Genomic DNA, 45,479 nt, shown 5'->3' on the forward strand with positions numbered 1-45,479 from the left:
CTTTTTCATTTGCTACTTCTAGTATCCTCTGAGCCCAAACATCAGGTCCATCAACTAATGAAAGCTTTGAAACCAAGCCTATTTCCAGGTTTGCCTCTGGCTGAATGGCCTCTGATACCACACACGGCACTCCACTCGCCTGGGCTTCTAATAAAACTAGACCTAATCCTTCATATATAGATGGGAAAACAAATACATCCATACAATGCAGCATAGTTGATATGTTGTTTTGTATTCCTACAAACCTGATATTTTTGTGCAGATCCTCTTTTTTAGCTTCTTTTTCTACTTGTTGTCTTAAGTCCCCATCTCCCACTAACAACAACTTAATTGTAGGGTCTTTCTTGACAACACGTTTCATTACTTGTAATAAAAACGCATGATTTTTTGCTTCTATAAATCTTCCAATATGACCAATTACCAAACTAGTTCCAAATCCTTTTTCCACTTTGAATTTGGTAACTTCTATTTTTGGCTCTTTTAGAAATGTTACGTAATCAATTGGGTTTGGAAAATAGGAATATTTTTGTTTAGTTACTCCATTTACTCCAAATAAATATTTCCCCGCTCCATTACTACAGGCCAATAAATTCGTAGAAAAGGTGCTAATTATATAACGCATTAACGTAATGTAGCTTTTCCTTAAAAAACTAAAATCATCATCTGCAGTCGTGTGTGCATGGGCTATTCTTACTTTTGTACCTGCTATAAATGCAGCCATATTTGCAACTCCACAATGAAACAACGTATGTGCATGAACAACGTCATATGGTCCGTACTGTCTAATAACCTGATAAAGTTGTTTAACAGATTGCGTCTTCGATAACCTTATTACCCTCCCACCTAATCGTTCAATTTCCTTATCATAGTGTGCTTCTTGCTCGCTATAAGAAATAAAATCAAACGTTACTTTTTCACGGTCAATATTTCGATAGATATTCATTAACATCGTTTCTGTTCCTGCTCGATTCATTGCTCCAACAACATGAAGAACTCTCATTGATTTTGCGTCTTCCACTATCACTCCTCCTTATTACAGAAATTCACTTTCCTTCTAATTTATTTTTCTGCCATTTAGCAAATTCAATTACTGTTTTAAATTCCTGAAGTTGCTCTTTCTCTACACCAGATTCTTTTAGATCGTTTACAAAATCAAGCCATTCATTTTCTGGATAGGCATGGTATTCGGAATCAGTTTCTATCAATGTTCTGAGATCGACATCTAATACAGATGCTATTTTTTCCATGATTTGTACAGATGGATTTGTGTTAATGTTACGTTCAATGTTGCTCAAATAGGATTTAGATATAGTTGCGCGTATGGCGAGCTCAGACAATGTTAGCCCCTTACTTTTCCGTAATCCCTGTATGTTTTTTCCTATCATTCATCTATACCTCGTGTTTTCTTAAATAATATAATTCTCTATTGTTCTGCACGTGATTTACCGTATCCTTAAAACAGTGGATTACTCGATTTTGTTCTTCTTCCGTTAGACTTGATCCTGATGGAAGACATAATCCTGAATGAAATAGACTTTCTGCAACATTTTCTTCTCTATCATGTGGAAAGTATCTAACATCACTGAAAAGTGGCTGCATGTGAAGTGGTTTCCATACATGACGCGCTTCTATGTTTTCTGCATTTAGTGATTCCACTAATTGTTTAACAGACACTCCCAACTCTTCCTCTTTAATCGTTAAGGCAGTAAGCCACCGATTGGATCTAGTTCCTGTTAATTCAGGCATAAAGTCAATTCCATTTAAACCTGATAATGCATGATAATACCGCTCAAATATACGTCTTCTTGCCTTCACCCGATTTTCTAGCACCTTTAATTGTGCCCTTCCAACTCCAGCCAACAGATTACTCATTCGATAATTAAATCCGATTACACTATGCTGATAATAAGGCGCTGGGTCACGGGCCTGAGTTGCTAAAAAACGTGCCCGTTTCATTGCTTCTGTATCATCCGATACAAGCATCCCACCACCAGATGTTGTAATAATTTTGTTTCCATTAAAAGAATAAATTCCAAACTTGCCAAATGTACCACTCTGCTTACCTTTGTAAGTTGAGCCAAGTGATTCTGCGGCATCCTCAATAATTGGTACCTTATAGTAGTTACATATTAATTGAAGCTCATCCATCCTTGCACTTTGACCATATAAATTGACAATAATGATTGCCTTTGGAAGGTTTCCTTTAAGTGCAGCATCATTCAATGCTTTCCTAAGAGCAAAAGGTGACATATTCCATGTATCAGGTTCTGAATCAATAAATACTGGTTCAGCTCCTTGATATAAAATTGGATTAGCACTTGCAACAAAAGTAAGGGTGGAACAAAATACTGTATCTCCTTTTGTCACACCTAATAAAGAAAGAGCCAAATGAATTGCTGCAGTCCCAGAACTTAGGGCAACAGCTTCATCAGCTCCTACAAACGCTGCGATTTCTTTTTCAAACCCATCCACATTTGGTCCTAAGGGGGCAATCCAATTCGTTTTAAATGCATCCATAATATAATATTGTTCTCTCCCACTCATATGTGGCGGAGAAAGATGTATTCTGGGATTGGTCATATAAAACCACCATCTTTCCATCTAGATTTTATTTCATCAATATTCTTTCGATAATTTTTGTTGGACATCCTACAGCTTTGCTATAAGCTGGGATATGCTCTATTACTGTAGAGCCTGCTCCAATAACCGACCATCTACCAAGATGCATTCCCGGGATAATCGTTGCTGACGATCCAACATGTACTCCTTCACCAGTAGTCACATTTCCCGTCAACGTTGCATTTGGGGAAATATGGGTATAGTCTCCAATTTCATTGTCATGCTCCACGATTCCTCCCGTGTTGATGATACAATGCATGCCAACTTCAGCCTCGGCATTTATAACAGCATGAGGCATAATAACGGTTCCATATCCTATTGTGGCAGAGGTGCTTACAACTGCTGTCGGATGAATAACTGATACATAATGCTGCGGCAATAAATTTAGGGTTTTAACGATCTTTTTTCTAATGTCATTCCTTCCAATTGCAACCACGACTTTAGTATCGGCTTTAAGTAGTTTTCCTAAGAAAGAAATTGGAGCATGAATAATTCCTTTTTCTTGAAAGCCATGTTCATACTTATCATCCAAAATAGCTATAATTTTATTTGCCTTTGTAGAAAAAACCATTTCTTGTATGACCCTGCTATGTCCACCATTTCCCACCATTATTATTTTCATCTTATATCACTTCATTTGAACCTTTGAATTTTTCCATTGGCACGGAACCTTGGTGGTTAATACCTTCTTTTTTTAGAACTTTACTTATCGTAGAAAGCAAGATTTTAAAATCCAGAAGTGTGCTCCGATTTTTTACATACCATATGTCTAGGGTAAACTTTTCTGACCAGGTGACCTTATTTCTACCATTCACTTGTGCCCACCCAGTAATCCCTGGCTTTACATTATGTCGTAGCTCCTGTTCTTTCGAGTATAGTGACAAATACTCCATTAACAATGGCCGTGGTCCAACTAAGCTCATATCACCTTTCAGCACATTGATGAGTTGTGGAAGTTCATCCAAACTAAATTTCCTTAGGATTTTACCAAGGGCTGTTAGCCTTATTTGATCTGTCCCTTCACCATGTAAGTTGACCATTGTGCGAAACTTGTAAAGGTTAAAAGGCTTTCCATGTAATCCTGGTCTTTGCTGTGTAAAAACTATCGGGGCACCCATGTTAATTCTTACAATTAGTGCAACAATAACCATAATCGGTAAAAAGACCATTAACAGAAACAATGAAATGACTAAATCGATTACGTGTTTCAATATACTAAGTCCCTCCCCTCCTGCTTATTCGGACATTAAAAAAACCGCTGCTTGACTTCGCACCGGTCTTCCACTTTTTGTTATTGGTTGTAGTATTTTCTCGTACCCGTTTGGATTGTTTTGTTGCCATCTCCAGGTATCCTCACACATAACATTAATTTCTCTTGTCGCTTGCCAACCCAGTTGTTTTTTTGCTTTCGTGGGATCCGCAAAGCATATAGGAGCATCGCCTGGTCGACGATCTTTTATGACATACGGAATATTGCTTCCAGATGCCTTTTCAAATGCTTCAACCACCTCTAACACACTATACCCATAACCCGTACCCAGATTGTAAGCATCAATACCACTTGTTGACTCGACCTTCTCTAGAGCTTTTACATGACCTATCGCTAAATCCACTACATGGATATAATCTCTTATCCCGGTTCCATCTTTTGTTGGGTAATCATTTCCAAAAACATTCAGTTGCTGTAATTTTCCGATCGCCACTTGTGAAATATATGGCATTAGGTTATTCGGGATTCCATTAGGATCTTCGCCTATCCGACCACTATCATGGGCTCCGATCGGATTAAAGTATCGTAATAAGGCAATATTCCAAGTAGAATCTGAGCCATATAAATCTCTAAGGATATCCTCGATCATTTGCTTCGTACGTCCGTATGGATTTACCGCCTCTAGAGGTGTATCCTCTTCAATTGGCACTTGATCTGTTGCACCATAAACCGTCGCTGATGAGCTGAATACAAGCTTCTTCACCTTATATCTCTTCATTGCATCAGCCAAATTAATGGTTCCAGTAACATTGTTTTGGTAATATTTCAGCGGAACTGCAACAGATTCACCTACAGCCTTCAAACCTGCTAAATGAATGACTGCATTGATTTTATTTTCAGAAAAGATTTGCTCGACACTTTCTTTGTTCAATAGGTCCACTTGATATTTCTTAAATTGCTTACCTGTAATTTCAGTTATGCGTTTTAATGCTTCTGGGTTGCTATTTGAAAAATTGTCTACTACAACAATTTCATATCCAGCGTTCAGAAGCTCTACACAGGTATGACTTCCTATATAGCCTGCCCCACCTGTTACAAGTATTGCCATCTATTTATTCCTCCTTATTCTAAAAGATTAAGTAATCACTTTCATATAAGATATTTAAACTAACAACATTTTCATAAAAGTAATAAGCAAGGTAACACACTAAAATTCCATAGTAAATAATTTTCTCATCCTTTTCCCTGAATACCTTCACAACCCAAGAGATCAGGATTAATTGATATAATCCAAAATAAATGGAAAAACGGGCAAAAATCCAATTTTGTGTTGAGATCATCATAAAAACGAATCCTAGTAAGGCCATATTTACCATATAATCACTTTCAGGGAAAATCCTTCTCAATTTTTCTCTTCCTAAATAAGCAAACAGAAGTGGCACCAAATCTACAGCTACCCGTAAGCTATTTGCTCCGCCTTCAGCAAAATTTTTATAGTGTCCATATTGTGTATCCTCAATCGCGGTGAATAAGAGTGCAGAAAATTTATCGAACCCTATGACAATAAGAACCGCTATAATTAATAATGCCAAAGTTGGTTTTGACCATGCTTTGAATCTGACAATAAAGTAAATTGGCAACAAGATAAGTGCACTTTGATGAAATAATGATGCCAGAAGAATAACGAGAAAATATTTAATCCAATTTCCTTCTATTAAAAACTTTGTAGCTGCAAAGGCGATAGCTGCAGCAAGAACCTGCCTAATTCCATTCATGGATACTAAGAATAAACCACCTGTTATATACACATATAAACTTAACTCAATCATCCTTGAGTAGTTGTATAAGACCAGAAAAATAATGACATTCGTAATCAAAGCAGTAGCGAAAATCAAAATTTGTGGATCTTCAGATACATAGTTTTTTAATAGCATTTGCAGAACGCCAAATCCAATATCCTTTTGGGATATAATGAGTTCCCAGGTGAATTCCTTTAGTTCATAGGAATATTTATAAAAAAACGTGTCACCAATATTCGACCGAAGACCTGAAATTGCTACTATGGAAACAAGTGCGCAACCTATTAATAACTTGTTTGGCTTTATTGGAACAGGTGATGTCGCGGTATTCTGGACAGATGTCGCAAAGTATCTTGCGAAAAACGAACAAGTAAAAACGATGGCAAGATTAATCCAAAGTAACGTCATTTATACCACCCGGGTTTTAGATGTAACATATACGTATAAAAGCAGGCCGAATGGAACAGCTAAAATTGTTAGAATCTTATAAGGCGTTTCGAATAAAAATGACCAATTTCTGCTCATAAGACTACTAGATACATAATGTATGGCTTGCTTAAACTTAAATAATGGATTAGTAAATGGTAAGTTCATCAGCGCTTTACGATAAAAGGCAAAACCTCTTGGATTTTTTCGATATTGATGGAACATGTTACGCGATGAGCCATCAGGAAGATATTCCACACAGCAAAGTACCTCATTCATGAGTAACAGTTGATAATCCTTATCTAGCATGTAGTATTTATATGCCAATCCTACATACCTTTCATTCGTGAAAATTGGATACGGATAGTTCTTTGTTAACGCTGTACGATAAACAAGCTTCTTATCTCCAGTTACACCTTGTTTATAATAGAGATCAAACAACGTGGAGCTTTTTAGATGTTCCGGTAATTTAGTACCAATTATTCTATTTTCATTATCAGCATCGAGGCCAATCATGCCACTCACATTATCATTTCCATATTTTCGCCAAAACGTAAGGATCTTTTCCACTGCATTCTCCGGCATATAATCATCTGAATCAATACAAACATTTAATTCCGTCTCAATTCGTTCATATGCCGTGTTATGCGCGCCATGCATTCCTTGGTTGTTTTGCCAATGGTAGTTGATGTGGATTAAGTTCTCTTTGATCCAACTTCCAACTAATTCTTTTGTGTAATCAGTTGAGCCATCGTCAATAATTAACCAAACGAAGTCTTTACAAGTTTGTTGCTTTAAACGTTGATAACAGTTAGTAAGACAGTATGCTCGATTATAAGTAGGAGTGAATATCGTCAGTTTCTTCATATTAGTTTCTCACCTAACTCTAAATAAGATGTTTGTGCAAGCCCTGCCGTTTGTCGTATATCATAGCCCTTTTTCAATAAGGCATCACGAGCTATTGTTCTTGATCTGTCACAATTAGCTAGTTTAATAACCTTTTCTGTCCAGATAGTTCTATCTGTTAATGGAAGAGAGTGTACCATGCCTACCCCCATGTCAACTTCCTCTGTAATCGCGTTAGATATCAAGCAGGGTAACCCCGACCCCTGCGCTTCAATCAACGTTACTGGTAATCCCTCATGTAACGAAGGAAAGATAAACAAATCAAAAGCTTGTAATAATACATTAATATCTTCTCTTACACCAAGCAGCTTCACATTGTCCTCTAGGTTCAAATAGTTTATCTTTTCGATAATTTTATCTTTTAACGGGCCATCTCCAGCTAGTAGTAGCTGTGAATTTGGCAGTTCTTTATTGACACGATTAAATATATCTAATAAAAATAGGTGATTTTTTTGATGAGAAAATCTCCCGACATGACCAATTATCAATGTATCCTTATCAATTTTTAACTCTTTTCTGATTCGTTTACGGGTACTGGCTGCATATTGGAATTTATCCGTTACAATTCCATTCTTTAAAATGAAGTTTTTCAGTGTTGTGTCTCTATATAACCACTTAGCTGCGGCGTGTGAACATGCGTAGAAATGAGTTGCATTTGGCTTAATCTTACTTCCCGCATACCACTTATACATTTTTGTTGCGAATCCCCCCTCACTCCTCGTGTTATGACTATGGGCAATTCTAATTGGTATATTGGCTTTCTTAGCTGAACGAAGAACAAACCCACTCATTTTATCCATGTGCGCATGGACAATTTGATAGGATGATCTTGTTCTGTTTAGAAACTGGTCTATTTTTTGTATATAACCGCTATGTCCTACCTCAGTTATATAAGGAATACGATAGACTTTCCCACCCATTGCAACTATTTCTGAATCAAATACACCTTCTTTACACGTCAAAAAGTCAAATTGAACTTTTGAGCGATCCATATTACGATACAGGTTCATAATTAATGTTTCTGCTCCACCACGATTCATATTGACAACAACATGCAGTACCCTTATTGGACTGCCCATTCCGGCTCCCTCCTTTTTTCCATATAGGTTGTATAAATGCGACTTTTTTCAGCTAATACTTTATTGGTGCAATATGTGGTTAAAACTAAATCCCGGCCGTTTTCTCCGAAATTTTCTTTTAACCTTTTATCTGACGCAAGCTGAACTACCTTTTCAGAAAATAGGTCAATATCATTATTTTCGACTAACCAACCATTCTCGTTATTGTGTATGAGTTCTCTATGGCCTCTATTATCAACTGCAACTACTGGCAAGCCACATGCCATGGCTTCCATGATATTTACTGGTAAACCTTCACGAAAACTAGAAGCAACGGCAATATCGCACATTGGAACCAGTTTATGGATATCACTTCGAAATCCCAGGAAATCAACCATATGACTGATTCCAAGCGTTTTTGCTTGTTCCAGACAACTTTCAAGTAGCATTCCCTCTCCAGCAAATAAAAGCTTTGCGTTCGGAACTTCATCTTTTACCAAAGCTAACGAACGAAGTAGGAAATTCTGATTTTTATTTCTGTTAAATTCCGCAGCATAAAACAATAAAAAGTCATCGGCTTTGTAGCCAAATGACTTCTTCAACTCTATTTTTCTGTTATCGGTTACTGGTGTAAAACGGTTGTTGTCGATTCCCACTCCATGAACATGTTCAACCTGTTTTGCCTTAAATTGATTTTTGGCTAACTGATAGTCTTCCTGATTAATGGTGATTAAGCAGTCCGTATAATACGACAGCCATTTTTCAATCGGATAATAAAGAAGCCAATTAATTAATGGTGCTCCTTTGCAAAAATGAAATCCATGTGCTGTATAAATAACCTTTGTTCCTTGGTTTCTGATCTCTCTTGCGGCAAGACGGCCTATTAATCCGCCTATTGGTGTATGACAGTGGATGATGTCATAATTATTTTGAGCCATTATTTTTTTAAGATTTTTGTATGCTTTTATGTTCGAACGGTTATATGGTGATCGTTGAAACGGAATCGTGTACTTGTGATCGGTGTATGCTAAATCTAATTCTCCTGCTGCAGCAATATGAACTTCCCATCCTTGTTCTTTAAACCATTTCATATATGGCAAGTGAAAAGCTTTAAAATGATAGTCCACTGTTGCACAAAACAGAATTTTTTCAGCCATGTTTATCACCAATTTGGCTTGCTAACTCTCTTTCAACTACAGAGGAAAGATAATCCAGCAACTCTTTTTTCAAATTTCCTCGTTTTAAAGCGAATTCTATTGTCGTCTGAATATATCCCATTTTATCCCCGACATCGTACCTGGTCCCTTCAAAATCATAAGCATAAACCGCTTCATGTTTATTAAGTGCAGCAATTGCATCTGTAAGTTGTATTTCGTCCCCTGCCCCAGGCTTCTGGTTTTGTAAAATATTAAAAATTCTTGGGCTTAAAATATAGCGGCCTAGAATAGCTAGATTAGAAGGGGCCACTTCCTGCCTTGGCTTTTCAATTAGATTGCCAACGTTGTATAAACGGTTATCAATCATACTACCGTCAACGATTCCATACCTAGAGACCTCTGATTCTTCCACCTGTTGTACGCCTAAAATAGAAGCATGATAACGATTATATTGATTGATCATTTGCTTCAGGCAGGGTGTCTCCGCTTCTACAATGTCATCTCCCAATAAAACGGCAAAAGGTTCTTCACCAATAAACTTACGTGCACACCAGATTGCGTGACCTAACCCTTTTGGTTCTTTTTGACGAATATAATGAATATCAACTAAGTTTGAAGATTTTTGCACCTCATTTAATAAATCAATTTTTCCTTTTTCAAATAAATTCTGTTCTAACTCGAATGAATGATCAAAGTGGTCTTCAATCGCTCTTTTTCCTTTACCAGTCACAATGATAATATCCTCAATCCCGGATTCTATTGCCTCTTCCACAATGTATTGAATCGTCGGTTTATCAACAATCGGCAACATCTCTTTAGGCATAGCTTTTGTTGCTGGAAGGAATCTGGTTCCAAGTCCAGCTGCTGGTATAATGGCTTTCTTTACTTTCATTTACTACACCCCATTTAGATTGATACGGACATGGCAGATTTCTGGGTCGTTGTCATTGTTTGATTTGCCAATCCGACTAGTTTTCCCCTTAGTGTCTCTCTGTCTAAATTGGAATAGATGGATATGATTTCATCAATCTCCTCCAGGTAGAGCTCAGCTGTTTTCCCAATATAAATTTTCGGATAAACCTGTTGTTCATGGACTTCATCATCTTTCAGTAACTCTTCAAAAAGCTTTTCTCCTGGCCTTATTCCCGTAAATTCTATCCCAATTTCATCAATAGCGTTGCCAGATAATTTGATTAGATTTTTTGCAAGATCCACTATTTTTACCGGATCACCCATATCTAATACAAATACCTCTCCTCCATGGGCCAATGCACCGGCTTGAATGACCAGTCTTGATGCTTCGGGGATGGTCATAAAATAGCGAACCATGTTTGGGTGGGTTACGGTAATTGGCCCCCCTTTTTCAATTTGTTTTTTAAACAACGGGATTACACTTCCCCGACTTCCTAACACATTGCCAAAACGAACAGCAACAAATTTTGTATTACTTGTTTGATCCATACCCTGTACAATCATTTCTGCCAGTTTTTTTGTTGCGCCCATGACACTGGTTGGGTTGACTGCTTTATCTGTTGAAACCATTACAAATGTAGTTACATTGTTCCAATCCGCTGCTTTGGCTACATTCAACGTGCCAATCAAATTGTTTTTCACTGCCTCCTCTGGGTTACGCTCCATCAGCGGAACATGCTTATGTGCTGCAGCATGGTATACCACATCAGGTTGATGGTCTCTCATAATGGCCATTATTTTCTTAACATCTTGGACGTCAGCTATTTCCGTTATAAATTCAATTTGGCTTTCTTTATAGGTTTCTTTTAGTTCCATTTCAATCGAATAAATACTATTCTCACCATGACCAAGTAAAATTAGTTGCTTAGGCCTAAACAGTGAAATCTGTCGTGATACTTCAGAACCAATCGAACCACCTGCGCCAGTAACTAAAACCACATTGCCTGTAATATCTTCAGAAATGCTTTCAATATCCATATCAACCGGATCCCTACCTAAAAGGTCCTCCACTTGAATATCACGGAATTGGTTGACTGATATTTTACCTGTGACCAAATCCTCCAACAATGGCAGTATTTTCGTTTTCGCTTTCGTTTTTGCACATTCCAGAAAAATGGTGTTTAATTCTTTTTTGCTTAACGAAGGGATGGAAATGATTATATTTTCTATGTCCAGATCCGTAACCGCATTCGCAATTTTATCGACACCACCAATAACTGGGATACCTAAAATATCTAGGTGATGCTTTTTTACATTATCATCGATAAAAGCAACAGGTACTAAATGGCTGTCGTTATCCTTCAAAAGTTGTCTTGCTACCATTATCCCTGCTGAACCAGCACCAATGATTAATGTTCTGTTTTTATCATTTGTCTTATTTATAATGGAATCTCGATACAGCCTCCACACAAATCGCGATCCACCTATTAACAACATATGAAGTGTCCACGTGACAGCAAGCAACCTTAAATAAGTTTCTTGTACTAAGATTTGCTGAATGATCATCGCAGAAAGGATAGAATAGGTCACGATCTTAAAAATAATGATTAATTCTCCTACACTTGCATACTCCCACGCTTTTTTATAAAGCTTTAGTTTTACAGAGAAAAAGTGATGGCTGAATAAGATTACAATCGAACTAACGATTATTGGAAGTGTTAGGATGTGGATGCTTCCGTTCACCAAGAATCCACTAATAAAAATAGCTGCTAGTACAATAAAGGAATCAAGTATGATAAATAAAGACAATCTTTGTCGGTATGTCATAGGCCTCCTCCTTCTTTTTTAGTTGTAAATCGTATGTAAAAAAATAGGGGCATTCAACCCACCCTCACACCACACTACCGACAACAAACGCGTCTAAGGTTTATGACAACCCACAGCATGACCGAGTGCCTTCATTGATAACGGTAAGTAGGCATCACCAAATATAAGAAAACGTCGCTGCTCTCAGAATGCTGGAGCTAGACATACACGATAAAACGCACGATTTATTCTTAATAAAGAACAGTGAAGTTAAAAAAATAGGCTCTTTTAGCAAGCCTCCTCAGCTGGTTCCTCGTTTGTGGGGTCTTGCGTAGCTTGATCTTCCCCCCAGGAGTCTCGCATATTTCCACTTCTGATGCGCATTCATCTTCCTTACAGCAACACTTTTTCATTTAATAACAACAAACTTTTAGAAAACAGCCAAAATATATCTACTTCTCATTGATGATTGCACCTACGAGTCTTGCATGGGCTAACTCTAATACCCGTCTGGATTCGACAGTTTTTTCTAGCTCTGTTTTCCCACGATTTAAAACTAATACAACACCGTCACATTGATTTGCTAATACCCTCGTCTCTGTCGACTCTAGTACAGGTGGAGAATCAATCAGTACAATATCATACGTATCAGCTACTGTTCTTAATAACAAAGTCATTTGTTCATTCCCTAATAATTCTGCTGGGTTAAACAACGTTGCCCCACTAGTTAGTATCTCAAGGTTACCAATCCCCGTTCGCTGAACTGCATCTGCCAACTTAACCTTACCAGTGAGTATACTCGTTAATCCAAGATCATTTGGGATTTTAAATACATCATGAATAATAGGATCTCTTAAATTTGCATCAATCAAAAGTATGCTTTCATTTTGTTGAGCCATTGAAACTGCCAAATTTGCTGTTGTAGTTGATTTTCCTTCTCCATCGCCAGGGGAAGTTATGATAAATATTCTATTCTTTCTTTTTTCTGTTAGAAAATTAATGTTCGTTCGAATCGCCCGGAATTGGTCAGATACCACAGAATCTGGATTGGAATATGTAATAAGTTGACTTCTTTTACTAGTATCCCTTCGTTTTCTTTTAAATATCAACCGTATCCCCCCTTGATTCTGCGACTGGTACGTTTACCTTTTTCGACACTACTTTTTTTTTGTTCATATTAGAAATAATGCCTATTACAGGTACTCCCAGTATTTCTTCCACTTCACTCTCTCGCTTAACAGTAACGTCTAAGGAATCTAACAAAAATACTAACCCTATCCCAACAAAAATCCCAAAGACTAATCCGATTATGGTTGTTCGATTTTGTGTTTCATTAATTGGATCAGGATTTTCTTTTGCATCGGATAATAATTGAACTTCTCTAAAGTCCAAAATATTTACAATCTCACGCTTGAATACTTCTGCCGTTGTATTTGCAATCGCCACTGCCATTTTAGCATCTTGATCAATAACAGAAATTTTCACTACACGAGAATCGTCTATCACCTCAACACTAATTCCCCCTGCTATTACTTCAGCAGGTCGTGTCAGTTGTAACTCATCTTTTACCTTCTCCATAATTATTGGATCCTTAATCATGACCATAAGGGTCTGCATATCCCCTCCACTTTCTGATGAACCTATAATAATCCTTGTTGAAGTCTGATATAGCGGAGTATTGTTGATGTTGCTAAAAAAGTATCCAGCCAATGTTGTAAGTATTGCAATCACGATTACAATCCAAATTCGTTTCTTTATTAATACAAAGTAATCCTTTAAATTAATTTCTTTTTCTTTAATACCGCCGATTAATTTATCTTGTTTTAATTTACTCATTAGTTCCTCCTGTTAAATAGACACATTGATTCTATATAACGAACGTTTAATCCAAAAAAATTAGTTGAATTTCCATGTACATTATTGTTATGTGTTTTTGTAATTATCATGCAGATTATTTTTGAGTATTTCTCGTTATTACTATAATAGTTCTTTATAAAGAACGAGTCAATAGTAAATTAAAAAAACATCGCTCAGGTTATAGATAATTATTTTTTCTCAAACAAAAAGGAAGCTCAGTTGAGATTCCCCCACAGACTTCCCATATACGCGCAACTCCAATTACATTACCTCGGATTTATAAGACTCCCTGCATGTATAACTTTTTCCTGCAGATCCACACCTAATTCCCCCAGATATTTTTGTAGCTGCTTTAATTCATACGGTTCGATTAACGAGACGACCGTTCCTCCGGCTGATCCTAATCGTCCAGTACGACCAGCGCGATGTTTGTATTGTATGCTATCTTTTGGCAAATCAACATTGACAACATACGATAAATCATCGATATCTAAGCCTCGTGCGGCTACGTCAGTTGCAAGTAGCAAAGCCTTATCCGACGTTCGGAATGCCTTTAATGCCTTTGCTCGCTCTTCCTTACGTGTATCACTATGTAGGACTCCAACCGTTAAGCCTCTATATGTTAGCTTTTCAGCTAAGACTGATAGGTTTCCGATATCACGCATGAATGCTAGCACCTTAGCATCGGGTATGTTTATAATCTTTTTGAGTAAATCCATCTTTTCCCGGGATTCACAAATCAGATACACATGTTCAACTTTTGGCTTGTTCGTTTCTGATTCGTGTACCCGGATGATTGCTGGGTCTTTCATATAGGCTAGCGCAACATCTTCTGTTGCTTGCGGAAGTGTTGCTGAAAATAACAATAACTGTCGATCCTTAAGTGTACTTTTAATAATGTTTTCAACTGTGTTCAAATGTTCTGGAACTATTAATTGATCCGCTTCATCCAAAACTAGCGTTTGTACCTCATGCATTTTTATTTTTTTCTTTGTGATTAATTCAAGGACTCGTCCTGGTGTGCCAGCCACAATTTGCGGTTTCTTTTTTAATTTATCTATTTGCCGATTAATGTTTGCTCCACCTATCAAGGCAACACTTGAAATTCCACCGCTCTTTGCCCACTTTTGAATTTCCTGATGTATTTGCATCACGAGTTCATGGCTAGATGCCAAAATAACAACTTGAACCTGTTTTTTAGTTACGTCAATTTTTTGTAACAAAGGTAACAGATAAGCAAGTGTCTTTCCACTTCCAGTAGGCGCCTCGGCAATGACGTCATGCCCTTCTCCGATAATAGAGCTTGTTTTTTTTTGAATTACGGTTGGTTCTTCAAATCCGGAAACAAGCCATGCCTCTTGCAAAAAAGGTTTCATGTTATTTTTAAATGCTTCATTTATGTCATTGGCCATAATTTAATATCCTCTCTATTTTGTGTTGATATCCACGAATGAACGTTGATTTATCGCAACGTGTGCTGATATCCTTATCAACCTTCAATATTTATTATAACCTTTTTTATATGTAATCGCGCGATAGAAAAGCCTATAAGGAATACTTTTACAGAATAACACCCAATTCTTACAAATATCAACATCTGTCCAATACAGAATCGTCGTTCGTACATATTATGTATTAATCCTACTGTGAAAGGGGGAAACATTAATGAGTTACGGTGGAAATAATGGCGGCGGTTTTGCTTTAATCGTAGTTCTGTTTATCTTGCTTATTATTGTCGGAGCAGGCGGCTATGTAGGCGGCGGCTTTGGCGGTGGCGGTGGTTATTAATTCATAAAACTGCTTCCAGCAAAAAACAATATCATCATTCCTCTATCAGAAAAAAGACCTATAGAAAAACCCGGCATTCGTTTGATTCTAACTAACGGATGGCGAAGTTTTTCTAAAAGCTAGTTCCAGTTGGAGCTAGCTTTTTTCTTGATGAAAAAATTAATCCTTTCTACCATTCACCTCATATGCTGATCGAATACCTGATTCTATTGCGCCCTCAACCCAGCCGTGGAAACTTGATGTATGTTCCCCTGCAAAATGAACTCTTCCTTCAGGTAGATAAATAGCGTCACCGAAATCAGACAACTGGTTTGGAGTGAATAAGGTAAAACACCCTGCTGAGAATTGATTCTGACTCCAGCTAAATGTAGCTCCTTGCAGAAATTCCGTATATACCTGCTCCCCGTATATTTTATATAAACCATCCAGCGCCTCACGGATTCTACCTTTTTCATTTAAGCTGTTCCATAGCATCGCATTCTCTCCCCAGCTATAGCTTGCTAACATTACACCTGGGCCTGCCACACCAATATTATGACTAGGATTATACGTAAAACGTGTAGGAAAATCAGTAATGATATTTCCCACCCCTGCACTCTCCCAAAATTTCGATTTAAATTCCAAACCTATTTTGACAGAGGCTACCAAATTTAGTTCACGAATCACTTTCCACTTCTTGTAGGAAAACGAATGATATGGATACACATCGATAAATTGAAACACAGAATATGGAACGGTAACAATTGTGTAGTCTGCATCGAATGCACGGTATTGGCCGGTCAATAAATCACAAGCAGTTACTGTAACTCCATCCTCTTTTTGAATAATTTGATTTACTTTTTGGTTAAAAAATATATTCTCTTGTAACTGCGGAAATAAAGACTTTGGGAGTAAATCATTTCCACCAGTAACTTCATAATACGTCATATCTTCATTAAAAATTGTACCAACAATATCGAGTAAAATATCCACAAAAGAATAATCGGGAAATCCCTCAATTCCTAAAACTACCTTAATTTCGCGAATCGCATTTGCTGAAAGGCTATTACCTAGCGGATTAAATCTAAGAAAGTCATCAAATGAATAACGATCAAACTTTTCCCGTAATCGTTCTTGTTGCTCAGGATCACTGTTGTTATAAAGGTTAAGAAATGGCTGGACAGCAGATAACAATAGATCCCTAGCGGTTTTCCCTTGTTCTTCAGGAGGTAATGGAAATTGCAATACATCAGGATGTTTTTCATAATAGACAGCTGTAGTTAGAACCCCATTAACAAATAGAAGATCGTCCTCAGAAGTGTTTATGAATGGATTAGTTGGTAGGTCAAACTTTTGAATATACTCCTTTACTAATTGATGTGTTTCCGGAAACCGCATGGCACCCATGTCTAGGTAATTTCCCGGCGTGAATGGCTTGCGAACTGTATAAATTCTACCACCAATTCGATCATTTCCTTCTAGGATGGTCACATGATGGCCGGCATCTTTTAATAATGATGCTGCAACTAGTCCTGCCATTCCTGCACCGATAATGGTAACTTTCTTCGGATTAGAAGCTTCTGGCAAACCATTACGTATGATGGAGAGCATGTCATACGGATACGTTAAACCGCCGTAATTGTGAACATTCTGGTTATTTACCAAAATTAGTCACCTCCCCTTTCATAATATGAAGTGGTCAAGATGCCTATGCGTTCTCCACTCAACTGTTTGATGAAAATATTTCCAAATCAAAAAACGATTGACACAACCCGCAGAAATTGTCATAATAGCTAAGATAGTTCATACGGTTACCTTTAATTCAGTCCTGTGAGACTGGCAAGGTGGAACAGATAAAGATCTGTTTTTAAATAAAACTCGGGAAGGACTTTTTTCCTTTGCGAGCCCTTTATTTGTACACTGCACCTTGCCATAATTAGGCAAGGTGTTTTTTTGTTATAAATCGTAACGGATGAACCGCATTTTTAAAGGGGGAAAAGAAATGGCTCAACATGAAATCCAAGTTGATGAACGTTTACCATTTTTACAAAGCTTACCACTTAGCATACAGCATTTATTCGCAATGTTTGGGTCAACCGTACTAGTTCCTGTATTGTTTGGTATCAATCCTGCAACCATTCTTTTAATGAACGGGGTTGGAACTTTGATCTACTTAGTTATAACAAAAGGAAAAATACCAGCGTATTTAGGATCTAGCTTTGCTTTCCTTTCACCAGTTTTTGTTGTGTTAGGACAATACTCAGGCGGCACAGGATATAGTTATGTTCTTGGTGGATTTTTAGCTGTAGGTATTGTGTTGACCCTTGTTGCCATGATTGTAAAAGTTGCCGGAACAGGATGGATAGATGTTATCTTTCCACCTGCAGCAATGGGCGCGATCGTTGCAGTAATCGGTCTCGAACTTGTACCAACAGCAGCGGAAATGGCAGGTTGGATTGCTCCAGCAGGGGCTGATGCAACATGGGCTATTGATTCGAAAGTAGCACTTGTCGCTTTCTTAACTTTAGCAATAACTATTATTTGTTGGGTAACACTACGAGGATTTTTAAAAATTATTCCTATCCTTATTGGAATTGTCGCTGGTTATTTTATTGCTTACTCTTTCGGACTTGTTGATTTAACAAAGGTTCAAGAGGCTGCCTGGATTTCGATGCCTACCTTTTACCAAATGAAGATTGACTGGTCAGCGATTCTTGTCATCTTACCTGCTGCACTGGTCCTTATTCCTGAGCACATCGGACACTTATTTGTAACAGGAAATATTGTAAAGAAGGATTTAACAAAAGATCCTGGACTTGACCGTTCGTTAATGGGAAATGGTATCTCAACTATCATCTCCAGTTTATTCGGTGCAACACCGAATACAACTTATGGAGAAAATATCGGTGTATTAGCTATTACACGCGTATACTCCACATGGATTATTGGAATGGCAGCAGTAGTAGCAATTATCCTTTCATTCTGCGGTAAACTAGCAGCACTCATCTCATCCATTCCAGCACCAGTCATGGGCGGAATTTCCATTCTTTTATTCGGGATTATCGCAGCAAGTGGTATAAGGATGTTAGTAGAAGCCAAAGTTGACTACAGCCGTTCACAAAACTTAATTCTTACTACTGTAGTTCTCGTAATCGGAATAAGCGGTGCGACGATACAGTTGGGAGATGTTGCTCTTACAGGTATGGGCTTAGCAACAATTGTAGCAATTATGTTAAGCATATTCTTTAAAATTCTTGATTTGTTTAAATTGTCAAATGAATAAACCTGAGTTCGCCCCATTTAGTAATATGGGGTCGAACGGCGGGAAAAAATCCTTGGATGATACTAAAGGACCAGCTTCGAATAAAGCTCGGTCCTTTCCTGTTTGAAAAGTTAGTTTTTCCTGCCTTCCTCTACATACCACTATAATTTTAACATTTCCCATTAGAATAAAAGCGGAAGTTAGTGGATATTATCACCACTGCTTGTCCTGAAGATGCTATACTGTATATACGAAAAATTGGTGATGAAGGAGGATTATTTTATGTTAGACAAAAAGTTACCATTAGTCGCTTATCTGGGGCCAGAGGCATCATTTACACACGTTGCCGCAAATACTCTTTTCGGAACATCAGGGTTAATGCCACACCCAACAATTCCGGATTGTATTGAGGCTGTGGAATCAGGTCATGTTGCTTATGCAGTTGTCCCACTCGAAAATGCGTTGGAAGGATCCGTTCCGATGACAATTGATTACTTGTTTCATGGAAGTAAATTGTTCATCAATGCGGAAATTTCAACACCGATTCAACAACATTTGATGGTCAATGATAAACAAGCTCGTTTTGTCAATGAAGTTGAATCCATTAATTCCCATCCACATGCGCTTGCCCAATGTCATAAATATTTGCAGAACAAATTCCGTCGTGTTCCGCTTATCCAAATGACATCGACAGCAGCCGCTGCCAAATATATTTCTGAAAACCCAGATGAAAAAATTGCTGCGATAGGAAATAGGTTAGCAGCTGAAACATACGGATTACATATCGCAGAGGAAAATATCCATGATTTCGATTTCAACCATACGCGATTCGCCGTATTATCGACACAGAAAGAAAGTTTGGAAAACAAAGGGCGTTCCGCTAAAACTAAAACGACTTTGATGGTGAAACTACCCGAAGATGATCATTCAGGAATGCTACATCAGATTTTATCCGTATTCGCTTGGCGAAGGCTCAATTTGAGTAAAATTGAATCGAGGCCATTGAAAACAGGGCTCGGCAATTACTTTTTCATCATTGATGTTTTGGAATCAGAAGATCATTCGATGATGAAAGGTGCGATAGAAGAGCTTACTGTGCTGAATTGCTCCGTCCAAACGTTTGGATCTTATTATACATACGAACAACAACCGTCACGTCATTGAATAGGATGTGGCGGTTTTTTTGAAGTTACGTTGTTTATACGTAATAGACAAATTACCGTATATTTGTAACGTATCAGGAAAAGATAAGAAATGCTCTCAAATTTTTAATTTAACCCTTTCCGAAAGGAGGAAAAATGAATGGAGCACGTAAAAGCGTTACTAACGAAGTTTGTCATGTGTACAGCAGTGTTATTTGTGGTCTTATCTCTGATTTATGGAGTTGATTTTGGCGATGTTCTTCTAATTAGCTTAGTTTTGACAGGGGTTTCCTATTTAGGCGATATGTACGTTTTACCTCACACAAGTAATACAGTAGCAACCCTTGCAGATCTTGGCCTTGCATTTATTATCATTTGGCTTTTTGGTGGAGGCGTTATCGAGGAAAACATTCCAATTGTCATGGCTTCACTTATAAGTGCTGTAGTAATTGCTGTAGGCGAAGTGTTTTTCCATATGTATATGGAAAGAAATGTTTTAGAGGAAACAAATCAACGCGAAAATGGAATGAATGGTCGAAAGTTTAGTACCGAATTTAGCTCAGATGAACCAGATGTTAAAAAAGAATATGAGAGATCCTCTAAAGACGATGGAACTAAAGAATAAATTTTAACAGACTGGATGCTCGTGATCTGGTCTGTTTTATCGTGCAATAAAAGGAACTATCCAAATATAAAAGATAGTTCCTTTTAGTTTCAGGTAGAAACGTCAGACCTTTGAATGACTTTTTTCGGACTTAGTTGTATCGTCTTCCTCATCGCTCATAATACCACTGGTTGTCCGTTTGAATTCCGACAGCGTTTTTCCAAATGCTGATCCAATCTCTGGAAGCTTTTTTGGACCGAAAATAATTAAGGTAATAACCAGAATAATGATTAATCCTGGTACACCAATGTTTGAAAGCATTTTTCTAACACCTTCTTTCCATTTATCGGTTATATTTTTTCCTAGATATTAAGCGAGCTTCTCGCCGCTCTTGCTGTACTTCATAATTCCTTCTGCAGCGCGATAAGCTAACGCACCAACTGTATCTGTCGGATTATAACCACCATTATGTGGAAAAGCAGAAGCACCAACCACAAACAGGTTATCCATATCCCACATTTGTAAATAATTATTAACCGCTGACGTTTCCGAATCGGCGCCCATGATTACCCCGCCAGTATTATGGGTGGATTGATACGTTGTAATATTATACGGACCAAGTTCTTTCATGGAATCAACCTTACTTGCTCCCATTTCCTTCATAATTTCACTTGATTTTTTTGCAGTAAATTTTGCAAGCTCACGATCCTGGTCTCTAAAATCATAGGTCATCCGAATGATTGGATCACCAAACGTGTCTGTATACGTTGGGTCAAGATCCAGGTAATGCTGTTTGTATGGCAAACTTGCTCCCATCGCTCCTATACCCAGTGTCCTATTTACATAGTTTAGCGAGTTTTTCTTAAATTCCTTACCCCAGGTTGGTGAATCGCTTGGTATCGGATTGTTTTGAATTGGCCTGAGCCCCGTTTGTGTAATACTCAGATAACCACCATGAATGAAGTTTACATTAGAATGGTCAAAATTATCTCCATTGAAATCATCAATCACCATCCCAAGTGCACCTGCACCTGCAAAGTTGTTAAACTTTTGATCATCAAAATAACCTGTTGCAGCGCCTTTAACAACCTGGTAAGCGTAATTTTTACCAATAACACCTTCACCTGTAGAAGGGTTATACGGACGGCCTATTTTCGAATTCAACAACAATCTAGCATTGTTGAATACATAACTAGTCAGAACAACAACATCTGCAGGCTGTTCAATTTCTTCACCTGTAGTCACATCGGTATAGAGTACACCTGTTGCTTTCTCACCGTTATGTAATACTCTTCTAACCCAAGAATGTGTTCTGAGATCAAATTTTCCAGTCTTCGCCGCAACTGGAATTACAGTAACGACAGGATCCGCTTTTGCACCATACTCACAACCAAACCGCTCACAATACCCACAATATTGACAAGCCGCTCTTGATATACCATCTGGATTTTCATATGGCTCTGATAAATTGGCAGAAGGTATAGTATAAGGATGATAATTTAACTTTTCTGTTGCTTCTTTGAACATTTTCATTTGTGGTGAGTGTTTCATTGGTTTTGTAGGGTAAGCACTTGAACGCTTTCCGCCAAGTGGGTTTTCTTCACCCGATATCCCTGCCATTTTTTCAAATTTATCATAATATGGCTCTATTTCATCGTACGTAATTCCCCAGTCCTGAATCGTCATGTCGGCTGGAATCTTATTCTTTCCATAACGTTCAATCGTTGCACTACGAATATTAAAATCATAGGGTAGGAAGCGAAATGTTTGACCATTCCAATGGATTCCCGCCCCTCCAAGGCCAGTTCCCATTAGAAACGAACCATACTGACGCATTGGCAGTGCTCGCATTTTTCCATTACTGCGGAAAGACAGTGTTTCCTTTGATAAATCCTGCATCAATTCATAACGAACAGCATAACGGAGTTCATCATGAACCATATAATAATCTTCCGTTTGTCTTTCTTGTCCTCGTTCAAGACCTACAACATTGAGTCCTTGCTTTGTAAGCTCGGATGCAATAATACCGCCACCCCAGCCAACTCCGACAACCACTACATCCGTTTTCGGCATTTTTTTAACCATTTTTGCTCACCTCTTATTTTAAAAATAGAAAATATAATCTTTGCGCTTATCGCTGCTTTTATGCGTGTCACTCCAGAACAGTCGCCTTCGCTTTTCTTGTCTAGCTGCGGCTCCTAGCGCCTAGCAAATAGTCATTCCTGATGAAATGTACGTAAAATTCGACGTACTCTTCACAGGTCTATCTATTTGTACGCCGTTAACCAGTCGCCTCCGCTTTTCTTAATTACATATGTTCGCGAAGACTTTTTGGAGGTATATCCTTAAAATCTTCCTCAATGATATCTGTATAACTCATTTGATTACCTGGATAATTCCTCATTCTCCATCCATCCATATCTTTGTTTCCACTATATAATGGGTCACTGTATACCCCTTCTAGAGTCATACTCCGAAGTAATTCAAAAAAGCCACTCGGAGAAACTGTCATTAACTTAACTTTGTCTTCTGCAAAGTCTGTCAAAACCGCTTCTTGTTCCTCTTCCGTTAAACTAATAAAGCCCTTTTTATATTTCTTTTGGCTATAACTTTGCATCTCTTTTAAAGCAATACGAAAAATTTCTTTTCGCCTAAGTCTGCCCTGATAGCCTTGAACTTTTTCACCATGATAAAACGGTGGTTGCATATAATCTCTAGCATTTAGTCCATAGGAGCCAGCTAATTGATGGTCAATATAATAGGCCACTCCTAACTCTTTAGCTCCCGGCCCATTTTCATCCTCCGGGAAAATTCTTTCCGTCGCAGCATCAACCATTTTAAACTCTGCCTGACTAAAATTCATTAAGGCATGAGTAAAGTTTGTTGTTTTGTTATTCTTGTTATTGGTTTGTGGTGCCGTTTTTTCCTCAGTATCCCACGGAATAACACTACCAATTACTCCGCCTACTGCTAAGCCACCAACCGCATACCCAGAGTTTTTAATAAACTTTCTGCGAGATAATCTTTCGCTCTCCGATTGTTTCTTATTTTTGTCATCAGTCAAAGAAATCACCTCTTTTATCCATTAAAATTAATTCGCAGTTATTATGCCACCAAAAATAACCAATCATACATAAAAAAATATTGGGTAATATACGAGTAAGTATTAATATGGAGGTAAGTTTATGAAAAAACCCTGGAAAATAATTTTGATGACCTTTGCGTTTAGTATAGCGTTAGTGCTTTCTGCTTGTAATGGGGGTCAACAAGAAGAAGCGACAGATACAAATGATTCAAATGGTACGGATATAAATAATGTCTCTCATCATCAATCAGACACTAATCTAAATGATCCATCACTAATCCCAAGTGAAACTGGTGAAAAGACGGAAACAACCAATGAACATGGATCAACATACGATGGAATGGGACAAGACATTTATGGTTCTATTGGAAGCTCGGGTATTCATGAAGGTGGTGTTTCTTCCTTTTTTGAATCTATTTTAGAAAGTGAAGGCATTACTGGTGTAAAGGTGTTCGTCGTAGATGATTCCGTGATTCTGGCAAGGGAAGAAGAGCAAACTACATCACACCAATATGATCATATGCAAAGCGATCTTCTAAGCGGAACAGAAGGTATGTCTGGCAAGGGTGAACCTGAAGGAGTTGAAGGGTCACAAGAAGAAAGTCTTGATAATTTTGATCAAGCAAAGACAATGATGAGTGAAATGTTTAATGGCGATGTTAAAGTTTTAACAGTGACCGACCCTAAAGCACCGGGCCTTATTGAAACAATCAAAAAAAACATTATAAATTCATCTTATCAAGAAGCATCGGATAATCTATTAACACTTTTTAAAATGACTAATTAGAATAGGAAAAGAAGGAGAGCACATGACTCTCCTTCTTTTTTATGATTAAATATGATTATATGATTAGTTGGCCAAAATCCTGACAATATTGTCCTCTATATCTTTTCCATCATCCTCATCTATTAGATGGTTACTAATTATAGAAAAAATAATCGTTTCACTTTCTCTGGGATTAATATAACCAGACAAGGAACTAACCGAGTGTATCGTTCCAGTTTTAGCCTGAATCGTTGCCTGATTTGTGATTTCTTCCATTCTGCCTTGTAATGTCCCGCCAACCAACGGATCCTGCACACCAGCAACAGGTAAAGAATTGATATAAGTAGAAAACCAATCCTTCCTTTGCACAGCATGTAAAAGCTTTGAAACTTCATTGACTGGAATCAAGTTATTGCTCGAAATTCCTGATCCATCTCTAATTCTCATGGTTTCAATATTTAATTCTAATTTAAGAAATTCCTCTTCCATTACCTCAAGACCCTTTTCCCAACTTCCTTCACCTTTTACTACTTTTCCCATTTCTTTCACAAGTACTTCTGCATGTACATTGTTACTAAGCTTCATAAATGGTACAAGCAGCTTTGATAACGGCATGGAATCATGTGAAACTAGAACAGTCGCCGTTTCTGGAGCTTTTCCTACTTTTAAATCACCTGTCCAAGTGATACCTTGACTCTTTAAAGCCTGCTGAAACAAATCTAATGCATAACCTGTCGGCTCCCAAACTGCCATCCATTCTTTTGCTGCCCACGAATCAATTGGAATGGTACCTTCAATTGTAATAACATTTGTGCCATGTTTCCTTCCGACTTCAATTTCCTCTTCTTCCCCAGCTGATACCGTTTTGGCATTATTAATAATTTGCACGTAATTTGTTTGTGGTAACACGGTTATTAACGGCTTATCGCCCACACTATCACCAGGACTGGCTTCCACTATCACTGAACCTGCATCATAGTGAGTACTTGGTGAAGCTGTTAATGCTGAAATTTGTGCCCCGTAATAATATTGTTCGTCATCCCAGATCAAATCAGGTGAAATACGAACATCGTCATACCACGTATCATCCGCAATAACATCTCCATTAACTTTTGTAATTCCGCGATCGCTGATCTGTTTAGCAAAATCAACAAAATCAGACGATATTAAAGTAGGGTCACCTTTTCCCTTTATGTAGAGATTTCCTCGAAGTGTATCATCATTTATCGGTCCATCCGCTAATACTTCTGTTGTAAAGGTATAATCTCTTCCGAGTGTAGATAATGCAGTAGCACCGGTAAACAACTTCATATTCGAAGCAGGCTGCATTCGAATATCACCGTTATGTTCATACACCACTTCACCCGTTGCAGCTGACCGGATGCTAATACCAATCAAAGCGCCAGTTAAATTAGGTTCATTTTTAATATACTCATCTAATTGTTCCTGAAGTGAACCTGTTTTAGTAACACCATTAGCTTGATTATTTGAATCTTCCATGTCGCTTTTCGCCTCCCTATCTTTAACAGATTTATTTTTTTCATTGGACTGAACCGTATCTATTAGAATGACTATTGATAGTACAAATAGAACAGTAAAGATGATTCTTGCAGTTTTCATGATTATCACCTTAACCTTTGGATGTAATTTAAAGTGGAAAAATTTTCGTGAGTTTGATTATGGAGTATGCTACTTCTTCTAAAATAATTGTAACACAGGCTTAATTATTCTTTTACTTTTTCATTTCATTAAAAACTTGCCCAGTATTTCAATATAAGGTTTAATTTAGAAGTTTTAACAAATAATAAAATGAAACTATAGGATGGAGGTATACCATGGAACAAGAAGAAAAGTTGAAAACTGCTGGTATTTCATTAGCTAGCGATTTAAAGGTACAGACCCTTGGTGGAGCTGAGCAAACTACTGATACACAAGCGCATATGGAGGCAGTTCGGACGATATTGAATGATTGGAACGCTATGTCCAAAAAATCGGCTAATCTTACAATTGAACAATACGGGCCTCCAAACGAAGCTATTCCAAGCAGATTAATCTGGTTTAACAATGGACAGTGGAAACGAACGGTAGTTTATAGGGACGAGATCCCACATGATTTCCCACAACCGCATACCGATGTTATCGAAAATTTTATTAATTATTCAGTTCCACCAGAGATGTTTAGCGAGCTTGCAAAGTTTGATGGAAGTGTAATCGTTGAAAGGACAAAAGGAGAAGTGTCTTCCCGTTGTGACATGGAAGCAGCTAATATTCTTGCGCTAAACTTAATGAATGATATCGTCACCGGTAAACAGAATGCAGAAAAGGCTCGTGACATCTATTGTGACGTGACCTCGGCATTTATGATGAATAGATCTGCACCTTATGCCGAGAAACTTCAATTCGAGGTACAAACTGAGGAAAACTACGATACGGACAAAGTCATGATTGCTGATGAAATGGTTGAGCAAGCAATTGAAAAAGTTAGAGATAGGTTTAATCCTGACGAGAAGCAGGATAAAAATTATCACTAACATATAGGTTAGCACCACTTTAAGCAAAAGTGGTGCTAAAATCATACTCCATCTGCACTGCTAAACAGCTTTAGCACAAATAACAAACCGATGCTGTTTCACATCAAAATACCCTACTGAATTTATTTGCTGATGTATCTGATATAACTTTTTTTTAAATTTTTCAATACTAAAGTCAGGCACCTGCCATGGGATAGCTTTTAGATAATAAACTAAAGCACCTACGTCATAAAAACGTTCAATCGGAAATTCTTCTTTACGAAAGGTAACATCAAAAGAATGATGGCTAAGTTCGCTAACTGCCATTTCTAAATTCCAATACGAAAATTCATCATTTATAGGTACAGCAAGACCTTCATTAATTCCAGCATCATTCATTCCGCCAACCTGCTGCGTAAGAAAAATTCCATTATCAGAAATAATCCTTCTTAACTCTTTCGGTGAGTATGACTCATGTTTATTAATAATCAAATCAAATTGATTAGTTGCAAATGGAAGATCCGTATCTTCTTCAATCGGAAAAACCTGAACACCCAGGGGCTCCAGTTTATTCCGTGCTAATGGAACATTCGGTTTATAAGCTTCAGTCGCACAGACCTTTTTCGGAAAAGGTCTTAACATAGACAAAAATTCTCCACCACCCGTTCCCATATCTAACATGACTTGAGCGTTCTGAACAAGCGGTTTTGCCATACTTCCATATGACCACGACAGTAACTCACTCCCCATACGTCCTGTTTCCGAGATATAGGAGAAATCCCAGCCTTTAAAACCCTGATTTACTTCATTCAAATAATCAAAGAATAATTTATCTTTTATCATGTATATTCCTCCAAATTCACTTATTTTCAGCTGATAAAAAGGCTTTTGTGGAGGCACCTGGTACATTATATATAATCCAAAATCTTTAAATCCACCTTATCCATATATCCTATGTCCTCATTGGTGTCCCAGAGTTTTATTTGACTTGTCTCTTCGTTTTCTCTAAAAGATTGTAACCGATGAACTGTTGAAAAATAAACAGGATTATACTTAATAAGTGCATTTCTATTGTTCCTAACTTTCAATAAACCTTTAAACGTTAAATCATCTACTTTTTGCCCAGTTTCCTCATAAAGCTCCCTTATAGCGCATTCCTTTGGTGTTTCACCTATTTCTTTTTTTCCAGCGGGAAATTCCCATTGCTTTCTCCATTTGTTAAAACACAAAAGGTACTTACCATTGCAGTGAATTATGGCAAATGAGCCAGCAATTGGATGATAGTAATCCATTTCGCTTTCCTTTAACGTAATAAAATCAAGAAATTGTAATCCAACTTTATTCTCAATAATATCCAATCACCCCCTATTACACTAGTTGGTTATTATCGGTCTGGATAAGTTTCATTTAAAAAGATTACGGATTGGTTTATTAATTCTTTTAATACATCAACATCAATATCTTCTACCTTATTGATATAGACACACGCCTTACCAGTTGTATGTTTTCCAAAATTCTTTAATAATTCCGCTCGTTTTGTATCACCTGTCGCAAAATACAAACTGACTTTTGCCTTTCGAGGTGAAAAACCAACTAGCGGCGCATCGCCTTCATGACCGGATTCATATTTATAATGATAGGAACCGAATCCAATGATACTCGTTCCCCACAACTTTGCATCATAACCTGTTGTTTCGGTAAAAATATCTAATAATTTGTAGGCACTTTCTCGTTTTTTGAGGTTATCAACATTTTCAATAAACGCAAGTACACTGTCGTCCGTTTCTTTTGTTTTTAATTCGTACATAATTAGATTCTCCCCTTTTCCTTAATAACCAAATCAGCCTGATGAGTGTCTAACTTCACTCCACCTTAGTTTCCAACATTACTTCACACAAGAAAAGGCTAAAACAACTGGAATTCTTTTTCTTCTTACAAATTCTTCATCGCTTTTAAAATGTGCACGTTTTGGGGTGCCTTCACGCAAATCTAATATTGTGAACCCGGCTTGTCTAAGTGCAGTAAAGTATTGTTCAATTGTTCGATGATATTTAACAACCACTTTATTAATCCAAGGCTCCTTTCTCTCGCCATCGTTAAAATAATCGTCCACTATCCAGTTAGCACGTTTGTCACCAGATTGCTTACTAGAGAATGAAGATGTTGTTAGCGGGTGTTGAACACTAAATATAAATTTCCCATTTTCTTTTAAAGAGTTATAAACATTAAGAAAAAGTTGATCGATATCTAATACATAATGTATTGCAAAACGTGAGGTTATTAGTTCAAATTCATTGGTAGGGTATTTATATGTCTCCATTGTTTCGCAAATTATCTCTCCATTTTCAGAAGATATGTTAGCTCTTGCAGATGATGCCATTTGTTCCGAACCTTCTATTCCGGTGTAAAACTTCGCGCCTTGATTTAGCATTTCTTTTCCAAAGGAAGCATCGCCACAGCCTAAGTCTAAGATGTTTTTACCTTGAATATCGCCGATAAGTTCATGGATAATAGGACCTTCAATAGCATTGTTGGGACTATCTTGCCGGTCTCTTCTCTTCATATAATTTGATAAAAAATCTGTTTGATCGTAAGCACTGGATCCTCTGAATTCCACACAAACACCCTTTCAAAATATTAACTCTGTTCATCGCTCTATCACTTTTTTAAGCATACTCGAATTTAACCCCGTTTTCCAAGATCTTTACCAAAATGGTGCTTCTTCTTTGCTTAATGCTAAATATTTTGGTGTGATCAAAGCTAAAACAACAAGTATAAACAAACACAAAACAACAGTCCATATCACAGGTACATCTAGTAAAATTAGAGTTAACAAAACTGGGAAATTCCCTAGATAAAAAATACAACTAATCTTCCATCTACTGTATTTAGAGATGTAGTTTTTCTTCCCACAATGGGGACATTTCATGTTTTTCTTAAATATATACATGGCCTTCAATCTATATGAATAGCTCCACTTTTTATGACAATACTTACAGGTCAGCATCATCAGCTCCTATCATTCCCGAAATATATTATTGTTCCCTCACGCTTTATTGAGTTGAATTTGCCTCAATTCTTTTTACTAGTTATTTTAACAAAAAAATAACTAGTAAATAACTAACCCAAAGTACTGAATACTTACAAATATTCTAATCATTTGTTATTATTAGTATCAATTCATAAGAAAGAGGTGTTTCAATAATGAAAACTAATACGAAACATACCAAACTGGTTGAGACATTATACAATGCATCCGATCTTAAACAGCCTATTTCCAAAGCGAGTATTCCAGAGAATATTGGTAAATCAGATGCTTATGAAATTCAGCATCAAATCACCGAAAAAAAGGCTATCGTGAAAAATGATGAGCTACTGGGATATAAAATTAGTTTGACAAGCGAAGAAACTCAGGCATTGTTTCATTCAACTACACCTCTTTATGGAGCTTTAACACAGACAAGCCTTTCTGAAGGAACAATAGAATTGGCTGATATGCTATCCCCTTTAATTGAAATCGAATTAATGTTTATTACGAATGAGGACTTATCAACTGAAGACGATGTTCAATCCATTCTACAAAAAGTGAGTGTTGCACCTGGTCTGGAAATTCCGGATTCACGCTTTACGGACTGGTTTCCCAATCTTAGTTTCGGTCAAGTTATTGCAGATAGTGCGGTTGCAGGAAATGTGGTTGTCGGGGCACCTGTACAAGGATTAACGGTTGAGCAGTTGGGAAATATAAAAGCTGGACTGAGTCTAAATGGAGAAATAATTGCTAAAGGATCTTCATCGGAAGTTCTTGGTAATCCTGTCCATGCAATAAAATGGCTAATCGGTGAGCTTGCCAAAAGTGGACAACGTATCAAAAAGGATATGATTATATCTTCCGGTACGTTTATTCTGCCTAAAGTATTACAAAAAGGAATTTATGAAGTACGTTTTGAAGATGTTGGTGAAGTTAGCCTTCAGGTGATCTGAGAAAATAAGCAAAGATTCTCTAGGTCGCTTCGACCCAAAGAATCTTTTTTGTAAAAAAAAGTCCTAAGCAGAATGCGTTCTATCTGCCAGTTGCTGGATTTTTGGAAGAGCTCCAATGTCCATGTTTCCACCGCTAACAATTACACCGCAATGTCTTGATTTAATTTGATGGTTGTGGCTGAATAACGCTGCTAATGCTGCAGCGCCTGCCCCTTCCATCAATGTCTTATTTCGTTCAAGCATATAAATAATAGCTGCAGCAATTTCTTCATCTGTTACAGTTAGGATATTATCTACATAATTGCGTATTAGTGGTAATGTTTTTCTGCCAGGTTGTTTAACTGCTATACCTTCTGCGATTGTAGATACTGTTGTAAAACTATTCACTCTATTATAATGGTAGCTATCATATACAGCGGACGCACCACTTGCTTGAACTCCGATAATCTTAATATTACGATTAACATGTTTGGCAGCAACCGCAATGCCGCTAATCAGACCACCGCCGCCTATTGGAACAATTATCGTGTCAATTCGATCCTCTTGCCTTAACATTTCTAGGGCAATTGTGCCTTGCCCTGCCATTACATCATAATCATCAAACGGATGAATATAAACAGCACCACTTTGGAGTTGTTTTTTCATTGAAGCATCATATGCATCTTGGAAAGTCTTACCCGTTAGTACAACATCGGCACCATATGCCCTTGTTGCATTAATTTTTGCCTGTGGTGTTGATTCTGCCATGAATATAGTTGCTTTAACTCCTATTTTTGCTGCTGCATGTGCTACTCCCTGGGCATGATTTCCCGCTGAAGCAGTAATAACACCTTTTTTTAATTCATTGTTTGACAGCTGCATCAGTTTAAAGCTTGCACCTCTATACTTAAATGCTCCTGTTTTTTGTTGGTTTTCCATTTTGAAATAGATATGTTTTCCAACTAACTTATTTGTTGTAGATGATGTTATTAATGGTGTACGGTGAACGATAGGAACTAAACGTTCCATCGCAGTATGAACTGTTTCACCTGTTAAGCAATCCCCAATTAATTCACTCTCCTCATTATAATACTATTTTCCCCTACATTCTTATGCATTCTCATATGCATCAATCTTATCTTGATGTTTTAACGTTAGAGCTATTTCATCCCATCCATTTAACAACTTTTCCTTATGATAGGTGGGAATATCAAAGTGTACCTTATGTTGATCAGGAGTAATAATCGTTTGACCCTCTAAATCTACCGTCACTATTAACTTGGATTGTTCTGCTTGGTGCATCCATTGATTTAGCTGTTTTTGTTCCATTTGAATAGGTATAATCCCATTTTTCAATGCATTATTATAAAAAATATCTGCAAAGCTTGGAGCTATGACAACACGAAATCCATAATCAACTAATGCCCATGGTGCATGTTCTCTAGAAGAACCACACCCGAAATTTTCCCCAGCTAATAATATCGATGCACCGTTATATTTCACTTTATTTAGCCCAAAATCAACTCGCTTGTTGCCTTCGTCGTCAAATCGCCAATGATAAAATAAAAATTGGCCAAATCCAGTTCGTTCAATTCGTTTCAAAAATTGCTTCGGTATAATTTGATCTGTATCAACATTTGTCCGATTCAACGGATACACAAGTCCCGTATGCTCATTAATAGCTTCCATGACATAACACCTCCTAATTAAGCACTCCTGCAAATGAACGGACATCCACAAAGCGACCCTCAATTGCGGCTGCTGCTGCCATTTCAGGACTTACTAAATGTGTGCGCGAGCCGTTCCCTTGTCTTCCTTCAAAATTTCGGTTAGATGTTGATGCACATCTACCTTCTGGTGGAACAATATCGTCATTCATAGCTAAGCACATACTACATCCAGCTTCACGCCACTCAAATCCCGCTTCTTTAAAAATAGTATCTAAGCCTTCTTTTTCCGCTTGCAGTTTTATACTAAAAGAACCGGGCACAACGATAGCCCTGACAGTTGATTTAACTTGCTTCCCTTCAACGATAGCCGCTGCCTTCTGTAAATCACTCAGTCGTGAATTTGTACAGGATCCGATAAATACATGGTCAATCTCTATCGAAGTAATCGATTGGTTTTCTTTTAATCCCATATATTCCAGTGCCCGCTCGACATCTTCCTTATATTCTACTTCTTTTAAATCAGGAGTAGTTCCACTCACTGGTACACACATGCCAGGGTTTGTTCCCCATGATACTTGTGGTTCAATTTCCTCTGCATGTATTGTTACAGTTTTATCGTAAACAGCACCTTCGTCAGTAGCAAGATCTAGCCATTGTTCAGCCATTTCGGTAAATGCTTCTCCTTCAGGTACATATTCTTTTCCTTTTAAAAACTCAATCGTTTTCGCGTCAGGGCTAATTAAACCAGCTCTAGCACCCGCTTCAATCGACATGTTGCAAACTGTCATACGTTCTTCCATAGATAAATTTCGAATCGCATCACCCGTATACTCAATGACAGATCCTGTTCCGAAGCGCACGCCAAATTTCGCAATGATAGCTAGAATTAGATCCTTTGCCGTGACTCCGGGACCTAAGTCGCCTTCCACCTGTACATTCAATGTTTTGGGTTGTTCTTGCCACAATGTTTGGGTAGCCAATACATGTTCAACTTCACTTGTACCAATTCCGAAAGCTAATGCACCAAATGCACCATGTGTGGATGTATGACTGTCCCCGCACACAATTGTTTTCCCCGGTTGGGTTAATCCAAGCTGTGGTCCGATCACATGGACAATACCTTGGTCCGGGTGATACATATCCGCTAACCTTATCCCATTTGCTTTACAATTCTGTCTCAACGTTTCCATTTGCTTCTCAGCAATTTGGTCTTTAATAACATCCCTATTTTTGGTTGGAACATTATGATCCATTGTAGCGTACGTTAAGTCTGGTCGGCGTACTTTTCGATTGTTCAAGCGTAACCCCTCAAAAGCCTGAGGAGAGGTTACTTCGTGAACTAAATGCAAATCAATATAAAGCAAATCTGGGGTTCCTTCTTCCGTGTGTACAACATGTTTATTCCAAATTTTATTAACGATTGTTTCAGGTTTTACCATTTCATCACATCCCGCCATTTAGACATACATACTGCAAATACTGTTCGAAACACTTTTTGTTGTTAAGCTTTCTACTACTATTTCTGTCATTTCTCTTGTACCTACTTGCTTCCCGTCCTTAATATGCAAATCAGGGGTATGGTACCCTTGATCAAGACTGTCATAAACAGCATCTTCAATTTCAGATGCTTCCTCTTCCAATCCAAATGAGTGTCGGAGCATTAATGCTGCAGAAAGAATCATACCAAGTGGATTAGCAATCCCTTTCCCAGCAATATCTGGCGCAGACCCATGAACAGGTTCATAAAGACCAACCCCATCTGATCGAATACTAGCTGACGGCAGCATTCCTAAAGATCCTGTTAAAACGGAAGCTTCGTCACTTAAGATATCTCCAAATAAATTTTCAGTAACAATGACATCAAAGCGATTTGGCTGTGTAATAAGTTTCATTGCGGCGGCATCAACAAGCAAATGCTCTACCGTCACATCTGGATACTCCTTGCTTTTTTCGTTAACAATTTCACGCCACATGCGACTTGATTCCAAGACATTCGCCTTATCAACAGATGTCAACCGATTATTTCTTAACCCGGCACTTTGAAAGGCTTTGTCAATAATTCGTTCCATTTCACTGCGATGGTAATAAAGTGTGTCAACAACAGCATTACCGTTCTCGCGCCGTTCACTTGGCTGCCCAAAATAAAGTCCACCTGTTAGTTCACGAATGATTAAAATATCGCTACCTTTTATTACATCCTCTTTTAATGGTGAAGCATGTAACAAAGGAGCAAAACCTTTCACCGGACGTAAATTGGCAAACAGCCCTAATTCTTTCCGAATTCCAAGCAACCCTTTTTCCGGTCTCATGTGTCCAGGAAGGGAGTCCCATTTCTCTCCTCCCACTGCGCCTAAAAGAATGGCATCTCCATGTTGGCATGCTTTAATGGTATCTTCTGGTAAAGGTGTACCAGATTGATCGATGGCATCACCACCGATAGCATGTTGGTGAAACGTAAAGCTATGACCAAATTCACTTGCAACCGTATTTAACACAAGCTTTGCTGATTCCATAATCTCTTTACCAACACCGTCACCTGGAAGTAGAATAATTTGCTTATTCATAAATCTCCCCTCCTCTTTCCTTCTGTTATTTTACTATCTGTTTCTTTGTTGCCGTTTTCTGTTGTACAATATATCGATTTACTGCATTTAAAAATGCATTCGCAGACGCTTCAATTACATCTTGGGCTGTTCCTCTACCGTTCATTGGTTCCCCATTAATAACGAGTTGCACATGCGATTCTGCAAGAGCATCCTTTCCACGACCAACGGAATTAAGCTGGTAATCTACTAGATGTAGATCCTCCGTAATTAATGCATCTAATGTTTTGTATAATGCCTCTACACTACCTTGACCAGTGCAGGCTGTTTGTACCGTTTCACCGTCCGGATTTTTTAACAGCACTGTTGCAGTAGGTATATTCGCTGTACCATATTGCACCTGAAACATTTCTAACTGGTACTTCTCCACTGCAGAAGAGTCTGTTTGAATTTCCATTAATATCGTAAACAAATCATCATCCGTTACTTCTTTTTTACGGTCTGTTAACAGCTTAAATAGGTTGAATGCTTCTTTAAGCTTTTCATCTGAAAGTTCATACCCAAGTTCCTTTACTTTGTCCTTAAACGCATGTCGACCTGAATGTTTCCCCAGGAATAATGTGTTTGAACTTATACCTACCATTTCAGGTGTGATAATTTCATAAGTTGAGGCATGTTTCAGTACCCCATCCTGGTGTATACCGGCCTCATGTGAGAAAGCATTTCGGCCAATAATCGCTTTATTTGCTTGCACATACATCCCAGTCAATTTCGCTACTAGGTCACTAGTACGTTTAATTTCATTCAGCTTAAGGTCTGTATGATAGGCATAATGGTCAGAGCGAATCTTTAGTGCTACCGCCAACTCTTCTAATGCTGCATTTCCAGCCCGCTCGCCAATTCCATTAATTGTTCCTTCCACCTGTGTTGCGCCATTTTCCACTGCAGCTAACGAGTTAGCTACCGCCATACCTAAATCATTATGACAATGACAAGAAAGGCTCGCACGGCCAATATTTGGTACTGTTTCTTTTATGAATTTAAACAAATTCCCATACTCTAAAGGTGTCGTATATCCAACTGTATCAGGCAAGTTGATAACAGTAGCACCTGCGTCGATAACACGCTCGATAATCTGAGCTAAGAAGTTCCAATCTGACCTGGATGCATCTTCTGCAGACCATTCTACTTGTGGAAACTTCTGTTTTGCATAGGAAACCATATTTACAGCAGTATCAATAACTTGTTCTGGCGTCTTTTTCAGCTTATACGTCATGTGAATTGGTGATGTTGCTAAAAAAAGATGTAAGCAAGGTTCTGCTGCACCTCTTAATGCTTCCCAGGCCGTATCAACATCTGACTTCACTGTTCTAGCTAATCCTGTAACGGATGTATCCTTTATTGTTTCTGCTATCGTTTTTACAGCATTAAAATCCCCTTTGGAAGAAGCAGGAAACCCTGCCTCCATCCTGTCAACACCGAAACGTTCCAGCTGTTTTGCGATTTCCAATTTTTCTAGTTGGTTTAGATTAACTCCAGGTGATTGCTCACCATCTCTCAATGTTGTATCGAAAATCTTAATTTGTGACATGTACTTTCACATCCTTTTGTTTAGTTTTTAATGGTTGTTTTACAAAAGGCATTAAGTCACGTAACTCCCTTCCTACTTTTTCAATTGGATGTTGGTTTTCTTTTGCATTGGTTGCATTAAACTTAGGACGATTAGCTTGATTTTCTAAGATCCAGCCTTTCGCAAATTCACCAGATTGCACATCTGCAAGAATTTCTTTCATTCGATCCTTTGTTTCATCGTTGATTACGCGTGGCCCAGATACAAAATCTCCCCATTGTGCAGTATCTGAAACGGAATAGCGCATGTTTTCAAGTCCACCTTCATACAACAAATCAACTATTAGCTTCATTTCGTGCATACATTCGAAGTAAGCTACTTCCGGCTGATATCCCGCTTCTGTTAACGTTTCAAAACCTGCCTTTATTAAACTAGTAACTCCTCCACATAGGACGGCTTGCTCGCCAAACAAATCTGTTTCCGTTTCCTCTTGGAATGTTGTTTCAAGAACGCCTGCCCTAGCTGCACCAATTCCTTGTGAGTATGCAAGTGCAAGTTCTTTAGCCTTTCCGGTAACATCTTGATGCACCCCATATAAAGCTGGTACTCCCGCGCCCTCTTCAAACGTCCTGCGAACCAAATGTCCCGGGCCTTTTGGTGCAACAAGAAATACATCTACATCGAGTGGTGGAACTACTTGGGTAAAATGGATGTTGAACCCGTGTGCGAATGCAATTGCACTATTTGGTTTAAGATTGGGTTGAATACTTTCATAATATACAGAAGGCTGAAGTTCATCTGGAAGAAGCACCATCACAACATCTGCCCCACTTACTGCATCCGCTACCGAAAGAACTTCAAATCCATCCTGCTCCGCCTTTTCCTGAGATTTACCAGGTCTAAGTCCTACCACTACATCGTACCCGCTATCGCGAAGATTCAATGCATGTGCATGCCCTTGTGACCCATAACCAACTACCGCTATTTTCTTTTCTTGCAATACCTCTTTTTGAATATTCTTTTCATAAAGTACTTTTGACATTTAAATCTTCCTCTCCATTTTTAATTTTATAGTTTTAAAATATTATTTCTTTAGTTTACTTCTATAACAGCAATAGCCACGTCCAGCTCTATCACCCAGCGGCTAGTGGACTTCCTTCTCCTCCTTACGATAAGTTTAACAATAGTCGAACGTCCTTAAACGCTTTCACTTTTCGTGTTTCCTTTATCTCATACGGAAGGAATGTTCGATAAAACCGCCACTTTGCGTGGCAACATCGACTACCCACGGTGCGTGGGCACAGTCCATACGCCACTAAACCGGCGCTTCCGCTTTTGGTGCTATATAGTAGATGAGTTTATCTCTGTAACCTGTTTTGGCTGTTGCCCTCTTAAAAAAGCTGTAACACCAGTTTTAGTAAGTTCCTTTATTCCATATGGTCTTAGTAGTGAAATCAAAGCCTCAACTTTATTTGGTTTTCCTGTTATCTGTATGGTTAAGCTGTCCTTGCTAACATCTATTACAGATGCACGAAACGGGGCTATTATCCCTTGAATTTCAGCATGTAAGTGACCACTGCCACCTACCTTAACAAGCGCCAATTCTCTTGCAACGATTGCCTTATCCGTAATATCCGATACTTTTATAACATCAATTTGTTTATTCAATTGTTTTGTTAGCTGCTCTAACTTTTGGCTGTCGCTAATCTCAACAACAAATGTCATTTTGGACATTCCTTCTGTTTCCGAACTACCTACGGAAATGCTATCGATATTGAACTGACGTTTATATAACATTCCGGTGATCCGATTAAGAACACCACTTCGATCCTGAACGGTAGCCGTTATAATACGTTTCATTTCGTCACCCCTAACATTTCATGAATCCCTTTTCCAGGAGCAATCATCGGATAAACACATTCCAGTTGAACAACTCGACAATCAACTACAACGGGCCCCTCATAGGAAAATACATCCTCAAGCGTTTCGACCACATCATCTTCCTTGTCGACTTTTAATCCGCGAATGCCATAGCTTTCTGCAAGCTTTACAAAATCAGGGTTCTGAGTAAGAAGCGATTCGGAATATCTTCCTTCATAAAAACTTTCCTGCCATTGCCTCACCATCCCTAGCGCCTCGTTATTAACAATGATTATTTTTACTGGCAGGTTTCTTTCTTTTATGACCGACAACTCTTGAAGAGTCATTTGAAATCCACCGTCACCGACCACAGATACTACCAAATCATCAGGCGCTCCGAGTTGAGCACCAATTGCTGCTGGAAAACCAAATCCCATTGTTCCAAGCCCTCCAGATGTTACCCAGCGATTAGGTTTATCAAATGCGTAGTATTGTGCTGCCCACATTTGATGCTGCCCGACATCTGTTGTTACAATCGCATCTCCATTCGAAACACGATAAATTTGTTCGAGTAACCATTGTGGCGAGAGTAGTTCGTTTGACCTTTCGTACCATAACGGATAATTTGTTTTATTATTCTGTATCCGTTCTTTCCACAATTTGTGGTCTGGCATGCCAATGGAGCTTGTTAATAATGCCTTTAGTGCTTCCTTTGCATCCGCCACAACGGGAATATCAGTTGAAATATTTTTTCCGATTTCCGCCGGATCAATATCAATGTGAGCTACTTTTGCGTTTGGTGCAAAATGTTCGATGTTACCAGTTAGACGATCATCAAATCTTGCTCCTATATTTAGTAATAAATCACATTCATAAATTCCCATGTTTGCTGCGTACATTCCGTGCATGCCAGCCATTCCTAAAGAAAGTGAATTAGAACCTGGAAAACTTCCGAGCCCAAGCAATGTATTAGCTACAGGAAGTTGATACCTCTCAGCGAACTCCTTCAGTTCCTGTGCTGCATTTGCTGATAATACTCCTGCACCTGCTAATAGCAGCGGACGTTTTGAACGACTTAAAGCATCTGCTAATTTAACAATCTGTAATGGATTAGGATTCTTTGTCGGTTGGTACCCCGGTAAATAAAAATCATTTTCAAATTTCTCTGTGGTAATCGCTGCGGATATATTTTTAGGAATATCCACAACTACTGGCCCAGGGCGCCCTGTTGAAGCAACATGAAAAGCTTCGTTTACAATTCTTGGTAAATCAGATATGTTTTTCACTTGATAATTGTATTTCGTAATCGGGGTAGTTATTCCCATTACGTCTGCTTCTTGAAAAGCATCCGTTCCAATAACACTATTTGCTACCTGACCTGTAAATACAACTAGTGGCAAGGAATCCATCATTGCATCTGTAATACCGGTAATTAAATTGGTTGCCCCAGGCCCCGAAGTAGCAAGCACTACACCAGGTTTTCCAGTAACACGCGCATACCCTTCTGCTGCATGAATGGAACCTTGTTCATGACGAGAAAGTACATGTTCAAAAGGGGCTTTGCTACGGTATAACGCATCATAAATCGGTAATACAGCTCCACCAGGGTAACCAAATAACGTATCAACTTTTGCATCAACCAATGTTTCAATTAATAAATCAGACCCGGTTCTTAATTCTTTTGTACGCTCCATCTCATGCTTTGCCTCAACTTTCACATTACATACCTCCTCTTTTTGGATTCAAAAAAGACCCTTTACTCCCCATAAATCTGCATAAATTCAGAATTATAGGGGAGAAAAGAGCCATCTTTTCACGGTACCACCCATGTTTGTAGCACTCTTACGAATACTACCTTATGAGGCTGACGAGCAGCCTACTTTGATAACAGGTACATAAAAATGCACCTGACCCAGTCTACTAAAGAATCTGTTCAACTTGGCACTCAGAGATGATGTCAGAGCAATATGTACTTCTAGGCTTCCAGCAACCCTAGATCTCTGTAAATACATGTAACATGCTCCTTTTTTCCCGTCATCGAGTTAATCTTTATTCATATTTTTAAAGATTTAGATAATTAATATTGCCGACAATCATATAACGTTTTAGACGGTTGGTCAATAGGTTTTTCAAAGTTTTTTGATACTTTAGATAAATCTAAATAATTGTATGCGTTTCCAATGTTTATATGGTAAGGAAAGCTGTAAAAGAAAAATTTATATTACATTTTCATGACATTGCTTAAATTTTCAAAATCTCCCGTTTCTTAAGCCAGAGCTATTAACTGATTATATTTCTATTGAAGAGCGATTTGCTTAACCTGCAAACCGTTTTGAACTATTTTTAATGGGACAACCTGATAATCAGAAAGCTTTGCTGCCATGTGCTTCGTTATCACCGCACCTTGACCTTTAGGTACAAAAGACATCATTGTTGGACCAGCTCCGCTAATAACAGTTCCATAGGCATCCACCTTTTTGGCTTCCTGCTTTACGATATGGTAATCCGGGATAAGATCTGCCCTGTATGGTTCGTGGAACAAATCACTTTCCATCATTTTTCCAGCTACATGATAATCTCCAGAAAGAAGGGAGGCAATCATTAGATTACTGATTGCACTTGCAGTAACCGCCCGTTTCCTGGAAAAGGTAGTTGGAAGTGCTCGTCTTGCTATTTCAGTCTTTAGTTTCACAGGAGGTATACAGACAACAATATCCAAATCAGGAGTTGGTAACTTTATATAGTCAACATTTTTATTCTGTATCGTAGCGGTAACAACAATGCCTCCAAATAATGCAGGTGCCACATTATCTGAATGCCCTTCCATTTCGGTCCCATATAGCAGCTTTTGCTCACTTGTTAAAGATAGATCACATAATTGATTTGCTAGTTCAACCCCCGCTAACGTCGCGGAAGCACTACTACCAAGCCCACGAGCTAATGGAATCTCACTATCGACGATAACTTTACAAGCCGGTAGTGTTTTCTGATGACGCTGTGCCGTTTGTTTTGCAACTTGATAAATGAAATGATCACTAAAATCCGAAAAAAAGGGCAGAAAATGAGAGTTATGTTCGAACTCCCATTCTCCCTGTTCTTTTACTTGAAGTGTCAAAAAGAGATCTACAGCTAAACCAACTGAGTCAAATCCCGGACCAATGTTTGCAGAACTAGCTGGGATAGAGATTTCGAATTGCTTCATGTTGTCACCATATCGGTTATATATGCCATAACTTTTTCTTCATCGTTAGGCAGCGAAACTGGTTCCACATTTACTTGATCGATTGCTGTCTGTGGATCTTTCAAGCCATTTCCAGTCAAAACAACAACAACTTTACTTCCTGGTGTAATAACCCCCTCCTTACACTGCTGGATAACTCCCGCAATGGAGGCACAGGAGCCTGGCTCTGCAAAAATTCCTTCCTTACGTGCCAGAAGTTGAAATGCATCTGTAATTTCATTGTCTGTTACAGCATTAATTTTCCCAGCTGATTCATCCCTTGCAGTAACTGCAAGATCCCAGCTTGCTGGGTTTCCAATACGAATGGCTGTGGCAACCGTTTCTGGATTAGCGATGACGGTGTTTTTCACAATCGCTGCTGCGCCTTCCGCTTCGAAACCGAACATTCTTGGTAGGCCAGTTTCCTTTTCATGATGATATTCCTTAAACCCCTTCCAATAAGCACTGATATTCCCTGCATTACCAACTGGAATAGCTAGGATATCGGGTGCAGAACCAAGTTGCTCACACACTTCAAATGCTGCTGTTTTTTGCCCTTCTAATCGGTAGGGATTCACTGAGTTAACAAGTGTAATCTTTGCTTTCTCGCTTAACTTGCGCACCATTTTTAAAGCATCATCAAAGTTTCCATCGATCTCTACAATTTCTGCCCCATACATTTTTGCTTGCGCAAGCTTTCCAAGCGCAACTTTCCCCTTTGGAATTACAATGATTGCATGCATACCTGCTTTTGCAGCATAGGCGGCAGCCGAAGCAGATGTGTTCCCGGTGGAAGCACAAATAATGGATTTGCTTCCTGCTTCCGCCGCTTTTGCAACAGCGATCACCATCCCTCGGTCCTTGAAAGAGCCTGTAGGATTCGCTCCTTCCACTTTCCCGTGTAGCTCCACACCTAGTAGGTCAGAAAGGTGCGGAAAATAAATTAATGGTGTATTTCCCTCATGAAGGGTTAAATCTGGTGTCTCTGTTGTCACAGGTAAATAGGAACCATACTGTTCGATTATTCCTCGCCAATTCATTCACCAACAGCTCCTTCAATACGGAAATAACTTTTTACTTCCTTTACAACATCTGCCTTTTGTAAATCTGATAAACTATTTTTGACCTTTTCCAGTGTTGTTTCATGCGTTACTACAATGATTTCATCTTGTCGAGTTTGTATGATTCTATCGAAGCTTATATTTAAGTTAGTAAATAAAGATGAAATAGTTGTAAATGTATCGACCTTATCTTGTACATGTAATCTAAAATAATAGTTTCCAAAGCGCTGATCAGGTCTTTTTAATACCTTTTTATAGCGTGGTGTTACTAACTGGCGCCCGCTTACATCTAATAACATATTTTTAACAGCAGCCACAACATCAGACATTACAGCTGTTGCAGTCGGCAAGCCACCTGCTCCAGGACCATAAAACATGGTTTCTCCAACAGCTTTTCCATTAACATAAACCGCGTTATATTCGTCTTTTACTGTTGCCAATGGATGTTTATCAGGTAGAAATGTAGGTTGTACACTTACTTCAACCTGATCATCCTGAAAATGAGCAAAACCGATTAATTTCATTGTAAGGCCAAGCTGTTTTCCATACCTTAAATCTTCTAACGCTAGATTAGCAATTCCGCTAATCTCAACATCCTCTAAATCTACGGATGTAGAAAATGCAAGTCTAGCAAGGATAGCCATTTTTCTGGCAGCATCCAACCCTCCAACGTCTGCTGTAGGATCAGCCTCTGCAAAGCCAAGTTCCTGCGCTTTTTTTAATGCGCCTTCATAGGAAACTCCCTCATCATCCATTTTAGTTAGAATATAGTTCGTTGTTCCATTCACAATCCCCATTACCTTTTGAATCCGATCTGACACGAGTCCATCTGCTATGCCGCGTATTATTGGAATTCCGCCAGCGACACTAGCTTCATAAAATAGATCACAACCATTTTGATTTGCTGCCTGTTGAAGCTCAAGACCGTGTATTGCCATTAAATCTTTATTTGCAGTTACGACATGTTTTTTCGCCTCAAACGCTTTTAGAATATATGCACGTGTATCTTCAATGCCACCCATTACCTCGATAATGACGTCAATTTCCGGATGATTTAAAACATCATCAGGGTTTGTAGTAAGAAATGTAGGATCGACATCAACTTCACGCGCCTTCTTCAAATCACGAACTAATATATTTTTTATTGTAATACCACATCCAAGTTTGTGAACAAGTTCTTCCTGGTGTTTTTCAATCAGTTGAAAGACACCAGACCCGACAGTTCCTAAGCCTAAAAGACCGACAGATATATTTCTATTCATATTCTCAACCCCTTTTTTGTAATTTCAAACTATTTATTTAATACCTGTTTCTACCTTTTGGCTCAATTTAAACGTATCATGCAATACATTAACTGCATCCATTAAATCTTTTTCGTGAATCAATAGACAGATTGTTGTATGACTGTCACCAGATTGCAGGATTTGGATCCCTTTTTCAGTAAGGGTATGAACTATTTTAGTAGCGACAGGCATCCCCATTATGCCATCTCCGACAACTGAAACCGTTGCACAATTTTCAATCACTTGTGGATAAAAATCTAAGTTGGTTATGAGGTCAACTGCTGTTTGCGTATAGACCCTTGGTACTGTAAAAAGTAATCCTGCTGAGGATACATTAGAAAAAACAACTGAAATCCCTGCTTCTCCCATCGCCTTTAAAACGTCTGAATGAAGACGGTGCACTTCCTCTCTATTCTCAATTTTAATTTGGGTTAGAGCGATCTTATGAGCGATACCGGTAATGGATTGATCGGGTATTTCCTTTATATTTGCATTTGTCACCAATGTTCCACTTTCAATTGAATAAGTCGAGCGCACATGTAATGGAATATTTGCCTTCATAGCAATTTCAACTGCTCTTGGATGAATCACTTTTGCACCTTGATTTGCCAAATTACAAATTTCTGTATAGGATACAATTTTTAATTGCCTTGCAGATTTGACTATTCTCGGATCCGCCGTCATGATGCCGTTTACGTCTGTGAAAATTTCAACCTTTTCAGCGTTGAGTGCAACCCCTAGTGCTGCTGCAGTCGTGTCACTTCCCCCCCTGCCAATCGTTGTGATTTCTCCGGCAGGTGTTTGCCCTTGAAAGCCTGCAACTACTACAACGTTATGGTTATCCAATTCCTTTACTATACGAGAAGTATTGACACGTTTAATTTCCGCCTGTGTGAATTCAGAAGTTGTCAGAATACCTGCTTGCGCACCAGTAAGTGCAATAGATTTAATATGATTACTCTGTAGCTCACTTGACAATACCACACCAGCAATTGTCTCCCCACATGACAATAATAAATCCATCTCGCGTTTCGCGTGAATTGAGGTTGACTGGTTAACAAGGCTTAGTAACGTATCTGTAGCATAAGGGTCCGGCTTACGTCCTAATGCTGAAACAACAACTACTAATTTATAATTCCTTTCGATCGCATGTTTAATATGAGCAATCACTTTAGAAATGCTAGCTGGCGTTTGTAGTGAGGTACCTCCAAATTTCTGAACCAAAATTGTCATTTTTACACCTCTATTTTATAACCAATTTTTAAAGATTGAGCAATTGTACATACTTCATATTGCATCTATCACTCCAATACTGGCCCCCTTTAAATGATCAACATGTACAAGAAAAGCTCAGAGCGCCTTGAAAGACATGACAAGCATAAGCAGAGCGGTGCAGTGTGGGTGCTTTGCCCACGCGGAAGCGAAC

General features: G+C 38.3%; 44 protein-coding genes (1 of these 44 only partly in view). 7 read left to right on the forward strand and 37 right to left on the reverse strand.

The genetic code is table 11. The annotated features are described in order from the left end of the window. From AC3G7N_RS12395 to AC3G7N_RS12465, 15 genes are all read right to left on the reverse strand, one after another. On the reverse strand, positions 1-1,018 hold the 5' portion of the coding sequence (locus AC3G7N_RS12395) for a glycosyltransferase family 1 protein (protein ID WP_489422473.1). It extends 137 nt beyond the left edge of the window; 1,018 of the gene's 1,155 nt are visible here — the first part of the coding sequence; its start codon is at positions 1,016-1,018; the stop codon falls past the left edge of the window. A 25-nt stretch (positions 1,019-1,043) separates the two neighbouring features. Continuing rightward, entirely contained in the window at positions 1,044-1,385 is a 342-nt protein-coding gene (locus tag AC3G7N_RS12400; RefSeq protein ID WP_489422474.1) for a helix-turn-helix domain-containing protein, read from the reverse strand. A gap of 4 nt (positions 1,386-1,389) precedes the next feature. Next, entirely contained in the window at positions 1,390-2,580 is a 1,191-nt protein-coding gene (locus AC3G7N_RS12405) for a DegT/DnrJ/EryC1/StrS family aminotransferase (protein WP_489422475.1), read from the reverse strand. Between the two features lie 28 nt (positions 2,581-2,608). Then, positions 2,609-3,241 carry an acetyltransferase gene (locus AC3G7N_RS12410; protein ID WP_489422476.1) on the reverse strand — a complete coding sequence of 211 codons (633 nt, stop codon included), beginning with the start codon at positions 3,239-3,241 and terminating at the stop codon, positions 2,609-2,611. 1 nt (position 3,242) lies between these two features. Continuing rightward, complete coding sequence (locus AC3G7N_RS12415) at positions 3,243-3,830, reverse strand: sugar transferase (protein WP_489422477.1); 588 nt, start codon at positions 3,828-3,830, stop codon at positions 3,243-3,245. 24 nt (positions 3,831-3,854) lie between these two features. After that, positions 3,855-4,937 (reverse strand): UDP-glucose 4-epimerase GalE, encoded by a 1,083-nt coding sequence (gene galE, locus AC3G7N_RS12420; RefSeq protein WP_489422478.1) that lies wholly within the window; start codon positions 4,935-4,937, stop codon positions 3,855-3,857. A 19-nt stretch (positions 4,938-4,956) separates the two neighbouring features. After that, positions 4,957-6,036: an EpsG family protein gene (locus AC3G7N_RS12425; protein WP_489422479.1), complete on the reverse strand. Its 1,080-nt coding sequence runs from the start codon at positions 6,034-6,036 to the stop codon at positions 4,957-4,959. After that, complete coding sequence (locus AC3G7N_RS12430) at positions 6,037-6,921, reverse strand: glycosyltransferase family 2 protein (RefSeq protein WP_489422480.1); 885 nt, start codon at positions 6,919-6,921, stop codon at positions 6,037-6,039. It abuts the gene before it with no gap. Continuing rightward, entirely contained in the window at positions 6,918-8,039 is a 1,122-nt protein-coding gene (locus AC3G7N_RS12435) for a glycosyltransferase family 1 protein (RefSeq protein WP_489422481.1), read from the reverse strand. The genes AC3G7N_RS12430 and AC3G7N_RS12435 overlap by 4 nt, the downstream gene beginning before the upstream one ends. Further along, positions 8,024-9,175: a glycosyltransferase family 4 protein gene (locus AC3G7N_RS12440; RefSeq protein WP_489422482.1), complete on the reverse strand. Its 1,152-nt coding sequence runs from the start codon at positions 9,173-9,175 to the stop codon at positions 8,024-8,026. Before AC3G7N_RS12440 ends, AC3G7N_RS12435 begins: the two co-directional genes overlap by 16 nt. After that, complete coding sequence (gene galU / locus AC3G7N_RS12445) at positions 9,168-10,067, reverse strand: UTP--glucose-1-phosphate uridylyltransferase GalU (RefSeq protein WP_489422483.1); 900 nt, start codon at positions 10,065-10,067, stop codon at positions 9,168-9,170. Before galU ends, AC3G7N_RS12440 begins: the two co-directional genes overlap by 8 nt. 14 nt (positions 10,068-10,081) lie before the next feature. Beyond that, positions 10,082-11,914 carry a polysaccharide biosynthesis protein gene (locus AC3G7N_RS12450; protein ID WP_489422484.1) on the reverse strand — a complete coding sequence of 611 codons (1,833 nt, stop codon included), beginning with the start codon at positions 11,912-11,914 and terminating at the stop codon, positions 10,082-10,084. A 431-nt stretch (positions 11,915-12,345) separates the two neighbouring features. Next, positions 12,346-13,002, reverse strand: a complete 657-nt coding sequence (locus AC3G7N_RS12455; RefSeq protein ID WP_489422485.1) for a CpsD/CapB family tyrosine-protein kinase — start codon at positions 13,000-13,002, stop codon at positions 12,346-12,348. Further along, on the reverse strand, positions 12,992-13,729 hold the full coding sequence (locus AC3G7N_RS12460) for a YveK family protein (RefSeq protein WP_489422486.1): 738 nt from the start codon (positions 13,727-13,729) through the stop codon (positions 12,992-12,994). Before AC3G7N_RS12460 ends, AC3G7N_RS12455 begins: the two co-directional genes overlap by 11 nt. Before the next feature lie 287 nt (positions 13,730-14,016). After that, positions 14,017-15,162: a DEAD/DEAH box helicase gene (locus AC3G7N_RS12465; RefSeq protein ID WP_489422487.1), complete on the reverse strand. Its 1,146-nt coding sequence runs from the start codon at positions 15,160-15,162 to the stop codon at positions 14,017-14,019. A gap of 253 nt (positions 15,163-15,415) precedes the next feature. On the opposite strand from AC3G7N_RS12465, the gene AC3G7N_RS12470 reads away from it, so the two are divergent. Continuing rightward, entirely contained in the window at positions 15,416-15,538 is a 123-nt protein-coding gene (locus AC3G7N_RS12470) for a YjcZ family sporulation protein (protein WP_089532853.1), read from the forward strand. 159 nt (positions 15,539-15,697) lie between these two features. Here the strand turns inward: AC3G7N_RS12470 and AC3G7N_RS12475 are convergent, their stop codons facing one another. After that, on the reverse strand, positions 15,698-17,182 hold the full coding sequence (locus AC3G7N_RS12475; protein WP_489422488.1) for a flavin monoamine oxidase family protein: 1,485 nt from the start codon (positions 17,180-17,182) through the stop codon (positions 15,698-15,700). Between the two features lie 337 nt (positions 17,183-17,519). On the opposite strand from AC3G7N_RS12475, the gene uraA reads away from it, so the two are divergent. The 3 genes from uraA to AC3G7N_RS12490 all read left to right on the forward strand — a co-directional run bounded on the left by uraA (position 17,520) and on the right by AC3G7N_RS12490 (position 20,546). Beyond that, positions 17,520-18,800, forward strand: coding sequence for a uracil permease (gene uraA / locus AC3G7N_RS12480; RefSeq protein ID WP_489422489.1), 1,281 nt, complete (start codon positions 17,520-17,522; stop codon positions 18,798-18,800). Positions 18,801-19,061: 261 nt separating this feature from the next. Beyond that, positions 19,062-19,943 (forward strand): prephenate dehydratase, encoded by an 882-nt coding sequence (gene pheA, locus AC3G7N_RS12485; RefSeq protein WP_489422490.1) that lies wholly within the window; start codon positions 19,062-19,064, stop codon positions 19,941-19,943. 138 nt (positions 19,944-20,081) lie between these two features. Next, a complete protein-coding gene (locus AC3G7N_RS12490) occupies positions 20,082-20,546 on the forward strand; it encodes a YndM family protein (RefSeq protein ID WP_489422491.1) in 465 nt (154 codons plus the stop codon). Between the two features lie 102 nt (positions 20,547-20,648). On the opposite strand, the gene AC3G7N_RS12495 is transcribed toward AC3G7N_RS12490, so the two are convergent. From AC3G7N_RS12495 to AC3G7N_RS12505, 3 genes are all read right to left on the reverse strand, one after another. Further along, positions 20,649-20,846 (reverse strand): twin-arginine translocase TatA/TatE family subunit, encoded by a 198-nt coding sequence (locus tag AC3G7N_RS12495; RefSeq protein ID WP_489422492.1) that lies wholly within the window; start codon positions 20,844-20,846, stop codon positions 20,649-20,651. Between the two features lie 48 nt (positions 20,847-20,894). Continuing rightward, positions 20,895-22,610, reverse strand: coding sequence for a GMC family oxidoreductase (locus tag AC3G7N_RS12500; RefSeq protein WP_489422493.1), 1,716 nt, complete (start codon positions 22,608-22,610; stop codon positions 20,895-20,897). Positions 22,611-22,833: 223 nt separating this feature from the next. Next, complete coding sequence (locus tag AC3G7N_RS12505; RefSeq protein WP_489422494.1) at positions 22,834-23,589, reverse strand: gluconate 2-dehydrogenase subunit 3 family protein; 756 nt, start codon at positions 23,587-23,589, stop codon at positions 22,834-22,836. A 121-nt stretch (positions 23,590-23,710) separates the two neighbouring features. Here AC3G7N_RS12505 and AC3G7N_RS12510 point away from each other — a divergent pair, with 121 nt between their 5' ends. Next, positions 23,711-24,397, forward strand: a complete 687-nt coding sequence (locus tag AC3G7N_RS12510) for a hypothetical protein (RefSeq protein ID WP_489422495.1) — start codon at positions 23,711-23,713, stop codon at positions 24,395-24,397. A gap of 63 nt (positions 24,398-24,460) precedes the next feature. Here the strand turns inward: AC3G7N_RS12510 and dacB are convergent, their stop codons facing one another. Further along, positions 24,461-25,996: a D-alanyl-D-alanine carboxypeptidase/D-alanyl-D-alanine endopeptidase gene (dacB, locus tag AC3G7N_RS12515; protein ID WP_489422496.1), complete on the reverse strand. Its 1,536-nt coding sequence runs from the start codon at positions 25,994-25,996 to the stop codon at positions 24,461-24,463. 215 nt (positions 25,997-26,211) lie between these two features. Between dacB and AC3G7N_RS12520 the strand changes: the two genes are divergently transcribed. Further along, positions 26,212-26,907, forward strand: a complete 696-nt coding sequence (locus AC3G7N_RS12520) for a hypothetical protein (RefSeq protein WP_489422497.1) — start codon at positions 26,212-26,214, stop codon at positions 26,905-26,907. Between the two features lie 60 nt (positions 26,908-26,967). Here AC3G7N_RS12520 and AC3G7N_RS12525 read toward each other — a convergent pair whose 3' ends face one another. From AC3G7N_RS12525 to AC3G7N_RS12545, 5 genes are all read right to left on the reverse strand, one after another. Then, on the reverse strand, positions 26,968-27,729 hold the full coding sequence (locus tag AC3G7N_RS12525) for a methyltransferase domain-containing protein (protein ID WP_489422498.1): 762 nt from the start codon (positions 27,727-27,729) through the stop codon (positions 26,968-26,970). A 65-nt stretch (positions 27,730-27,794) separates the two neighbouring features. Next, positions 27,795-28,244, reverse strand: a complete 450-nt coding sequence (locus tag AC3G7N_RS12530; RefSeq protein WP_489422499.1) for an NUDIX domain-containing protein — start codon at positions 28,242-28,244, stop codon at positions 27,795-27,797. Between the two features lie 26 nt (positions 28,245-28,270). Beyond that, a complete protein-coding gene (locus AC3G7N_RS12535; RefSeq protein WP_489422500.1) occupies positions 28,271-28,693 on the reverse strand; it encodes a DUF1801 domain-containing protein in 423 nt (140 codons plus the stop codon). 78 nt (positions 28,694-28,771) lie between these two features. After that, positions 28,772-29,503, reverse strand: a complete 732-nt coding sequence (locus tag AC3G7N_RS12540) for a class I SAM-dependent methyltransferase (protein WP_489422501.1) — start codon at positions 29,501-29,503, stop codon at positions 28,772-28,774. Positions 29,504-29,590: 87 nt separating this feature from the next. Next, positions 29,591-29,896: a TIGR04104 family putative zinc finger protein gene (locus AC3G7N_RS12545; RefSeq protein WP_489422502.1), complete on the reverse strand. Its 306-nt coding sequence runs from the start codon at positions 29,894-29,896 to the stop codon at positions 29,591-29,593. A 194-nt stretch (positions 29,897-30,090) separates the two neighbouring features. On the opposite strand from AC3G7N_RS12545, the gene AC3G7N_RS12550 reads away from it, so the two are divergent. After that, a complete protein-coding gene (locus AC3G7N_RS12550; RefSeq protein WP_489422503.1) occupies positions 30,091-30,867 on the forward strand; it encodes a 2-keto-4-pentenoate hydratase in 777 nt (258 codons plus the stop codon). 63 nt (positions 30,868-30,930) lie between these two features. Here AC3G7N_RS12550 and ilvA read toward each other — a convergent pair whose 3' ends face one another. From ilvA to dapG, 12 genes are all read right to left on the reverse strand, one after another. After that, positions 30,931-31,875, reverse strand: coding sequence for a threonine ammonia-lyase (ilvA, locus tag AC3G7N_RS12555; RefSeq protein ID WP_489422504.1), 945 nt, complete (start codon positions 31,873-31,875; stop codon positions 30,931-30,933). A gap of 81 nt (positions 31,876-31,956) precedes the next feature. Then, on the reverse strand, positions 31,957-32,535 hold the full coding sequence (leuD, locus tag AC3G7N_RS12560) for a 3-isopropylmalate dehydratase small subunit (protein WP_489422505.1): 579 nt from the start codon (positions 32,533-32,535) through the stop codon (positions 31,957-31,959). Between the two features lie 13 nt (positions 32,536-32,548). Beyond that, a complete protein-coding gene (gene leuC, locus AC3G7N_RS12565; RefSeq protein ID WP_489422506.1) occupies positions 32,549-33,955 on the reverse strand; it encodes a 3-isopropylmalate dehydratase large subunit in 1,407 nt (468 codons plus the stop codon). Between the two features lie 18 nt (positions 33,956-33,973). Next, positions 33,974-35,080 carry a 3-isopropylmalate dehydrogenase gene (gene leuB, locus AC3G7N_RS12570; protein WP_489422507.1) on the reverse strand — a complete coding sequence of 369 codons (1,107 nt, stop codon included), beginning with the start codon at positions 35,078-35,080 and terminating at the stop codon, positions 33,974-33,976. 25 nt (positions 35,081-35,105) lie between these two features. Then, positions 35,106-36,650, reverse strand: coding sequence for a 2-isopropylmalate synthase (locus tag AC3G7N_RS12575; protein ID WP_489422508.1), 1,545 nt, complete (start codon positions 36,648-36,650; stop codon positions 35,106-35,108). Beyond that, positions 36,637-37,671 carry a ketol-acid reductoisomerase gene (gene ilvC, locus AC3G7N_RS12580; protein ID WP_489422509.1) on the reverse strand — a complete coding sequence of 345 codons (1,035 nt, stop codon included), beginning with the start codon at positions 37,669-37,671 and terminating at the stop codon, positions 36,637-36,639. The genes AC3G7N_RS12575 and ilvC overlap by 14 nt, the downstream gene beginning before the upstream one ends. A 299-nt stretch (positions 37,672-37,970) precedes the next feature. Then, positions 37,971-38,489 (reverse strand): acetolactate synthase small subunit, encoded by a 519-nt coding sequence (gene ilvN, locus AC3G7N_RS12585; RefSeq protein ID WP_489422510.1) that lies wholly within the window; start codon positions 38,487-38,489, stop codon positions 37,971-37,973. After that, a complete protein-coding gene (gene ilvB, locus AC3G7N_RS12590; RefSeq protein ID WP_489422511.1) occupies positions 38,486-40,207 on the reverse strand; it encodes a biosynthetic-type acetolactate synthase large subunit in 1,722 nt (573 codons plus the stop codon). The genes ilvN and ilvB overlap by 4 nt, the downstream gene beginning before the upstream one ends. 578 nt (positions 40,208-40,785) lie before the next feature. Then, positions 40,786-41,691 carry a homoserine kinase gene (thrB, locus tag AC3G7N_RS12595; RefSeq protein ID WP_489422512.1) on the reverse strand — a complete coding sequence of 302 codons (906 nt, stop codon included), beginning with the start codon at positions 41,689-41,691 and terminating at the stop codon, positions 40,786-40,788. Then, positions 41,688-42,749, reverse strand: a complete 1,062-nt coding sequence (thrC, locus tag AC3G7N_RS12600; protein WP_489422513.1) for a threonine synthase — start codon at positions 42,747-42,749, stop codon at positions 41,688-41,690. Before thrC ends, thrB begins: the two co-directional genes overlap by 4 nt. After that, positions 42,746-44,032 (reverse strand): homoserine dehydrogenase, encoded by a 1,287-nt coding sequence (locus AC3G7N_RS12605; RefSeq protein WP_489422514.1) that lies wholly within the window; start codon positions 44,030-44,032, stop codon positions 42,746-42,748. The genes thrC and AC3G7N_RS12605 overlap by 4 nt, the downstream gene beginning before the upstream one ends. A gap of 33 nt (positions 44,033-44,065) precedes the next feature. Next, entirely contained in the window at positions 44,066-45,286 is a 1,221-nt protein-coding gene (gene dapG, locus AC3G7N_RS12610) for an aspartate kinase (protein ID WP_489422515.1), read from the reverse strand. Positions 45,287-45,479: the final 193 nt, after the last annotated feature.

The sequence above is a fragment of the Virgibacillus carmonensis genome (genome assembly GCF_057836705.1).

Excerpts from the sequence above, each read along its gene's own strand:
- AC3G7N_RS12400 (WP_489422474.1), bottom strand. The coding sequence starts at position 1,385 with ATGATAGGAAAAAACATACAGGGATTACGGAAAAGTAAGGGGCTAACA.
- AC3G7N_RS12405 (WP_489422475.1), bottom strand. The coding sequence starts at position 2,580 with ATGACCAATCCCAGAATACATCTTTCTCCGCCACATATGAGTGGGAGA.
- AC3G7N_RS12410 (WP_489422476.1), bottom strand. The coding sequence starts at position 3,241 with ATGAAAATAATAATGGTGGGAAATGGTGGACATAGCAGGGTCATACAA.
- galE (WP_489422478.1), bottom strand. The coding sequence starts at position 4,937 with ATGGCAATACTTGTAACAGGTGGGGCAGGCTATATAGGAAGTCATACC.
- AC3G7N_RS12425 (WP_489422479.1), bottom strand. The coding sequence starts at position 6,036 with ATGACGTTACTTTGGATTAATCTTGCCATCGTTTTTACTTGTTCGTTT.
- AC3G7N_RS12430 (WP_489422480.1), bottom strand. The coding sequence starts at position 6,921 with ATGAAGAAACTGACGATATTCACTCCTACTTATAATCGAGCATACTGT.
- AC3G7N_RS12435 (WP_489422481.1), bottom strand. The coding sequence starts at position 8,039 with ATGGGCAGTCCAATAAGGGTACTGCATGTTGTTGTCAATATGAATCGT.
- AC3G7N_RS12440 (WP_489422482.1), bottom strand. The coding sequence starts at position 9,175 with ATGGCTGAAAAAATTCTGTTTTGTGCAACAGTGGACTATCATTTTAAA.
- galU (WP_489422483.1), bottom strand. The coding sequence starts at position 10,067 with ATGAAAGTAAAGAAAGCCATTATACCAGCAGCTGGACTTGGAACCAGA.
- AC3G7N_RS12450 (WP_489422484.1), bottom strand. The coding sequence starts at position 11,914 with ATGACATACCGACAAAGATTGTCTTTATTTATCATACTTGATTCCTTT.
- AC3G7N_RS12460 (WP_489422486.1), bottom strand. The coding sequence starts at position 13,729 with ATGAGTAAATTAAAACAAGATAAATTAATCGGCGGTATTAAAGAAAAA.
- AC3G7N_RS12465 (WP_489422487.1), bottom strand. The coding sequence starts at position 15,162 with ATGGCCAATGACATAAATGAAGCATTTAAAAATAACATGAAACCTTTT.
- AC3G7N_RS12470 (WP_089532853.1), top strand. The coding sequence starts at position 15,416 with ATGAGTTACGGTGGAAATAATGGCGGCGGTTTTGCTTTAATCGTAGTT.
- uraA (WP_489422489.1), top strand. The coding sequence starts at position 17,520 with ATGGCTCAACATGAAATCCAAGTTGATGAACGTTTACCATTTTTACAA.
- pheA (WP_489422490.1), top strand. The coding sequence starts at position 19,062 with ATGTTAGACAAAAAGTTACCATTAGTCGCTTATCTGGGGCCAGAGGCA.
- AC3G7N_RS12490 (WP_489422491.1), top strand. The coding sequence starts at position 20,082 with ATGGAGCACGTAAAAGCGTTACTAACGAAGTTTGTCATGTGTACAGCA.
- AC3G7N_RS12495 (WP_489422492.1), bottom strand. The coding sequence starts at position 20,846 with ATGCTTTCAAACATTGGTGTACCAGGATTAATCATTATTCTGGTTATT.
- AC3G7N_RS12500 (WP_489422493.1), bottom strand. The coding sequence starts at position 22,610 with ATGGTTAAAAAAATGCCGAAAACGGATGTAGTGGTTGTCGGAGTTGGC.
- AC3G7N_RS12510 (WP_489422495.1), top strand. The coding sequence starts at position 23,711 with ATGAAAAAACCCTGGAAAATAATTTTGATGACCTTTGCGTTTAGTATA.
- dacB (WP_489422496.1), bottom strand. The coding sequence starts at position 25,996 with ATGAAAACTGCAAGAATCATCTTTACTGTTCTATTTGTACTATCAATA.
- AC3G7N_RS12520 (WP_489422497.1), top strand. The coding sequence starts at position 26,212 with ATGGAACAAGAAGAAAAGTTGAAAACTGCTGGTATTTCATTAGCTAGC.
- AC3G7N_RS12525 (WP_489422498.1), bottom strand. The coding sequence starts at position 27,729 with ATGATAAAAGATAAATTATTCTTTGATTATTTGAATGAAGTAAATCAG.
- AC3G7N_RS12535 (WP_489422500.1), bottom strand. The coding sequence starts at position 28,693 with ATGTACGAATTAAAAACAAAAGAAACGGACGACAGTGTACTTGCGTTT.
- AC3G7N_RS12545 (WP_489422502.1), bottom strand. The coding sequence starts at position 29,896 with ATGATGCTGACCTGTAAGTATTGTCATAAAAAGTGGAGCTATTCATAT.
- AC3G7N_RS12550 (WP_489422503.1), top strand. The coding sequence starts at position 30,091 with ATGAAAACTAATACGAAACATACCAAACTGGTTGAGACATTATACAAT.
- ilvA (WP_489422504.1), bottom strand. The coding sequence starts at position 31,875 with ATGGAACGTTTAGTTCCTATCGTTCACCGTACACCATTAATAACATCA.
- leuD (WP_489422505.1), bottom strand. The coding sequence starts at position 32,535 with ATGGAAGCTATTAATGAGCATACGGGACTTGTGTATCCGTTGAATCGG.
- leuC (WP_489422506.1), bottom strand. The coding sequence starts at position 33,955 with ATGGTAAAACCTGAAACAATCGTTAATAAAATTTGGAATAAACATGTT.
- leuB (WP_489422507.1), bottom strand. The coding sequence starts at position 35,080 with ATGAATAAGCAAATTATTCTACTTCCAGGTGACGGTGTTGGTAAAGAG.
- AC3G7N_RS12575 (WP_489422508.1), bottom strand. The coding sequence starts at position 36,650 with ATGTCACAAATTAAGATTTTCGATACAACATTGAGAGATGGTGAGCAA.
- ilvC (WP_489422509.1), bottom strand. The coding sequence starts at position 37,671 with ATGTCAAAAGTACTTTATGAAAAGAATATTCAAAAAGAGGTATTGCAA.
- ilvN (WP_489422510.1), bottom strand. The coding sequence starts at position 38,489 with ATGAAACGTATTATAACGGCTACCGTTCAGGATCGAAGTGGTGTTCTT.
- thrB (WP_489422512.1), bottom strand. The coding sequence starts at position 41,691 with ATGAAGCAATTCGAAATCTCTATCCCAGCTAGTTCTGCAAACATTGGT.
- thrC (WP_489422513.1), bottom strand. The coding sequence starts at position 42,749 with ATGAATTGGCGAGGAATAATCGAACAGTATGGTTCCTATTTACCTGTG.
- AC3G7N_RS12605 (WP_489422514.1), bottom strand. The coding sequence starts at position 44,032 with ATGAATAGAAATATATCTGTCGGTCTTTTAGGCTTAGGAACTGTCGGG.
- dapG (WP_489422515.1), bottom strand. The coding sequence starts at position 45,286 with ATGACAATTTTGGTTCAGAAATTTGGAGGTACCTCACTACAAACGCCA.